This is a genomic window from Kitasatospora sp. NPDC094015, from assembly GCF_040304075.1.
Classification (GTDB): domain Bacteria; phylum Actinomycetota; class Actinomycetes; order Streptomycetales; family Streptomycetaceae; genus Kitasatospora.
The window spans coordinates 55461-109454 of sequence record NZ_JBEOUL010000016.1 but is presented as its reverse complement, the minus strand read 5'-3'; the positions used below and the strand labels follow the sequence as shown (position 1 = coordinate 109454).

The following is a 53994-nucleotide window of genomic DNA, read 5'->3' as shown; positions in this document are numbered from 1 at the left end:
GGGGTGTCCGGGAACTGGAGAACGCGTGGCAGTTCATCCGGAACAACCCGGACTACAACGTCGTCGTCGACGGCTCCTATTCGGTCGGCGGCGCGACCTACAAGGCCGACATGTTCGCCCTGCCGGCCGGTGGGGGCACCGCCGGGGCTGCGTCGATCCAGATGAAGACCGTGCAGTCGAAGCGCAGCAAGAACGTCGCCGACGCCGTCGAGCTCGGCGCCAAGCAACTCACCGGGGAGGGCGGAGTCAGTGGCGCCGACAACCTTCCCGACAATTCTCCGCCCGGCTTCAAGCGCATCCTCCAGCTCACTGTCGAGCCGGGACTGGCCGAGCTCTTCGGGAAGTTCAAGAGTGATCTCGAGTACGACCTCTTCAATCTCCGGAAATGGGCGGCGGTCCGGAACGCTCTGTGCGAGAACAGGGCGGGCGGGGATGACCTGCGGGTCCAGCGGCTGATCATCGTCAACGGGAGCGGGGTGGCCGTCTGGGACAACCTGCCCGACCTCTGCGCGGTCCCTCCCAAGGGGCCGAAGCCGCGACCCACCACCCCCTCGTCCTCCTCCTGACCGCCTCGGAGGCAGCCACGCGGCCCTGACGCCGGCGCAGGGTGCACCGCCACGACGGCGGTGCGCCCTGCCCGGCACGGGCGCGTCGAACGTCGGCGATCACGAACGGCCCGCGGGCCGGGCCGCTTCCGCACCGCCGCTACATGCGGCCGAAGCGGTTCACCAGGACGGTGATGCTGACCAGGCCCGCCAGGCTGGCGACCGAGCACAGCAGCACGGCGAGCCGGGCGGCCCACTGCCCGGAGCCGATCCGGCGGGCGCTGCGCAGGCCACCGAACGAGAACCCCAGGCCCAGCAGTGCGGCGGGCAGCGCCGCCGCCCAGAAGACCCAGCTCCACAGCACCCCGATGACCAGCGGCGCCGCGCCGAGCGCGAGCGCCGGAAGGGTCCACGGGTTCGGCTCGGGTCGCGAGCTGCTCAGGTCCATGGCCTGATCCAACACCGGGCCGGGCCACCCGGCCAGCCGGCTCGGGCCGGGCGCCGGGGTCGAGCGGCTGGGCCGGCCGGGGTCAGTCCCCGGTGGCCCGGAGGCTGTTGCCGGTGCCGCAGGCCAGGCAGACCAACCACCGCCGCAGCTCGCCGTCCGGTCGGCGCCAAGGTTCGCCGACGACGCTCGACTCCTCCTCGCCGCAGAACGGGCAGTTCTCGTCGGGACCTGACAGGCGCCGCATCGTCCGCAGCGGTTCGCCGTCCCGGTGCTGCGCGCCGACCCATGCGCAGGCCGGGCACTCCCACCAGCGCTCGGGCCGGGGCCGCGGAGCCGCGCCGCCCCAGCGGTTGCGCCGCAGGAGGACGTCCAGGACCGCCAGGGTCGAGGCGCACTGCGGGCACGCGGGGGTCATCGGCGTCCTCCTGTCGTCGCTGCGGGCTCGGGTCGCCGGGGCATCGTAGTCGTCCGGCCGTTGCGGCGCACCGGGTGCAGGGGCCGGTGCGCCCGGATTTTCCGGTGGCGCCCGGCCACCATTCGTGCACGAATTCCAGGGGATGGCGGGCGGACTCCGGGGATCGCCGGTGGCGGGTATCGTGCACCGTGAAGGAGGTGCCCATGATTGCCGGTCCGGGATTCTGGGATCAGGAGATAGCGAGAGCGGGATGGTCGCGCGTCCTGTCGCCGGGCATCGCGGACTTCCCGGAGATCGCCGGGCGCCGGACGGTCTGGGGCCGGAACTGCTACGTGCGCGGCAGGGAACGGCTGGTCATCGAGTGGTCGGACCAGGTGACCATCTCCGCGGCCCTGCTCAACGGCATGCCCCGCCCGCTGACCACCGCCGAGGACCTGTCCGCCGCGATCCGGGCAGCCGATCGCTAGGCGGCTCGGGCCGGGGGCTAGCTTGGTGCCATGCGAACTCTTGATCATGGCCGGACGGCCCTCGTCCTGATCGACCTGATGGACCGGATCGTGGACCTCCCGGTCGAACCCCGCCCCGGGCGCGCGGTGCTGGAGGCCTCCCTCGCGCTGGCGACCGACTTCCGGGCCGTGGGTGCGCCGGTCGTGGCGGTCCGGGTGGAACGGCCCGGCGTCGAGGTGCAGCCGCCCGGCAGCGACCTGGTGGCGTCGGTGGCCGAGATCGCCGACGAGGTGGTCGTCAAGCGGTCCATCGGCGGCTTCCACGGCACCGACCTGGACGACCTGCTGCGCGAGCGCGGCGTCGACACCCTGGTCCTCACCGGCATCGCCACCAACCTGGGCGTCGAATCGACGGCCCGCTCCGCCGTCGACCTCGGTTACTCCGTGGTCTTCGTCGAGGACGCGATGGCGGCGCTGACCGCCCAGGAGCACCGGGCGCCGGTCGAGCTGAGCTTCCCCCGTCTGGGTGAGGTGACCGCCCTCGCGGACCTGGTGTGGGGCCCGGCGAACTGAGTAGGGTGCCGTCAGGACTGTCCTGACAGAGGGTGCGGCATGTCGTCGGTACCGGCGGAGCACGAGGGTCTGCGGTGCTCGTTCTGCGGCCGGGCCGGCGCGGAGGTGGAGAAGCTGGTCACGGGGCCCGGCGTGTACATCTGCGGCGACTGCGTCGATCTGGCGGCCTCGATCGTGGCCGCGCACCGCGGCGCCCCGAACGGCCTCCAGCTGCCGGACCGCGCCGAGCTGACCGACGAACAGCTGCTGGCACGCCTGCCCCAGGTGGCCGCGGTCGCCGAGCGGGTCGAGACGGACCTGCGGACCTGGGTCGGGGACCTCCGGCGGCGCGGCGTCACCTGGGCCCGGATCGGGGAAGCGCTGGGCATCACCCGGCAGTCCGCCTGGGAGCGGTTCTCCGGCGAGGAGTGATCCCGCCCGGCGCCCGGCCGTGATCCGCCGGCGCACCGCCCGCGGGCTGCCAGCATGGGGAGCATGCGGCGGACGGGACGTACGGGATGGTGGGAGCGACGGGCCGTCGGCCTCCCGATCGGCGGGCTGCGGCCCAGCTGGTCCTGGCCCGAGCCGGTGCCCGTGCTCCGCAGCCTGCTGGGTCTGGTCCTGGTCGTGACGGCCGCGCTGGCGTGCGGTTCACCGGCCGCCGCGGCCGGCGCGGGCAGCGGCGCGGCCGTCGCAGGCGCCGTCGCGCTGCCGCCCGACCCCCGGGGCCGGCTCCGCCCGGTGCTGGGCGTGTCCGTCGCGATGGGCGCCGCGACCCTGGTCGGCGCGGTGACCGCCCCGTACGCGGCCGCCTTCGTGGCGGCGGCCACCCTCTGGAGCTTCGGCGCGGGGATGCTGTGGGCGCTCGGCGCCGGTGCCGGGGCCGTCGCCGCCGCGAGCGGCGTGCTGCTGGTCGGATCGGCCGCGCTGGCTCCGACACTGGGTCACACCCTGGGCGCGGCAGCGCTCGCGACCGGCGGCGGGCTCGTCCAGGCCGCCCTGGTCGCCCTCCTGCCGGCGCACCCGCGCGCCGCGCCGCAGTGGACGTCCGACCGCGCGACGGCACGGCGCTGGTCGACGCAGCGCGACGCACTGGCCGCCGCGTACCGGGCGCTCGCCGCGCACGCCCGGGCCCTGACCACCGACCCCCGCGCGAGCGTCGACCCGGCCCCACCGGCCGCCCTGCGCGAGGCTTTCACCCTCACCGACCGTCAGGCCGCCCGCCGCCCGCCCGCCTTCCGCGGACTGTACGGCCTGCCCGAGCGGCTCGGCCCCACCCTGACCGCGGTCGCCCGGCCCACCGCCGAGCCCGGCGCCCCCGACGACGTACGCGGCCTGCTCCACCGCGCCGCCGACCTCCTGGACGCGCTCGCCGACGGCCGCCGCGAGGCCGCCACGAGCGCACTGACCGCCCTGGACGCACAGCTGCGGCACACCGGCCCGCGCCGGCAGCAGGACCGGCGGCTGGCCGAACAGCTCGGCGAGGCCATCGACCTCGCCTTCGGCGGGCTGTCACCCGGCCCCGAGGAGGTGGAACGCGTACGCCGGCCGGACCTCCGCACCGGCCTGGCCACCGCAGTCCGGACGATCACCGCCCAACGGTCCACCACCTCACCGGTGCTGCGCCACGCGCTGCGCCTGGCCGCCGCGACCGGCGCCGCCTGCGCGATCGCCCGCGGCGCCGAACTCGCGCACGGGTACTGGATCGCGCTCACCGTCCTGATGGTGCTCCGACCCGAGACCTCCCGGACGTACGGGCGCTGCCTCGCCCGGCTCGCGGGCAACGCGGTCGGCGTGCTGCTCGCCACGGCCATACTGGTGTCGGCACGACCGGGGCCGGGCGCCGAAGCGGCCCTGGCGGTGGCCTCGATCGGCTGCGCCTACCTGCTCTCGCGGACCGGCTACCTGGCGCTGAGCGCGAGCGTCGCCGCCGCGATCGTCTTCCTGGTCGCCACCACCGGCGCCGACGGATCCACCACCGTCACCGACCGGCTGGCGGCCACCGCGATCGGCGGCGCCCTGGCCGTCCTCGCCCACCTGCTGCTGCCGGACCGGGGTGAGGAGCGGCTGCGCGAGCGCATCCGCGAGGCGGCGGCGGCGCACCGCCGCTACGCCCGCGCCGCCTCGGCCGCCCACGCCCGGCCGGGCCGGGCCACCACGACCGAACTGCGGGACGCGCGGCGGGCGGCCGCCCGCACCCGCGGCGAGCTGGACGCCGTCGCGAGCCAGGTGCCCGGAACGGTCCGGGCCCGGCTGCGCACGGACGAGATCCGTACCGTGCTGGACCGGCTCCGGGCGGCCGGCGCCCTCCTGGAGACCGCCGCGCCTGGTCCGGCGTCGGTCGAGCAGGCGGACGGCGGGGCGGCGGACGGCGGCGGTCCGGCCGAGGTCATCGGCGCGGCGGACCGGGAGTTGCAGGCCCTCGGGGTGGAGGAGGGCCAGGACGGGGCTGTCGGTGCCGGCTCGTAGGGTCGTGCCCACCGCGGCAGCCCGCCCCGCCGCCACCCGAAGGAGCACCCGGACCAGTGACCTCGCCGACCACCTCCGCCGACCACGGGGTCGGCCTCACCGAGCGGGCCCTTGCCGCCGTCGCGGCCGATCCGCACCGCCGCGTCCTCGACCACCTGGCGGCCGCCGGCCCGTGGGTCGTCGGAGCACCCGAGCCGCTGCCGCCAGGGCAGTTGGCCACCCTCAGCTTCCCCAGCGGCCGGCCGCTCCCGCCGAGCCTGCGCCGCTGGCTCGGGTACGACACCAGCCTGCTGCGCCGGTTCGGCTGGTTCGGCGCCACCACCTGGTACGCCGAGCAACCCTCCACCGAGCAGCCCGGTGCCGGGCTGACCCCGCGTCCGCTCGGCGCGCTGGCCAGGGCGGAGTTCGGCGACGGCTGGGGGGCCGCCTTCGACGCGCTGTCCGAGCGCTTCGACGAGTGCTTCCTGCTCCCCGGCGGCTCGGACTCCCGCCGGGTGCTGGCCACCGGCGAACCCGACCGGTACGGCGAGTACCCGGTGTTCGCCCTCGACGTCGACGACCTGCCGTGCATCGAGCTGATGTACCCGGGCTTCGACGTCTACCTCGCCGACACCGCCGGGTTGATCGGGCGTTCCGGGAGCGGCTACTCGGCGCTGGCCGCCGACCCCCGGTACGGCGAGCGGATGCGCGCCCACGCCCGGCACGCCTTCCCGGCAGGTGGCATGGCCGAGGAGTGCCTCGACCTGCCGTTCTGAGCCGGCGCCCGGCCGCCCGCCCGGCCGGGTCAGTCCCGGCCGAGCAGGCCCCCGTCGACGAAGCGCCGGAACCCGCGGGCGAAGGCCTGCGCCTCGTCGGCGGGCCAGCCGGCCAGCGTGCCCTCGATGTGCGCGGCCAGCCGGCGCCGGGTGGTCCCGATCGCCTGCTGCCCGGCCTCGGTCAGGGTGAGCAGGGTGGCCCGGCGGTCGGACGGGTCGGGCTCGCGCCGGAGCAGCCCGGCCGTCTCCAGCCGGGTGGCCCGGCGGGTGACGCCCGAGCGGTCGAGGCCGATCTCCTCGGCGAGGTCGGCGGCGCTGCACGGCCCGGTGCGGGCCAGCCCGCTGAGCACCGGGTAGGTGACCTCGTCCACGGCCTCGCCGAGACCCTCGGTCAGCCGGGCGTACAGCTGCGTGCGGGCGGTGCGCCGGAGCAGTACACCGAGTGCTTCGGCGATCTCTTGTCCCAGTTCGTTCGGCATGCCCCAAGAATAGCGTGCGTGCCGCACACAAAGCGGCACACCCGCCGCGACCCCCCGTGAACCTCAGGCATCCTCGCGGAGCAGGCCCGACAGTTCCGCCGCCTCCGGCCGGCCCAGCTCGGTGTAGATCGCCAGGGCGGCCGTGCGGTCGGCGCGCGCCTCGTCCGTCCTGGCCAGCCGGAGCAGGCAGCGGGCCGAGCCCGCCAGGGCGCGCGCCTGGTCGGAGCGGCTGCCGGTGGACCGGCCCAGCTCCAGCGCGGTCCGGTGGTGCGCCAACGCCTGCTCGGCCTCGCCGAGGGCCAGCAGGGTCTCGCCGAGGCCGTGGTGGGCGTTGGCCCGGCTGCCCTGCTCGCCCAGCCGCTCCGCCAGCGCCAACGCCTGCCGGAAGAAGGCCGAACCCTGGGCGTGCCGGCCCGACTCCAGGTGGAGCAGGCCGAGGATGTTCAGGGTCTCGGTCTCCGCCGCCGGGCTGCGGATCGCGCGGTGCACCTCCAGCGCCCGTTCCAGATGGTGGCCGGCAGCCTCCCAGTCGCGCCGGTTCACCCCGACCAGCCCGAGGTTGTTCAGCGCCGCGCCCGCTCCGCCGCGGTCCCCGATCTCCTCGTAGATCCGCAGGGCGGCCTCCAGGCTCGCGGCGGCCTCCGCCAGCCGTCCCGACTGGCGGTGCACGATGGCGATGTTGTTGAGCATGTCGCCCTCCGCCGACCGGAATCCGGTGGCGCGGTGGATGTCGAGGGCGCGCCGGTAGTGCTCCAGCGCCTCGGAGAACCGGCCGAGGCGCTCGTGGACCAGGCCGAGGTTGCCCAGCGAGGCGCCCTCGCCGGGCCGGTCGCCGAGCTCCCTGCGCAGGGCCAGCGCCCGCCGGTGGTGCTCGAAGGTCTCCGGCATCCGCCCCAGGCGTTCGTGCACCTGGGCGAGGCTGTGCAGCGCCGTGCCCTCCGCCCGCCGGTCACCGAGTCGGACGGCCAACTCGCGCCCTGCGGTGAGCCGTTCCAGCGCCTGCGGGTAGCGGGCCAGCCGGTACTCGGTGACCCCGAGCCGCAGCAGCGCGTCCGTGCGCTCCCGGTCGGTGCGCGCCGCGGCCAGCGCCAGACCGTGCAGCGCGTGCGCCTCCGGGTAGCGGCCGGTCACCTGGAGGTCGTGGTGGAGCAGGGCGGACAGCGTGGCGAGCCGGTCGGGCCAGCCGCCGTCCGCGGCCGTGCCGGCCAGCGCGAGCAGGTTGGCGCGCTGAGCGTCCAGCCACGCGCGGGCCCGCTCGGGCCGGTCCAGCGCGGGCCCGGGCACGGCCGGCGCGCCGACGGCCGGGCGGTGGCCGCGCTCGTACGGGTAGAGCAGGTCCATGGCCGCCGCGGCGGTGTGGGCGCACTGGTCCAGCAGGCGTTCCAGGGCCGCGCGCCGCTCCCCGGGGCTGTCCTGGCGCGCGGTCAGCTCCCGGGCGTAGTCGCGCAGCAGGTCGTGCGAGGTGTAGCGGCCGGGGCCGACGGGCTGGGTCAGGTGGGCCCGCTGCAGCTCGTCCAGGACGCGGTGGGCGTCGGCGGGGGAGGAGCCGGTCAGCGCCGCGACGGCGTGGTGGTCGACGTGCCGTCCGGGATGCAGGCCCAGCAGCCGGAACGCCCGGGCGGCCGGCGGCGGCAGGTGCCGGTTCGACCAGGAGAGCACCGATCGCAGGTCGGTGAACGGGTCCTGCCCGCTGCCGAGCAGGTCCAGGCGCCGGCGCTCGTCGGCGAGTTCGGCGGTCAGCTCGGTCAGCGTCGCGCCGCCGCGGGAGGCCGCGAGCTCGGCCGCGATGCGCAGGGCCAGCGGCAGCCGGGCGCAGCGCTCGGCGAGCGGGGCGAGCGCCCCGCGGTCGGTGTCCTCGCGTTCGCCGACCAGGCCGGCGAGCAGGCGGACGGCGTCGTCCAGCGGGAGCAGGTCCAGGGTGATCCGGCGGGCGCCGTCCCGGGCGACCAGGCCGCCGAGGCTCTCCCGGCTGGTGATCAGGACGCCGCAGGAGTCGCCCGGCAGCAGCGGCCTGACCTGCTCGGCGCAGTAGGCGTTGTCCAGCACCACGAGCAGCCGGCGGCCGCTGACGGTGGACCGGAACCGGCCGGCGAGTGCGGCGGTGTCCCCGGCGGCGTCCCGGGGCAGGTCCGTGCCGAGGGCGTGCAGGAACTCGGCGAGGACGTCGTCGGGCCGGCGCGGCCGGTCGGGCCCGTAGCCACGCAGGTCGACGTAGAGGCACCCGTCCGGGAACCGCGCCCGGGCGCGGTGGGCCCAGTGCAGCACCAGGGCCGACTTCCCGACGCCGGCGGGCCCGGTGATGGCCACCAGGACGGCGGGGCCGGGGTGCGGGTCGGGCTGCGACATGGTCGTGGAGAGGAGGTCGAGTTCGGCGCCGCGCCCCACGAACGGCTGCTGGCCGGGCGGGAGTTGCCAGGGCGCCGGCGGGCCGGTCGGGCCGGCGGGGGCGGCGCCGCGGGGCAGGTCCAGGGCCGGGTCGCCGCGCAGGACCTGCTGGTGCAGGTCCCGGCTGGAGCTGCCGGGGGCGACCCCGAGTTCCTCGTCCAGCAGGGTGTACAGGCGGCGGTAGGCGTCCAGCGCCTCGTGCTGGCGGCCGCTCCGGTACAGGGCCAGGATCAGCTGGCCCCAGAGCCGCTCGCGTAACGCGTGCTCCTCGACCAGGCCGCGCAGTTCGCCGACCAGCTCGTCGTGCCGGCCGAGCGCCAGCCGGGCCTCCACGTGGTCCTCCAGGGCGCCGATCCGGGCGTCCTCCAGGGCGCGGGCCTGTTCCTGGACCGCCGGGGGCAGCGGGAGTCCGGCCAGCACCGGGCCGCGCCACAGGGCGAGCGCCCGGGTGAGGACCTCGGCGGCGGCGCCGGCCCGCCCCTCGCCCAGGGCGAGGCGGCCCTCGGCCGCCAGCGCGGTGAAGGCGAGCGCGTCCAGGCCGTCCGGCCCGGCGGTCAGCAGATAGGCGCCGCCGGCCGAGCGCAGCGCCGGGCCGTGCGGTGCGCAGCCGGCGAGCAGCCGGCGCAGATCGGCCGCGTACTGCCGGAGGTTGGCGGCGGCCGAGCGGGGCGGGTTGTCCGGCCACAGCGCCTCGGCCAGCAGGTCCGCCGGCGTGGTGGTGTTGGCGCGCAGCGCGACCGTGCCCAGGAACACCCGGGCCAGCCGGCGGGGCGGCGGAAGGACGTGGTCACCGGAGCGGGTCTCCAGCGGACCAAGGACGCGTAGCTGCACGGTTCTCCTTCGACTCGGGCCCACAGGTGGGCAGTTGGCACCCGGTGGCCCGGGGCGCGGCGCCAGTATCGCGCGAAACGCATATGCCGCCGTATGCGCCGACGTGTACGGGCCCTGCCGAGGATGGGCGCACCGGGCCGCGGACGGCGGCCCGGTCACGACCGATGGGGAGGATGACATGGGAGGACGGACAGCCGGCGGGTCCGCGCTGCGGCGCCTGGTGCTGACGGTCCTGATGGCGCTGTGCCTGGCGGGGCTGGCGGGCGCGCCCGCGTCGGCGCAGGGGGCGCCGGAGGGCCGGGCGGGTACGGCGGCGGTGTCGGCGCAGGCGGCCGACGCCTGCAAGCCGGTGGTGCAGGGCACGTTCGCCACGGCGACCTGTACCCGGGACGCCGGGACCCGGTGGTACCTGTACGTGGCGTGCCGCACCTGGGACGTGACCGATCCCGGCTACATCGCGTACGGCAACATCGTCACCGGCAGCGGGACCTCCAGCGCCGGCTGCTCGGGCAGCTCGTTCGTCAACAACGCGCTGATCTACACCTTCCCGCCGCAGCCGACCGCCGTGACCGGGCCGATCGTCGGTGTCTTCTCGGGGAAGTGCGTCGACGTCGACAACGGCTCCAACCGGGACGGCACGCCGGTGCAGATGTTCCCGTGCAACGGGACCGGCGCCCAGACCTGGTCGATCATCTCCGACGGCCGGATCGCCGCCCTCGGCAAGTGCCTGGACGTGAAGCACAACGGCACCGCCAACGGCACCGTCGTGCAGCTCTACACCTGCAACGGCGGCGGCAACCAGCAGTGGGTCCGGACCGCCGACGGCGGCCTGCGCAACCCGCAGTCCGGCAAGTGCCTGGACAACCTGGGCTTCAACACCGCGGACCGGGCGCCGCTGGGCATCTGGGATTGCAACGGCCTCAGCAACCAGCAGTGGACGCTGCCGGTCGGCTGACCGGCAGCCGGGCAACGGCCGGCCCCGGCACCGCACCCCCGTACGCGGGGGCGGTGCCGGGGCCGGCCTGGCACGGGTGGGCGGCGCTCACCCGGCGGTGCCTCAGACGCGGTCGGCGGCGATCAGCAGGTACTGGAAGGAGCCGTCCCGGTAGGAGTTGATGAAGGCCTCCTCGATGCCCGTGACCAGCGAGGAGGTGGCCCGCAGCTCCCAGTACGGCAGGGTGGCCGGGGTCAGGTCGATGACGGCCTGCGGCACCAGGCGGTTGTCCGCCATCGCGCGCATGTACTCGCGGCGGGAGTGGATGTTGCACTCGAAGTGCGCGTTGATCTGCGAGACCCACTTCGAGGGCTGGCCGTACCGGGGGTTCCAGCAGCCGGTGATGGTCACGTAGCGGCCGCCGACCCGCAGGATCCGGGAGTGCTCGGCGAACAGGTCGTCCAGGTCGACGTACATGCTCGACTCGTTGTTCCACGAGCCCGCGGCGGTGCCGGTCCCGAACGGCGTGCTCAGCATGTTGCAGACCCGGGCCTGCACCGAGTCGTCGATGCCCAGCTCGCGGGCGCGCCGGTTGCCGAACTCGGCCTGCTTGGCCGACAGCGTGACGCCCTCCACCGTGCAGCCGAAGCGCTGGTGGGCCATCACCATCGAACCGCCGCGGCCGCAGCCGGCGTCCACCAGGGTGTCGCCGGGCCCGATCTCGCCGAGGTGGTCGAGCAGGACCTCGGCCTGCGCCGACTCCAGGCGGTGCAGCTCGGCGATCAGCTTCTTCTCGTAGGTGCTGTCCTCGGGGTCGCCGAGTGCCGCGTGGTCGACGTCACCGATGCCGTAGTGGTGGTGGTAGAGGCCGTCGACATCACCCAGGCGCAGGTTGACGGGCCGGGCCTCGTGGTCCCAGTAGCGGGCGATGTCACCCTGGTACGGCGTCGCCGGGCCGGGGATGAACGCCTGGGCGGTCGTGGTGGTGAGCTCGGTGTCAGTCACAGATCAATCCGTTCTTTACCAGAAATCGGGCAGGCTGTAGCGGTAGGTGTTGGTCCGGTGCCAGTGGTGGTTGCCGTCGACCCAGGCGGCCACACCGCGCAGGAAGCGCAGCAGGCTGGGGTCGGGGAGGGTGGCGGCCAGCTCGGCGGCCTCGGCCTCGAAGGCGTGCATGAGGTCGTTGTGGACCTCGACCGCCTTCAGGTAGCCGTCGCGGGCCGATCGGCCCTCGCGTTCGGCGATCACCACCGGAAGGTTGAGGTGCCGGCCGGGGCTGGCCAGCTCCTTGGTGTACGAGTACAGGTCGTTGACGATCGTGGTGGCGTTCCCGGCCAGCGCGATCACCCGCTGCAGGGCGGGCGTCGCGTGCAGGTCCGCGGGGAGCTCGTAGCCGCCGACGGTGTCGGTGATGGTGGGGCAGGGGCGGAAGTTGTTGAACTGGCGCATCGCCAGGTACTCCCACACCTCCGGGACGTGGTCCGCCTCGGCCCAGGCCGCCTCGGCGAGGTACCCCATGTGCAGCCGGGCCATGTCGTGCCGGTACCGGTCGCTCTGCGAGGGGCTGGCCTGCTGGACGAAGTACTGCATGGCCGAGCGGTAGGCGCGCCGCGGCGCGTCCGCCGACAGCGAGGCCGCCCAGTCCGGCGCGTACTCCGCCGTGGTGTGCAGCGGGTCGAGTGCGGTGTGGGCCAGCAGCAGCCGGCTGCCCAGCCCGACGGGGGAGCCCCCGTGGTCCTCGCAGTACAGGTCGTCGAGGGCGTTCTCGGCCGCCATCAGCCGGGTGGCGATCATCAGATGGTCGACGGTCGGGGCATCGGGATGGCAGCCGACCATGTAGCGGCCGAGTGAGAAGCCGTCGAACTGGTCCTCCCAGTCCGGCGGGAACATCTCGACCTCGTCCACCGCCCAGTCCTTGATCCGGCGGCTGACCTCCGCCACCCGGACCGGGTCCGGCTCGGGCACCGGGTGGTGGTACAGGCCCGGGACGGGCCGGCCGGCCGGCTCCTCGAGCACCTCCGGCGCCTGGAGGCGGGTCAGGTACAGCGCGGCGGTGCCCAGCCCGCTCGGGCCGCGCAGGATCTGCTCCAGCGCCGGGCGCGCCGCCGGGGCCGGGACCTCGACGGCCTCGACGGCCTCGGCGGCGGTGATCGCGGCGGGCGGCCCGCTCGGGCCGCGCGGGATCTGTTCGAGCGCCGGGCTCGGTACCTCGGGTGCGGCGACGGCTGCGGCCGGGGCGACCTCCGGCGGACCGTCCGGCGTGGCGACCGCGATCGCGGCGCGGGGGGCGAGCGAGGGCGGCCCCGGCAGGACCGGCCGCTCGGGGGGAGGCGCAGGAACGGGCATCCGTAGCTCCTTGGTGGGAAGGGGTCGACGTCCCCGGGGCCCGGGAACCGGGGCACGCCGGGCCGGGGGAAGGGGGAGGTTCTGGTGTGGGCCTGGGCCCTGCGCCGGGCGTCTCACGGCAGGTCGGATCGCCGGAACCGCGGGGCGGGTGCACACCCGGCAGGGTCCGGTCGGATCGCGCGCCCCGCCGTGCCGCCGCGCGCGGTCACCGGGGCACCACGGCGCGCGGCACGTCGCCGCGCGCCGTGGGGTGCGGCAGAGGGGCGGAGCGGGGACTAGTCGCGCCGGTGGCCGATCTGCACGTTCTCCAGGACGCCGAGCGCGTCGGGCACCAGGATCGCCGCCGAGTAGTACGTGGTCACCAGGTAGGAGATGATCGCCTTCTCGTCGATCCCCATGAACCGCACGGACAGGCCCGGCTCGTACTCCTCCACCAGGCCGGTCTGGCGCAGGCCGATGACGCCCTGCTTGTCCTCCCCGGTCCGCATCACCAGGATCGAGGTGGTGTTCTCCTTGGTGATCGGGATCTTGCTGCAGGGGAGGATCGGGACCCCGCGCCAGGCCGGTACCTGCTGGCCGCCGAGGTCGACGTGGTCCGGGTAGAGCCCGCGGGCGTTGAACTCGCGCCCGATGGCCGCGATCGCCCGGGGGTGCGCGAGGAAGAACCGGGACCCGCGCCGGCGGCAGAGCAGCTCGTCGAGGTCGTCGGGGGTCGGTGCCCCGGAGTAGGTCTGGATCCGCTGCTTGAAGGCGGCGTTGTGGAGCAGGCCGAACTCGCGGTTGTTGATCAGCTCGTGCTCCTGGCGCTCGCGCAGCGCCTCGATGGTGAGCCGGAGTTGCTCCTCGGTCTGGTTCATCGGCTCGTTGTAGAGGTCCGCGACCCTGCTGTGCACCCGTAGCACGGTCTGGGCGATGGACAGCTCGTACTCGCGCGGCTTGAGCTCGTAGTCGACGAAGGCGCCGGGCAGCTCGGCCTCGCCGGTGTGGCCGGCCGACATGGCGATCTCGGCCTCGCCGTGCTTGTTCTGCCGCTGGAGCGGGAGCGCGGTGAACCGGTCGAGGTGCTCGCCGAGCCCCGGCGCGGTGGCCAGCACGGCCTGGAAGTCGGCGCGCGAGAGGGTGAGCAGGGTGCCGGCGGTCTCCGCCGTGGCGGTGGACTCCCACCGGGCGTCGGCGTCCAGCAGGGCGCCCTCGCCGAAGTGGCCGCCGTCGGCGAGGACGGCCACGGAGACCACGTCCCCGTACTGGCCGACCGAGGTCTGGCCGATCCGGCCGTGGGCGATCAGGTGGATCCGGTCCGCGGGGGCGCCGCGCTCGACCAGCACCTCGCCCGGACGGAAGTCGCGCTGGACGCAGCGGTCGGCGAGCGCGGTCAGCACGGCCACGTCGTCGAAGCCGCGCAGGGCGGCGAGTTCGCCGAGCTCGCGGGGGATCACCCGGACCCGGGCGCCGTCCTGGACGAAGTCGATCCGCCCGTCCCCGACGGTGTAGCTCAGCCGCCGGTTCACCCGGTAGGTGCCGCCCTTGGTCTCCACCCAGGGGAGCATCCGCAGCAGCCAGCGGGAGGTGATCTCCTGCATCTGCGGGGCGGACTTGGTGGTGGTGGCAAGGTTGCGGGCGGCTGCTGTGCCGAGGCTGCTCTGTCCGGTCGCCTGCGACTGCGTCGGCTGGCTGGTGTCCACCGTCATCGGGCGGGCTCTCCTTCACAAGGGCGGTGACCGGCACACGTCCACGGCGTGCGACCGGCCGAGCGACGGACGTCCGCGCGGGCCGCAAGATCCGTTCGTCTCAGCAGCAAGCTAGCCGCCGGTGCGGTGCGTCAGGTCCGCAAGCCGCCGCCATTACCCCGATGCGGTGATCTTTCCCGGTCCGGGGTTTGCGGAGCGCTTCGGTGGTATCCAGCAAGGGAGTTGGCCGGATTCCGCCCTTCGGTCGCCGGGTACGCCGGAGCCCCCACCACGTCCGCGCGTGGTGGGGGCTCGGTGGGGCGCCGCCGGCCGCGCGGGCCGGGTCGGCTCACGGCAGCTGGCGCAGGCCGATCACGTTGCCGTCCGGGTCGGTGACGGAGGCGACCAGCAGGCCGCCGCCCACGTCGTGCGGCTCCTCGGTGGTCCGGGCGCCGGCGGCCACCAGCGCCCGGAGGGAGGCGGCGATGTCCGGCACGTCCCGGAAGCAGACCGGGCCGCTGCCGTTGTCGTTGCCGTCGGGGACCAGGCCGATCTGCTGGCCCTCGAACTCGAAGCCGACGTAGTACGGCGTGTCCGTCGTCGGCTCGGAGCCGAGGTAGGCGCCGTAGAGCGCCTTGGCCCCGGCGAGGTCCTTGACGTGGTAGATGATCACGGTGATGCCGCTGCTCATGGCGCTGGTTCTCCTGCTGCTCGGTGGTGGTGCTGCGGCGCCCCCGTGGCGTCCGCCGGTGATCCCACGGTAGGGGCGGGGCCCGGCGGCCGCTTCTCCGAAACTGACCGATCGGGAAGCGGCCCCGCAGCGGCCGGCGGCCCCGGACGGGCCGGGACGCCTCCGTTGCCGGCGGGCGCAGCGCCCCGCGGGGGCCGCAGCCGGTCAGGCCAGCCGGCGGACCGGGTTCCGGGCCAGGAACGCGGTGATGTCCTCCACCGCCTCGCCGAAGTAGGAACGGTAGTTGCGCTCGGTCACGTACCCCAGGTGCGGGGTGGCGAGCAGGTTCGGCAGCGAGCGGTACTCGTCGTCGGCGGCCAGCGGCTCGGTCTCGAACACGTCCAGCCCGGCACCCGCGATCCAGCCCTCGCGCAGCGCCCGGGCCAGCGCGTCCCGGTCCACGATGGCGGCCCGCGAGGTGTTCACCAGGTACGCCGAGCGGCGCATCCGCCGCAGCTCGTCCACGCCGAGCAGGCCCCTGGTCCGGTCGCCGAGGACGAGGTGGATCGAGACGAAGTCACTGGTCTCCAGCAGTTCCCCCAGCGACCCGGCGAGGGCGGCGCCCGCCGCCCCGGCCCGCTCGGTGGTCAGGTTCGGGCTCCAGCCGACCACGTCCATGCCGAAGGCCCGGCCGATCCGGGCGGCCTCGGCGCCGATCTTGCCGAGACCGATCAGGCCGAGCCGGCGCCCGTACAGGTCGGTGCCGATGGTGCTCTGCCAGGGCCCGTTCTCCCGTACCGCGCCGCTCTCCCGGCCCAACTGCCGGGCCAGGCCCAGGATCAGGGCCCAGGTCAGCTCCAGCGGCGGCTGCGGGTGGCTGGCCGTGCCGCACACCGTCACCCCGTGCGCGGCGGCCGCGGCGAGGTCGATCGAGGCGTTGCGCATCCCCGAGGTGACCAGCAGGCGCAGCTGCGGCAGCCGGGCGAAGACCTCGGCGGTGAACGGCGTGCGCTCGCGCATCACCACCACGATCCCGCAGTCGCCGACCGCCTCCACCAGCGCGTCGACCGTGTCGAGGTGCTGTCGCAGCGGGCGCAGCTCGACCTGCCCGGCCAGCGGCGACCAGTCGGCGAACGAGCCCGCCACGCCCTGGTAGTCGTCGAGCACCGCACAGCGCACCGTCATCGGGTCTCCCACCACGCGCGAAGGTCCTGTTCGATCATGGAGCCTACCGGCGGGCCGCTCCGGGACGGCGGCGCGCCCCGGGACGGCGGGCCGCCTTGTTAAGCTGCGCCGATGACCTCACCCACCGTCCGGAGCGTGCGCGCGCTGCACGAGAAGTACGCTCCCGACCACGACGCCCTCGACCTGGTGCTGACCCACTGCGAGATCGTGGCCCGGATCGCACTCGGGCTCGCGGCCCGCGGCGGGCAGCCGGTCGACACCGAGCTGGTGGAGATCGGCGCGCTGCTGCACGACATCGGCGTCTACCAGGTCGGCGACGGCGCCTACATCCGGCACGGCGTGCTCGGCCACGAGATCCTGCGGGCCGAGGGCCTGCCGGAGTCGTACTGCCGCTTCGCCTCCTGCCACACCGGCGTCGGGCTGACCCGGCACGACGTGGAGAGCCAGCGCCTGCCGATCCCGGTCGCCGACTACCTGGCGGGCAGTGCCGAGGAGCGGCTGGTGATGTACGCGGACAAGTTCCACTCCAAGAGCACCCCGCCCCGGTTCCTCGACGTGCCTGCCTTCGCCGCCCGGGTGGCGGCCTTCGGGCCGGAGAAGGTCACCGCGTTCGACGCCTTGGTGGCCGAGTTCGGTGAGCCCGAGCTCGCGCCGCTGGTCGCCGAGTACGGCCACGCCTGGCAGCGGGGCGCGGCGCTGATCCGCTGAGCCGATCCGCCCGGGCGCCCGTCCGCGGCCGGGCGCGCGGGCGGCGGACTATGGTGGGTGGATGGCCGAGCAGCAGCGTTCCGGGCCGGAGGCACCGCCCAGGGCGGCGCACCCGGTGGCGCGGGTGGTCCTGGCGGTGGCCGGCACCGTGCTGGTCCTGGTCGGCGTGGTGCTGCTGGTGCTGCCCGGGCCGGGACTGCTGCTGGTGCTGGCCGGGCTGATCCTGCTCTCCCGCGCGGTCCCGGCGCTGGCCCGGTACGTCGAGCCGGTGCGGGCGCGCGCCCTCCAAGGGGCCGAGGCCAGCGTGGCCTCGTGGTGGCGGATCCTCGGGTCGGTGCTGGCGGGCATCGGCCTGATCGCCGCCGGGGTGGTGTGGGGCGTGGTGGCGGTCCTGCCGTTCTCAGGCTGGAGCACCGGCTCCAGCCTGATCCTGTCCGGCTTCGTGCTGCTCGCCCTGCTCGCCTGGAGCCACCACCGGGTGCACTCCGCCGGCCGCTGACGCCGGGTCCGGAGCTGACGCCGGGTCACCGCCGCCGGTGCGACGTTCACCTGTTGCTCATCGGCACTGCCCGCGGGCGACGGCCGCCATTTCGCCCGTGCTGGGAGCCTGCGGGGCGCCGATCCCCCCGGCGTGAACCCGCCCGAAAGGCCCCGATGTGAAGCGCACCGCCTCCCTGGCCGCCGCTGTGGCCGCGTCGTTGACCGTCACCGTGATCCTCGGCACCGGCGCCGCCGCCGCGCACGACCGGCCCGGCGGCTCGTCCGCCGACCGGGACCTGTACGGGACCAAGGCCCCGTACGCCCCGCAGCAGGCGGTGAACCGGTACCAGCGCGCACCGCGCGGGTTCACCCCGGTCTTCACCGAGAACGTCGCCCGCCACGGCTCGCGCGCCATGTCGGACGGTGAGGACGGTGACGCGGTGCTGGCTGTCCTGCGGCGCGCGCAGGAGCAGCAGGCGCTGACCGGGCTCGGCGCGCGGCTCGCCCCGCAGGTGCAGACCCTGCTGGACGCCGCCGCCGGGATCGGCTACGGCAACCTCTCCGGTCGGGGCGTCCAGGAGCAGCAGCAGATCGCGCGGCGACTGGAGCAGCGGCTGCCCCAGCTGTTCGCGGCCGTCGCCGCCGGGCACGAGCCGATCGTGGTCGAGACCTCCGGGGTGGCCCGCGCGGTCGCCAGCGCCAACGCCTTCACCGGCGGCCTGGCGGCCGGCGACCCGGCGGTGGCCGGCCTGATCCAGGCACCGGTCACCGACAAGAACCTGCTGTACTTCCACAAGCAGCCGCAGAACGCCGACTACCAGGCCTACCTGGCGAGCGACCCGCAACTGGCCGCCGTCCTCGCGCAGATCGACGGCCGGCCGCGGACCGCCGAGGCGGCCGGGCACGTCGTCGCGCGGCTGTTCCGCGCCGACTTCGCCGCCGCGATGCCGGTGGCCGACCGGATCGCCTTCGCCCGGTCGCTGTACCAGCTCTACAGCGCGGCCCCCGACCTCGCCGTCGAGGCGCCGGCCGTGGACCTGCGCCCGTTCCTGACGGACGAGGACGCGCGGTGGTTCGCCTACCTGGACGACGCCGAGGAGTTCTACCGGTCGGGCCCCGCGTTCGCCGGGCGCACCATCACCTACAAGATGGCCGGCGTGCTGCTGGACGACCTGTTCGCCCGGGCCGAGGCCAAGGCCGCCGGGACCAGCGCCGACGGCGCGGTGCTGCGCTTCACCCACGCCGAGGAGGTGGAGCCGCTCGCCGCCCTGCTCGGCCTGCCCGGCAGCACCCGGCCGGCCCCGGCGGACCAGCCGTACGCGTACCGGACCAACCCGTGGCGCGGCGCCGAGGTCGCGCCGATGGCCGCCAACGTCCAGTGGGACCTCTACGCGAGCACCCCGAAGGACGGCAAGCCCGCCGAGCACCTGGTCCGGATGCTCTACAACGAGCGGGAGACCGCCTTCAAGGCGTCCTGCAGGCCGATCGCCAAGGGCAGTTACTTCTACGACCTCGACGAGCTGAAGCGCTGCTTCGGACGGGCCTGACGGCCGGCGCGGCCGCCGCCCCGGGGTGCCGGGGCGGCGGCGCGTGCGGGGTTCAGCGGTTCAGCGGTCCTTGAACTCCTCGATGGCCTCCCGGACCAGGCGCTGCATCGTCTCGCTCCCGGCGTGCCCGGAGTCCTCGACGATGTGCAGGCGGGCGCCCGGCCAGGCCTTGGCCAGCTCCCAGGCGGTCTGCACCGGGCAGCCCATGTCGTGCCGGCCGTGCACCAGCACGCCCGGGATCCCGGCCAGCTTGCCGGCGTCGCGCAGTAGTTGATCCTCCTCCAGCCAGGCGCCGTGGCCGAAGTAATGGGCGCAGATCCGGACGAACGCGATCCGGTCGTCCTGGTCGCGGTCGCTGTACATGCCGGGGATGTTGTTGGGTTCGCCGGAGATGACCGCGTCCTCCCAGGCGAGCCAGTCGGCCGCGGCCTTCTCCCGGACGGCCCGGTCGGGGTGCTCCATCAGCCGTGCGTAGGCGGCGAGCAGGTCGCCGTCCCGCTCGGCCTCGGGGACCGCGTCCCGGAACCGGTCCCAGGCCTCGGGCTGGAAGCGCCCGGCGCCCCGGTACAGCCACTCGGTCTCGGCGGGGCGGGTCGTGGTCACCGCCGGGATCACCATCTCGGTGACCCGCTCGGGGTGCTGCTGCGCGTACGCCAGGGCCAGCGTCGACCCCCAGGAGGCGCCGCTGAGCAACCACCGTTCGATGCCGAGGTGTTCGCGCAGCCGCTCCATGTCGTCGATCAGGTGCTGCGTGGTGTTGAGGCTCATGTCCGCGGCCGGATCGCCGGCGTGCGGGGTGCTGCGGCCGCAGTTGCGCTGGTCGAAGCGGATCAGCCGGTAGCGCTCCGGATCCCAGGCCCTGGTCGGGCGCCGCGAGCTGCCCGACCCCGGGCCGCCGTGGACGGAGAGCGCCGGCTTGCCGTCGGGGTTGCCGAGCTGCTCGTAGTAGACGAGGTTGCCGTCCCCGGTGTCGAGGAATCCGTGGTCGTAGGGGCTGGTCGGAGGATAGAGGTCAACCATGGGCGTGGATCCTACGCGAACGTCCGCGGTCGAACAGCCCTTCCGGGCAGGCCCGTTCACGATCGGGGCCGGTCGTCGGACGGATCGGGACGGGGTGTCAACCGAGGGTTGACACATGGATGAGTCCCTGCAGTTGACCAGCCCTGTCCGGCTCGACGACCTGATCGCCGGTATCAAGAAGGTCCACCCCGACGCGCTCGACCAGCTCTCCGGCGCCGTGATCGCCGCCGACCACCTCGGCGAGCTGGCCGACCACCTGATCGGCCACTTCGTCGACCAGGCACGCCGCTCCGGCGCCTCCTGGAGCGAGATCGGCCGCAGCATGGGGGTCACCCGGCAGGCCGCGCAGAAGCGCTTCGTGCCGAAGGACCCGGGCGAGCCCTCCGACCTCGACCCGAGCCAGGGCTTCGGCCGGTTCACCGTGCCGGCCCGCAACGTCGTGATCACCTCGCAGAACGAGGCCCGCACCGCCGGGAACGACGAGATCGGCACCGGCCACCTCGTGCTCGGCCTGCTGGCCGAACCCGAGGCCGTCGCCGCCCGGGTGATCGAGGCACAGGGCGTCACGCTCGCCGCCGTCCGCGAGGCCGTGACCGCCGGGCTGCCGCCCGCCGCCGCCGAGGTGCCCGGCCTGATCCCGTACGACGCGCCGGCCCGCAAGGTGCTGGAGCTGACCTTCCGGGAGGCGCTGCGGCTGGACCACCGCCACATCGGCACCGAGCACCTCCTGCTCGCCCTGCTGGAGCAGGAGGCCGGCGCCGGCGTGCTCTCCGGGCTGGGGCTCGACAAGGCGGCCGTGGAGTCGGCCGTGGTCACCGCCGTCGCGGCCGAGCTCGCCGCCGGGGCCGCGGACGCCTGACGGCGGGCGCCCGCGGCGCGGTGATGCCTGAGGTCGGCTGATCCCGAGGCCGGCTGATCCCGAGGCCGGCCGATGCGGTCACAGCCAGCCGGTGGCCAGCCAACTCGCCACCGCTGCCAGGGTGATGAGGGCGGCGTTGAGCGCCACCCGGCGGTCCTGACCGGTCAGGTGGACGGCGATCGCCCCGACCTGCAGGGCCACCAGCCCGAGGGCCGCGGCCAGAGCCAGCGCCGGGGCGACGCCGGTCGCCGGCGGCAGCAGCAGCCCGAGGGCGCCGAGCACCTCCACGGTGCCCAACGCCCGGACGGCGGGCAGGGGTACGCGGTCGACCCACGCCATCATCGGGCGCAGCCCGTCGGGGCTGCGGGTCAGCTTGAGCACTCCGGCGTAGAGGTAGAAGGCGGCGAGCGGTCCGGCGACGAACCAGTAGGCGGTGGTCATGAGGGTCCTTCGAGGTCACCGGAGGCGATGGATGCTCCGTCGGTCATGATCCGAGTCCACCGCCGGTGCCCGCCCGCTGTCCAAGACCCGTTCCGGGCAGCTGATACCCCACGGGTATCGTGGCAGCGTGGAGCTACGTACCCTGCGCTACTTCGTGGCGGTCGCCGAGGAACTCCACTTCGGCCGCGCCGCCGCCCGCCTGCACATCAGCCAGCCGCCGCTGAGCCGGGCGATCAAACAGCTGGAGACCGACCTCGGCGCCCTGCTGCTCGCCCGCTCGCCCGCCGGGGTCGCGCTCACCCCGGCGGGCACCGTGCTGCTCGACGAGGCGCGGGCGCTGCTCGACCGGGCCGACCGGATCCGCACCCGGGTGGCTGCGGCGGCCGGCGCCGCGACCCTCACCGTCGGCATCCTGGGCGACGGCACCGACCCCGGCGCCGGCCGGCTCGCGGCGGAGTTCCGGCGCCGCCACCCCGGGGTCGACATCCGCATCCGCGACACCGACCTGACCGATCCGACCTGCGGCCTGCGCGCCGGACTGGTCGACGTCGCGCTCACCCGGGCGCCCTTCGACGACACCGCCCTGACCGTCCGTGAGCTGCGCGCCGACCCGGTCGGCGTGGTGCTGCGCGCCGACGACCCGCTCGCCCGGCGCGACCGGGTGGCCATGGCCGACCTGGCCGACCGCCGGTGGTTCCGCTTCCCGCCGGGCACCGATCCGCTCTGGCAGGCGTACTGGCACGGCGGCGAGCCGCGCGAGGGCCCGGTGGTCCGGGTGGTCCACGAATGCCTGCAGGCCGTCCTGTGGAACGGCACGGTCGGCGTTGCCCCGCTCGGCCACGACCTGCCCGGGAACCTGGCGGTGGTCCCGCTCGCCGACCTGCCACCGAGCCGGGTGGTCGCGGCCTGGAACACCGGTGACCGCAACCCGCTGATCCAGGCGTTCGTGCGGCTCGCGGCGGCCGCCTACCGCCCCTGAGCCGGCCGCCGTCGAACCGCCGCGCTCAGCAGGCCCGGTGGGTGACCGGGCGGCCGGGGCAGCTTCGGCACTCGAAGAGGTACACGCCGCCCAGGTCGCCCAGGCTCAGATCGGCGCCCTCGGCGGGGGCGGCGCGGTCCTCGACCGGGGTCCACGCCCATCGGCAGTCGTGCTCCTCCGTGCTCTCCACCGTCAGCAGGTGGTGCATCGGCGCCCGGCAGCCGGCGCAGTGCGGCCACGGCTGCTCCTGCGCCCAGCCGGGCCAGCCGCCGACCTTGGTGCCGGGCGCGGTGGACAGGTGGTACTGGTAGTCCCAGCCGGTCTCCGCCTCGACCTGCTCGATGCGGTCCTCCAGCGCGTCCCAGAGGTCCTGCGGCAGGTCCCAGCTCGCGTACTCGGTGACCCGCTCGGGGTGCAGGACGCAGGGCCGCGGCACCTGGCCGTACCCGGGCTCCGGCGGGGCCGGTGGCGCCGGCCGGACCGCTCCGACGGCCGCGGCGGACCGCCGGTGCACGGAGGGGACGACCCACCGGTGGTCGTGGCGGCGCGGGCACCAGAGCACCTGGAGCAGGTCGCAGCCGGGCGGGAACGGCGCCGGGTCCGGCACGTCGGCGCGGTACAGCTGGACGACCGGGACCATCGGCGAGCCCGGGTGCTCGGGGCAGAGCGGCCACGGTTCCTCGGCCGGCCACCGCAGCGGCCCGCCGAGCGAGCTGTCGCCCGGCCCGGGCTCACCGCGCCGCGGATGCAGCCGTACGGTGTTCCGCCGGAAGGCGGCCACCTCGGGGAAGAGCGCCTCGACGTCGAGCGGGCGCGGGGGAGTGCGTCTGGTCACCGCCGGACCGTACCCGCGGCGCCCGGCCGACCGCACCCGGAATTCCGGCCGACGGCGGCCTTGCTACGGTCGCCCCCGTGGACAGGGAACCCGTGGACAGGGATACGTGGGAAGCGTGGCACCGGGCCGTCTACGGCTGCGGAGCCTGGGAACGGGCCTGCCGCCAGGCGGAGTTGCTGGTCGCCTGGCACGACCTGCAGGGGTTCGCCCTCGGCGGGTCGGCCGTACGGGCGGGAGCGCGGCCCGGCCCGAGGGTCAAGTGGCCCTGGCGGACCGGGCCGTTCACCGTCGGGCTGCTGTTCTGGCGCGCCGCCCACGACACCGGGGTGCTGGTCGACCGGGCCACGCTGGTGGACGCCTTGCGCCTCTGCGAGCCCGCGGCCACCGCGTTGGCGGCCGGTCCCGTCCCCGACGACGCCGACCTCCACTGGGCCGGGATCGGCAGCGTCGCGGCGGTGGCCGCCGTCGGACGGGTGGTGCGGGCTCATCTCGCGGACGGGGAGCAGCAGTTCGCGGTGACCCTCGGCCATCGCGCCCGGGAGCTGCGGGCCACACCCGACTGGGACCGGGGCGACTGGCAGACGCCCGTTCTCCTCGCCCGCCGGGCGATGGGGCGGACGGACGACCTGCGGGCGGCCGGCGCCTGGCGGCCCACCGCCGAGGAGCGCTCGGCCGCCGGGCGGACCGGTCCGGACCTCGAGCGGGTCACCGCCAGGACGCCCGTACCGGCCGACGGACCGCCGGCCTGGGTCGTACGGGCTGCGCGGGTGGCCCGGCTCGGGCCCGCGCTCACGGCCGTCGCCGACCGGCTGCCGGGCGGGGCCGACGGCCGGCCGGGGCCGCTGGCGGAGGTGCTCGGCGCCGCCGCCGGCGCCTGCGCGTGGCTGAGCACCGGGGCCGACGAGCTGGCGCGCGAGTGGGAGTGGGAGCGGGAGCGGGGGAGCAGCCCGGACCGCCCCGCCGACCCGCAGGCGTGGGAGCTCGCCCAGGTGCCGGCTGCGCTCCGGACGCAGATCGAGGAGACCGAGCAACTGCTGGGCGCGGTGGGGGTGTTCCTGTGGCAGGTGGTGGTGTCCGGCTGACCGTCGACGGTCAGTAGAAGTCGCCGCGGTGGTGGGCCGGGTTGACCGCGTCCCGCCGCTGCTGGTGCAGGGCGGCCGTCCGAGCCGCCGCCGACTCCCGCAGGTGCGCCTCGCTCTGCAGGACCATCATCGACCCGAGCGCGTGCCGCCGGGTCAGCGGATTGTCCACGCACGCCCGGTACAGCGCGCTCGCCCGCTCGACGTCCTGGAACAGCGTGCGGTACACCTCGGCCGCCCGGTACTGCCCGTACGGGTGGTTGCGGCCCGCCGCCGCGAGGAAGTGCTCCAGGGCGTGCGCTGCCGGGCTCCGCGACAACGGCAGCAGGCGCTCCAGGTACAGCTCGCCGAGCGCGAGCATCGCCTCGGGCTCGCCACGGTCGGCGGCGATCCGGTACCAGCGGGCGGCCTCGTCCAACGACCGGGCGATCCCCGCCTGCGGGCACCCCTGGTGGTGGAGCGTGGCCAGGTAATGGGCGGCCCGCGGGGAGTCCGTGCACTGCCGCAGCCGGGGCACCGCGCTCGCGTACCGCCCCTGCGTGAAGTCGATGTGCCCGAGGAGTTCGACGGCCGCGCCGTGTCCGGCGTCGGCGGCCGGCGCCAGGAAGAAGGCGGCGGCGTCGCGGTGCGTGGTGCCGTTCCAGCAGTGCAGGCCGATCCGGTAGTACTCCTCGGCCGTGGCCGGCTCCCGGCCGTCCACGGTGAAGTCGATCCCCTGCCACCGCACCACGCCGCCGCCTCCGTCACCTCGTCCCGGCCGATCGGGAGCCATTGTGCCCCAGCCCGCCGACCGGGTGCCGGGGGTGTCCGGGTCCGGCCCGGGCGACACCGTTGGGCGTCCTGGGAGTGCGACACGCCGGTGGGGATTGTTTGCTGGGCGGGACCGGTACGCGGTGACGGAGCGAAGGGGACGAGAACATGGCTGTGGTGATGTCGATGCACTGGGCCGGGGTCACACCCGAGCAGTACGACGCGGTGCGGGACGCCGTCGACTGGGAGGAGGTCCCGGCGGCCGGCGGCCAGGTCCACGTGGCCTGGTTCGACCCGGAGGGCCTGCACGTGGTCGACGTGTGGGAGTCCCAGCAGGCCTTCGAGGCGTTCCTCTCGCAGCGCCTGGCCCCCGCCGTCCAGCAGGCCGGCATCGCCGGCGTCCCCGAGACCTCCTTCCGCCCCCTCCACCGCCGCTTCGTCGCCCCGGGGATCGGCGGCGCAAGCTAGGGCTTGTCTGACAATTCCCGCCGGGCGCGCGACGCCGGGCATCCCGGCTGGACGCACCGGCGAAACGTCCAAGTACGTCCAGTACGAGGACGCTTCGCCGGCACGCCCAGCCGGGCGCCCACCGCCGCGCGCTCATCCGACGCGAATTGTCAGACAAGCCCTAGCGGCGCGGGGGCCGGACCGGCGGAGAGGGCAGGATTCGAACCTGCGCGGGCCCGTACGGACCCTGCTCGGCCGTTGCCGGCCTGGCACCCGATCAGCCGCTCCGGGCACCTCTCCCTGGGCCAGGGGCGGCGCGAACTCCCCTGGCGTGCCTCCAGGATGCCGAGGTGTCCTGACCCGCGACTGACCCTCGGCTGACGAGCCGCTGGTCGGCCCGGCCGACCGCAGTCCGGGCTGTGCAGGTGAAACTGTACAGTCGAGCCTGTCGGTCCTAGGCTGGGATGGGTGAACCCGAGCCCGCGCCCGTCGCCCTCCGCCGTCCAGGCCTCCCGTGAGGTCCGTGCGGTCATCAGCCGGCTGCGCCGCCGGATCCTCAGGGCCGCGGAGGCCGAGGACATCACCCTCGGCCAGGCGTCCGTGCTGGCCCGGCTCGCCGACCGGCCCGGCGTCACGGCCAGCGAACTCGCCTCCGTCGAGGGCGTGCGCCACCAGTCCATGACCTCGACGGTGGCCGCGCTGGCCACCCTCGGGCTGGTCGACCGACGGCCCGACCCCGCCGACGGACGCCGGCTGCTGATCGCGCTGACCCCCGAGGGGCAGCGCCGGGTGGAGGAGGGTCGGCAGGCCCGGCAGGAGTGGCTCGCCGGGCGGTTGCAGCAGCGGTGCACCGAGGACGAGCGGCGGACCGTGATCGCCGCCATGGCCGTACTGGAGCGCCTGACCCATGACTGAGCTGAGCACGGCCCGGCGCGAACGGACGGCGCCCGCGGGCTTCGACCGGCGGCTGCTGCCACCGATGCTGCTGGGCTCGGTGCTGAACCCGATCAACTCGACGATCATCGCCGTCACGCTGGTCCCGATCGGCGTCGCGCTGGGCGCGCCCCCCGCCCGTACCGCCTGGCTGGTGTCGGCGCTCTACCTGGCCACCGCGCTCGGGCAGCCGGTGGTCGGCCGGCTGATCGACCTCTTCGGCCCGCGCCGGCTCTACCTGCTCAGCACCGGTCTGGTCGGGCTCGCCGGGCTGATCGGCACGCTGGCCCCCGACCTCGGGGTGCTGATCGCCTCGCGGGTCCTGCTCGGCTTCGGCACCTGCGCCGGCTATCCGGCCGCGATGGCCCTGCTGCGCAGCGAGGCCAGGCGCACCGGGCGGGACAGCCCCGCCGGGGTGCTCACCGCACTCGCGGTCGCCAACCAGACCATCGCCGTGATCGGCCCGCTGCTCGGCGGCCTGCTGATCGGGCTGGGCGGCTGGCGCGCCACCGTGGCGCTGAACGTGCCGCTGGCCGCCACCGCCGTCGTGCTCGGCCTGCTGCGGCTGCCCAAGGAGAGCGGTGCCGCGCCGACCGGTGCGACCGAGCGCCCGGCGCTCGACCTGCCCGGCATGGGGCTGTTCGCCGCGACGCTGGTCTCGCTGCTGCTGTTCCTGATGAACCTGCACCTGCGCGACTGGTACCTGCCGCTGATCACCGCCGCCGCGGGCGCCGCCTTCGCGGTACGGGAGTTGCGGACCCCTGGCCCGTTCATCGACCTGCGGGTGCTCGCCGGCAACGGCCCGCTGCTGGCCACCTACGCCCGCGCGCTGGTCGCCTACGTGGTGGCGTACTCCTTCCTCTACGGCTTCACCCAGTGGACCGAGCAGGGCTACGGGCTGTCGCCGCTGCACGCCGGGCTGGTGCAGATCCCGATGTTCCTGGTCGCGATCGGGGTCTCGGTGCTGTCCGGGCGGCGCCGGGGCGTGCGCGGCAAGCTGCTGGTCGGCGCGCTCGGGCAGATCGTCGCCTGCGGGGTGATGCTGACGCTCACCGCCGGCAGTCCGGTGTGGGCGGTGGTGCTGGTCGCCCTGGTCTTCGGCGTGCCGCAGGGGTTGAACAGCCTGGCGCTGCAGAACTCCGTCTACGTCCAGGCCGATCCCGACCGCACCGCCTCCTCCGCCGGCCTGCTGCGGACCTTCGTCTACCTCGGCTCGATGGTCGCCTCCGCGACCGCCGCCGCCTCCTTCGGGCCGCGCGCGGACAGCGGCGGCATGCACCAGCTGGCCTGGATCATGCTCGGCGCGGGCGTCCTCTCCCTGCTGCTCACCGTCTTCGACCGCACCCTCGGCCGCGCGACGGCCCAGACCGGCCCGGCCGGCCCGTAGCCGGCACCCCCGGGCCCGGGGACCGGCCGCCCCCGTGGGTAGCCCGGCGCCGACGGTCTACAGTAATGTCGACATCAGGAGCGCCCCCGGGCTCCGGCACCGGCTCCCGCGCCCGCAGACCCGCGCCGGTCCGGCTGCCGTACGCCGGGGCCGCCGCAGCACGGAGTCGGCCGGTAGGGACGGAGTTCGGATGTACGACGGGCGGAAGGGCTCCTCCAGTCCGCTCCAGCAGACCGTCCACCTGCTGTCCCTGGCGGGTGACCGGGCCCGCCGGCGGCTGGCCGAGCGGCTCGACGCGCAGGGCCGCAGCCCCGCCCAGCTCGCGATCCTCTCCACCCTCGCCGAACTCGGCCCGCACGCCAGGCCCGACCTGGTCGCCCGTGCCGACACCGACCGCGCCGAGACCCTGCGCACCCTCGACGACCTGCGGGCCGCCGGCCTGGTGGACCACCTCCAGGTGCAGTTCGGCGACCGCCAGCAGGTGGTCCTGATCACCCCGGCCGGACGGGTCGCCCTCGACGCGCTCTACGCCGAGGTCGCCGCCGTGCAGGACGACCTGCTGACCCGGCTCACCCGCGGCGAGCGGGCCCAACTCAACGCGCTGCTGCGCCGGGTGTGCGCCACCGCCGACCCGCGCGGCACGCCGGCCGCCGACCCGCCGCGGCACGGCGCCGGCTGATCCGGGCCACCCCCGTACCCTGAGCTGCACTACACTCCGACGTCGGTCACGTCGGTGCCGACATCGCGGACGGAAGGCGAGGTGCCCGGTGACAGAGGCGGTACGCCGCCAGGCCGGCGAACTCGAGGGCGCCGTGCTGGCCGCCTTGTGGGCCGCCGGACGCCCGCTGACCGGGCCCGAGGTGCAACAGGCCCTCCCCGGCGAGCCCGCCCGCACCACCGTCGCCACCATCCTGTCCCGGCTGCACGACAAGGGCACCGTACGGCGGACCCGCCACGGCCGCGGCTTCGCCTACAGCCCCGCCGTCGAGGACCCCGCCGCCCTCACCGCGCACCGGATGCACACCGAGCTGGACCGCGGCGGCGACCGCCCCGGCACGCTCGCCCGCTTCATCTCCCGGCTGAGCTCCGACGACGAGCAACTGGTGCGCGCGCTGCTGGAATCGCCCCCCGCCCCGCAGGAGCGGCGGTGACCTGGGCGGTCTGGGCGCCACTGCTGCTGCCCTGGATCACCGTCCCCGCCGCGCGACGCCTCGCCGCGCTCCTGCCACCCCGACCCGCCGCCCTGCTGCTCGCCGGCTGCGCCGCCCTCGCGGGCGTGCCGGCGGCCGCGGCGACGGCGCTGCTCGCCGCCGCCGCGCTGCTGCACCTGCCCGCGGTGGCGGCGCTCGGTCACCTCTCGCCCGCCCTGCTGCCGGACGGGCCCGCCGCGCTCGCGCTCGGCACCGCGGCCGTCCCCGGCTGCCTGGCCATCGGCTGGGCCGCGCTGCGCACGCTGCACCGCCACCGCCTGCGCCACCTCCACACCGAGATCCGCCGCACGGCCGTCTCCCGCGCCGGCGACGTGGTCGTGCTCGCCGACGACGGCGCCGACGCCTACGCGCTCCCCGGCCGGCCGGGCCGCCGCGGCCGACCGGGACGCTCCGGCCTCGTGGTGGTGACCACCGGCATGCTGCGCGCCCTGGACGACGACGAACGCGCGGTGCTGCTCGCCCACGAACGCGCCCACCTGGCCGGCCACCACCACCTGCTGGCGGTCACTGCCGACCTCGCGGCCTGCCTGCACCCGGCCCTGCGCGGGCTCCGCCGACCGCTCGCCTACCAGGCGGAGCGCTGGGCGGACGAGGTCGCGGCGCGCACGGTGGGGGACCGCCGCCTGGTGGCCCGCGCGGTGGGCCGGGCCGCGCTCGCCGCGGGCGCCGCACCGGCGGCCCGCCGCCCGGCCGGGGCGTTCGCGGCCACCGCCGGGCCGGTGCCCCGCCGGATGGCGGCCCTGCTCGCACCGGTGGCCCCGGCCCGCCCGGTCGCGGGTCGGGCCACTGCGGTGCTGCTGCTGTGCCTGCTGGGGTCCGCGGCGGCGACGGTGGAGGCGACCGGGGACCTGCACGAGAACATCGAGACCGCGCAGTGCGCGGTCGGACGGCCGGCGCCGTAGCGCTCCACCGGCGGTCGGCGGCGCCCTACCGCCCGACGATCTCCTGCACCCGCTCGACGTACTCGTGCAGCCCGTACGCGGAACCGGAGCTCAGCACGGACGAGAGGGCGACCACCGCGAGCAGCGCGCCCGCCGCCGCCCGCAGGCCCCGCCCGCGCGGCAGCCCGGGCGCCGGGCCGAGCAGCGCGCCCACCCGGCGGGGGACGGGGCCGGTGCCGATCGCCGGCAGCAGGCTCGGGCGCCGCTGCGCGGAGGAGGCCGCCAGTGCCGCCCGGGCGACGGCCGTGGCCGCCAGCTTCCGGTCGCCGACCGCCGCGGCGGCGTCCTCGTCCGCCCACCGCTCCAGCTGGAAGGAGAGCTCCGGCGCCAGCGCGCGGACGGCGGGATGCGCGGCCGAGGCCAGCTGCACGGTGCGGGCGAGCAGGTGGTGACGCCCGGCGAGATGGGCCCGCTCGTGGGCGAGCAGCACGTCACGGGCGGGGGCGTCGAGGCCGCGCAGCATCCCCGCGGTCACCACGATCCGGCCCGGCCGGCCGCGGTGGCCGGGGAGCGCGAAGGCGTCCGGGGCACCGCCCGGGACCACCACCAGGTCCGCCGCGTCGGGCTGACCCTCCACGGTCCGCCAGGTCCGTTCGAGCAGCGCGCGCTGCCGGCGCCACAGCCGCACCATCAGCCCCAGCACGACCAGCAGGACGGCGAGCCCGGCCCCGGCGACCGCCAGGGTGACCGGCGAACCGTCGGCCGCCCAGGACTTCGCCACACCGCCGTCCTCGGCGAGCAACTGCAGGTGCAGCAGCCCGCCCGCGACCAGACCGCCCAGCGCCCACACCGTGCTCCCGGCCAGCAGGACGGCCGAGCCGGCGAGGGTCAGGGCGGCGGCCTTCGGCGGCAGCAGGCCCGCCAGCCGGCGGGCCGCGGGGACGGCGGCCCACGGCCACACCAGGGCCACCACCACCAGCAGCACCACGAGCAGGTTCACCCGGCGTCCTCCTCGGACGTCGCCCCGGCCGACCGCAGCAGGCGGCGCAGCACCTGCTCGTCGTCCGGGGAGAGGGCGGAGACGAAGCGCTCCAGCACCAGGCCCGGGTGCGGGTCGCGGTGCAGCTCCCGGTGCATCCGCTCGGCGGTCAGGCCGGCCGCGTCGTGCACGGGGGAGTAGACGAAGCCGCGGCCCGCGCGTTCGCGGCGCAGCGTCCCCTTCTCGTGCATGCGGGTGAGGATGGTCGTCACCGTCGTGCGGGCCAGCCGGCCGCCGAGCGCGTCCTTGACCTGGGCGGCGGTCAGCGGCTCCGGCGCCGCCCAGAGCACGGCGAGCACATCGGCCACCAGCTCGCCGTGCGGCCGCCTGGTGTCGCCCGCGTCGCTCCCGTCCGGCATGTCCGCCGCTCCCGTCCTCGTCGGCCCAGTTGCCCGTGCCTGCTCGCGGCACACCCCGGCCAACTCTACGGGCCGCCCCGGCCGGTCCGCCCCGCCGACGGGGGTCCGCCCGGATCCCGGGGACCGGGCCCGCGCGGGGCGGCCCGGGTGTTGGATGGCGGGATGAACGATCTTCCCGTCGCCCGGCTGCGCGAGGCCGTCCGCCGCACCGCCGAGGCCACCCGCGACCGCCGGGCCTCCGGCCTGCGCCCCGAGCAGGCCGACGTTCACCGGGGCACCTTCGCCACCGACGGCGCCCTCGGCTTCGACCCGTTCCCGCTGCTGGGCGCGCTGGCCGCGGCCGGCTCCCGGGCCGTGGTGGTCGGCCAGGTCGCGGGCATCCTGCACGGCTCCGTCGAGCTGACCGGCGACCTGGACCTCCTCTGGGACGGCAGCCCGGCCGAGGCCGACGCGCTGCGCACCGCGCTCGCCGCCGCCGGCTGCACCGAGCTGCCCGAACTCGACCGGCCGCAGGGCGCGTACCGGGCCACCGGCGCGAGCGGCGACCTCTGCACCACGGCGCTGCCCTGGGGCGGGCTCGACACCGCCGCGATCCTCGGCCGGGCCCTCACCGCCGCCGACCCGTCCGGCCTCACCGTCCGGTACGTGACGCTCGACGACCTGGTCGCCATGCGCCGCGTCATCGGCCGCCCCAAGGACCACCGCCGGGCGGACGAGCTCGAACGCCTCCGCCCCTGACGGCCCGGCCCGCGCGCGGCCTCCCGCCCCCGCGGATCACGCGACGTCAGCCCCCGCGCGCGGCCCCGGAACAGGACGAGCACGACCGTCCCTTGCCGTCCTTGGCCCGGTCGTCACCGGGGCCGGAGGCGTGCGCCGGGCGTCTGCGGCGCCTGCCATGATCAACCCCATGACGATCCACTACGGCTACTACGCCGCCACCGACGACGCCCACGCGGCCGACGCGGTCGAGCACGACACCCTGGAGGAGATGGGCGCCGGGTACGACCAGCTGGTGCTGACCGGGTTGGACCCGGAGCTCCACACGCCGGTGCTCGACAGCCTGATATCCGGCCGGCCCGCCCAGGCCGTCGAGGCCGACCCGCCGTACGGCGCGTTCGTGAACTCCAGCGACGACGGCCGGACGGTGTGCCACGCGTTCACCGGCGCGTTCCGCGATGCGCTCGCCGGGCTCGCCCCCGAGGCCGTGCCGGCCGTCGCCGCCGCCTGGGCGGCCTCCGACGCCGTCCAGGGTGACGCCGACGCCGCCGAGCTGCTCGCCCAGGTGCTGACCGAGCTGACCGGGATCGCCCGCGACGCGGCCGACCGCGGGGACGGCCTCTACTACTGGATCAGCGTGCCGGCCTGACGGTGCGACCGGCAGCCGCCGGCCGGCCGGCGTCCCTCAGCGGAACGCGGCGACGTTGCGGGCCGCCCAGTCGGCGAAGGACCGCGGCGCCCGGCCGAGCACCTGCTCGACGGCCGGGCCGATCCGCAGCTCGGCCTCGGTCGGGGCGCCGAGGATCGCCAGCGTGTCCTCGGCGAGCTCCGCCGGCATGCTCCGGGCCATCCCGGCCTTCGCCTCGTCGTGGCTGAGCTCGTGGAACTCCAGCGGCACGCCCAGCGCGGCGGCGAGGGCCTGGGTCTGCCCGCGCGGGGTGATCACCTCCGGGCCGGTCAGGTCGTAGGTGGCGCCGGCGTGCCGCTCGTCCAGCAGGCAGGCCGCCGCGACCTCGGCGATGTCCGCCGGGTCGATGACCGGCACCCCGGTGTCGCCGAACGGCGCGGCCACCAGCCGCCGGGTCCGGACGGATTCGGCCCACCACAGGGCGTTGGAGGCGAAGCCGCCCGGCCGCAGGACGGACCACTCCGTCCCGGACCCGCGGACCACGTCCTCCAGGGCGCGCACGGCGATCCGGGTCGGGCCGAACGGCCTGGTGGACACGCCCTGGGTGGAGAGCAGCACGATCCGGCGCACCCCGGCGGCCGCGGCCCGGCCGACCAGGTCCGCCGGGCCCGTCCCGGGGCCGTGCAGGTTGCCGGAGAGCAGCACGAACAGCGCCTTGGCGCCGGCCAGCACCGGCTCCAGAGCGGCCGGTTCGGCCAGGTCGGCCACCACGTGCCGCACGCCGTCCGGCACCGGCGCCGCGTTCCGCGACACCGCCGTCACCTGCTCGCCCGCCTCGGCCAGCGCGCGCGTCAGCGGCAGGCCCACGTTGCCGGTCGCCCCGGTCACCACGATCATGGTCAGCTCCTCGTTCGATGTCCTTGCGGAGCACCGACGTTAGGAGTTCGGGCTAACCCTCGGTAAGGACATACCTCGGGGTAAGCTCCCGACATGACCGTAGGTGTGCAGCTCGGAACCGGTGACGCGGGCAAGCGGTATGAGGTGTTTCACACCGACTGCCCCGCGCGGGACGTGGTCGACCACGTGACCAGCAGGTGGGGCGTCTGGGTGCTGATCTCGCTGCGGGGCAACGACCTCCGCTTCTTCGAGCTGCGCGACTCGATCCGCGGCATCAGCGAGAAGATGCTCGCCCAGACGCTGCGCGGGCTGGTCCAGGACGGTCTGGTGTGGCGGGTGGTGGAGCCGACCACACCCCCTCAGGTGACCTACGGGCTCACCGGGTTCGGCCGGGAGGTCGGCGAGCCGCTGACGGACCTGCTCGACCGCATCACCCGGGCCCTGCCGGCCCGCGTCGACGACTAGGGCCCTCCAAGGCCCCTGCTACGCCCGGGAGTTGGCCCCCGCGCCGCCCAGCACCGCGATCAGCCCGTGCGGTGCCTGCTCGCCGAACATCAGCTCGTGGAGCCGGACGGCCTCGACGGCCTCGGCCGCGCTGCGCGGGAACAGCTCCCGCTCGTACGCCGCGAGCGCGGCCTCGACGTCGTCGGGGTGCGCGGCGAGGGCCCGGCCGAGTTCGGCACCGTCGTACATGGCCAGGTTGGCGCCCTCGCCGGACGGGATCATCAGATGGGCGGCGTCGCCGAGCAGGGTGACCCCCGGCACGCGGTCCCACCGGTGCTCCAGCGGCAGGGTGTGCAGGGGGCGCAGGACCGGCGGGGTCTCGCCGTCGGTGATCAGCGCGGTGATTTCCGGCGCCCAGCCCTCGAACTCGCGGGCGATCCGGGCGGCCGCCGCCCCGGGGTCGGTGAAGTCGACGGCGGCGAACCAGTCCTGCGACCTGGCGAGCGCCACGTAGGTGTGCAGCGTCCCCCCGCTCTCCCGGTGCGCCTGGATGCCCTTCCCCGGCACCAGCGCGAACATCGAGCCGCCGCCGACCGCCTTCGCGGCGGCGGGGTGGCGGGCCTCGCAGTCGTACAGGTAGGTCTCCACGTACGAGGTGCCGACGTACGCGGGCACCGCGGGGGAGAGCAGCGGCCGGACCCGGGACCAGGCGCCGTCCGCGCCGACCAGCAGGCTCGTGACGACGCCGGCGCCGTGCGCGAAGCTCACCTCGTGCCGGCCGCCGCCGAGCGACCGTACGCCGCTGACCTTGTGGCCCCAGCGGACGGTGCCGGCCGGCAGCGAGTCGAGCAGGATCCGGCGCAGCTCGCCGCGCTGCACCTCGGGGCGACCGCCCTCGCCGTCGTCCGGTTCGTCGAGCAGGACCGACCCGTCCGGGGCGAGGGCCCGCATCGCCTGGCGGCCCTCCAGCACGAGGCCGCGGAACTCCTCGGTCAGGCCCGCCGCCGCCAGCGCCGGCTGCCCGTTGTGCTCGTGGATGTCGAGCATCCCGCCCTGGGCGCGCGCCGTGGGGGAGCTCTCCGCCTCGTAGACGGTGACCGGGATGCCGTGGACGTGCAGGACGCGGGCGAGGGTGAGGCCGCCGAGGCCGGCGCCGATGATCGTGACGTGGGTGCTCATGGTGGCTCCTTCGGGTCGGGGGCATCGAGGCCCCTCGGTGCGTCCCGGAATGGAACGCCGCTCCATTCTGGAACGCCCTTCCATGGTGGAACGGCGCTCCAGATGTGTCAAGATGGAGCCATGGCAACGCGGACACACCGGTCACAGCGCCGTACCCAGGCACTCTCCCGGGAGCGCATCGTCGAGGCCGCCGTCGAACTGCTCGGGGCGGCCGGCGAGAGCGGGCTGACCTTCCGGACCCTGTCCGAGCACCTCGCCACCGGGCCGGGGGCGATCTACTGGCACGTGGCCAACAAGGACGAGCTGCTCGGCGCGGCCACCGACGCCGTGGTCGCGGCCGCACTGGCCGTCGAGCCCGCCCTGCCCGCGGACGCCACGCCGCGGGACCGGATCCACGCCGTCGCGCTCGGCCTGTTCGACGCGATCGACCGGCACCCGTGGATCGCGGGGCAGCTCACCGCCACGACCTTCCAGTCGACCACCCCGCGGATCTTCGAGAGCATCGGCCGGCAGATCCGCGACCTCGGCGTGCCCCGGAGCGGCTGGTTCACGGCCACCTCGGCGCTGGTGGAGTACATCCTCGGCGCCGCCGGCCAGAACGCCGCCAACGGCCGCGTGCTCGGGCCCGGCGCGGACCGCACCGCCTACCTCGACTCCGTCTCGCGGGCCTGGGAGGACCTCGACCCCGACGACTTCCCGTTCACCCGGGCCGTCGCCGACCAGCTGCGCGAGCACGACGACCGCGAGCAGTTCCTCGCCGGGATCGACCTCCTGCTCGCCGGCGTCACCGCCCGCCACCTGCCCGGCGACCCGGCGGCTACCCCGCCCGCGCCCTGACCCCTGCCCCGGCCCGCCCGGTCAGCCGGCCGCCGGGCCGGGGCGCAGTGCCATGTAGCCGGGCAGCGGTCCGAACCCCAGCGACCGGTAGAGCGGGGCGCCGGCCTCGGTGGCGCGCAGCTCGATCGAGCTGCACCCGGCCGCCCTGAGCGCGCCGACCAGCGCGGTCGTGGTGGCGCGGGCGTGGCCGCGGCCGCGGTGGGCCGGATCGGTGACCACCGTGTGCACGCGGCCCCACAGACCGCCGGGGTGGGTGGGGCCGCGGTAGCCGCGGTAGACGATGCCGATGGCGCACGCGGCGAGGGTGTCCGCGTCGACCGGGACCACGAAGGCGAGCAGGCTCGGATCAGCGCCCAGCCGCTCGCGCATGTCGTCCCGGAAGGTGGCCCGCCAGTCGTCGGTCACCGGCGACCCGTCCAGCACCGCCACCCGCAGCCGCAGCAACTCATCGGCATCACCGGGGCCGGCGGGTCGAACAGCGGGACCGGTCAAGGGAGTTCCTCCGAAAGGGCGGACGATCGGTCGGAACGAGACTATCCGCGCCGCAGCCCGATGTCCTCGCGTTCCGCACCCGTGACCGCCTCCGGGCGCTGGGACCTGCGCGCGAGCGCGCGACCGCGGCGGTGCTGGCCACCGGCGGCGGGCTGCTCGCCCGGGCCCAGTACGCCACCTCGATACGCCCGATGATCGGGTTCGACGTACGGGTGATCCGCATCGGCCCGGACGCGGACGCAGGCGCGTTGGCCTGGGGCTGCCAGATCCGCAACGGCGCGCAGGACGCGGCGACCGTGCAGGACATCCGATACGCCGTGCGGCTGGTCGGGGGTGATCCGGCAACGGCCGACACCTGGCTCGATCCCGCCGCGCTGACGGCCGAGTTGGAGCGGGTCGGGCTGCGCACCGATGTCGACCACGCGGTCAAGCTCTGGGGATGCGGGGCACCGCTGGCCGGACAGGAGCGCGCCGTGCTCGGCTGGTTCAGCCCGCACGCGATGACCGTGATCGACTCGCTCTGCGTCCGCGTCCAGGTGCTGGACCGTGTCGGCGACCTGCACGAACGCACGAACCGCCTGCTCACCGAGCGACAGAAGCGCCCGCCGCACCAGGCCACCCCGGACCGGTGACCGGTGGCCCGCTGTCGTCCGTCAGACGGCCGGGTTCACCGGTTCGGCCGGTGTGTACGACGCCTGCCGTCGCCCTTCCCGGCGGCCGGGCGACCTATGATGCGGCATCGGGCCTCCGGAGCGCGGAAAGAAGACGCATGAGTGACATGAGCACCGGCACCGGCAAGGTGGTCGTGAACAGGGCGATGTCGCTGGACGGCTTCATCGCCGGTCCCGACCACGCGATGGACTGGGTCTTCGAGTCCCTGGCGCCGGACGCGTTCCCCGAGGTCATGGCGGCCACCGGTGCCATGCTCGTCGGCCGCGGCACCTACGAGGTCGCCAGGCGGATGGCGGCCCAGGACGCCACCTACGACGGGGGACCGCAGTTCGTCCTCACCCACCGGCCGCCCGAGGAACCGGACCCGGCCGTCACGTTCCTCAGCTGCGGGATCGAGGAGGCCGTCGCCACGGCACGCCGCGCCGCGGGCGGCAAGGCCCTGGAGATCCTCGGCGCCGACGTGGCCGCCCAGTGCCTGCGGCGCGGGCTCGTCGACGAGATCCTGGTGTACGTCCTGCCGGTGCTGCTCGGGGACGGGGTCCGCTTCGCGCCGCCGGGTCTCGGCCGGATCGACCTGGAGCCCTTCGACAGCACCCGGGCGGGCGCGGTCACGATGCTCCGCTTCCGGGTCCGGAAGTAGCGGGGCGGGGGCCCGCGAAGGCCCCCGCCCGCGGTCAGGCCCGGTCGTCGTAGACCACGGTGACCGGCGCGTGGTCGGACCAGCGCGCCGGGTGGGTGGCGGCGCGCTCGACGTACGCCTCGACGGCCCGGGCGGCGAGGCCCGGGGTGGCGATCTGGTAGTCGATGCGCCAGCCCGAGTCGTTGTCGAAGGCGCGGCCGCGGTAGGACCACCAGGTGTACGGGCCGGGCTGGTCCGGGTGCTGGGCGCGGACCACGTCCACGTAGCCGGCCTCGTCGAGGACGCGGGTGAGCCAGGCGCGCTCCTCGGGGAGGAAGCCGGCGTTCTTCTGGTTGGACTTCCAGTTCTTGAGGTCGTCCTCGCGGTGGGCGATGTTCCAGTCGCCGCAGACGACCACCTCGCGGCCCTCGGCCGCCGCGCTCGCCCGGAGCCGGACCAGGTGGTCCAGGAACTCCGCCATGAAGCGTTCCTTCTCGTCCTGGCGGTCGGTGCCGACCTCGCCCGAGGGCAGGTAGAGGCTGGCGACGGTCAGGCCGGGCACGTCGATCTCCACGTACCGGCCGGAGGCGTCGAACTCCGTCGAGCCGAAGCCGATCACCGTGCGCTCCGGCGCGCGCCGGGACAGCAGCGCCACCCCGGCCCGTCCCTTGGCGGCCGCCGGGGCCCACACCGCGTGCCAGCCCTCCAGCGCCAGCAGCTCGGCCGGGATCTGGCCCTGCTCGGCCCGGACCTCCTGCAGGCAGACCACATCGGCCTTGGTGGCGGCCAGCCACTCGACCAGGCCCTTCTTGGCGGCGGCCCGGATGCCGTTCACGTTCACTGTCGAAACCACGATCACCCCGCGAGGGTACCGGACCGCGGCGGGCCCTCCGCGGGCCGCCGTCATTGGTCTTGACCATCTCGCCGAGCAAGCCCTAGGGTCACTTACTGCAAAGACCTTTAATAAAGAAGGACGGATAAAGCCCGCCCTCCCCACCTGCCGAAACACCGGGGAGGCCGACGGGCGGCGCTCCTTCAGGGTGGAGGACACGGTGGCTCAAGCGGTGGCTCAAGGACAGCTCGCGGCGGTGCCGGAGCCCAAGTACTGGCACCTGCGCACGGTGCTGCTGCGCACCATCGACGCCGAGTTCTCCACCGGCCAGATCCTGCCGAACGAGCGCGAGCTCGCCGCCCGTTTCGGGGTCGCCCGGGCCACCCTGCGCCAGGCGCTCGACCAGCTGGAGCTGGAGGGCCGGCTGGTCCGCCGCCGGGGCATCGGCACGCTGATCGCCGCGCCGCGGGTCGGCGTCCCGGTCAACAGCCGCGAGGAGGGCTGGCCGGGCACCGCCCGTACCCAGGCCTGGCGGGTGATCGACTGCGTCAGCGCCCCCGCCCGCGCCCAGCTGGCCACCGCGCTCGGCATCGCCGAGGGCGCCACCGTGCACACCGTGCGCCGGGTCCGGATGGTCCAGGGCGTGGCGGTCGCCACCGAGTCGCTGCACGTCCCGGACGCCGCGGTGCCCCGCCTGCCCGCCATGCCGCACCTGGTCGGCGGCTCCGCCTCCGGCGAGGCCGACCGCGCCCGTACGGTGCTGCGCCAGCTGGAACGGCTCGGCGTCGACGGCGAGTCCCGCTCGGTCGAGCTGGGCGTCGCGGAGGCCGAGCAGGCGTCCCTGCTGGAGCGTCCGCCGGGCACCCCGGTCCTGGTGGTCACCACCCAGTACGCCGCCGGCGGCCGGCTGGTCGCGCTCGCCGTCTCCACCTACCGCGCCGACACCTGCAAGCTGACCTTCGGCGAGACCGGCCTGGTCGAGGTCACCCCGGTCCAGTCCGGCTCCCCGGTCCGCTCGGCCTCCTGAGCCGAGGCGGCCCGGAACGGAACGGAAAAGAGGGTCCCCCACGCAGCCGCGTGGGGGACCCTCTGCTTTCCGGCGCCGCCTCAGCGCCCCGGGCCCGCCGGCGGGTCGACCGCGAACAGCTGCTCCTCGACGTGGTCCAGCGCCACCCGCAGCGCCCCCATCGCCACCACCTCCGACCCGAGCGCGGCCGGCGCCACCTCGGGCGCCCGCAGCGTGAACAGCGACAGCTGCTCGCGCAGCGGCTCCAGCACCCCGTCCAGCCCGGCCGCCCACCCGCCGACCACCACCAGTTGCGGGTCCAGCGCCAGCACCAGCGCCGCCACGTCGTGCACCAGCCGCCGCAGGAACCGGTCGGTGGCCACCTGCGCCACCTCGTCGCCCTCCCGGGCCAGCCGCAGCACCCGGGCGACCGCGGCCTCGTCCAGCGGGTCCAGCGGCTTGCCGGTGGTGGACAGCAGCCGCTCCGGGGTGGCCTCCTGCCCGAGCAGGTGCAGGGCGCCGATCTCGCCCGCCGCGCCGCCGAAGCCGCGGTGCAGCCGGCCGTTGATCAGCGAGCCGGCGCCGGGGCTGAGACCGGCCATCACGAAGACCACGTCGCCCTTGCCGACCGCCGCACCCTTCCAGTGCTCGGCGATGGCGGCCAGGTTCGCGTCGTTCTCGATCACCACGGGGCAGCGGAACGAGCGGCGCAGCCGCGCCCCGATGTCCAGCCCCGTCCAGCCGGGCATCGCCGTGCCGAGCTGGACGGTGCCCTCGCGGTCCACGATCCCGGGCGTGCCGACGGCCACCGCCCACAGGCTGTCCCGGGAGATCCCGGCCTTGCGCAGCACGTCCGCGACCATCGACCGGACCAGCCCGAGCCGTTCCTCGGCCTCCAGGGTCTCGTCGACCGGCCGGGCGTGCGTGCCGACCACCTCGCCGGCCAGGTCGGCGAGCACGATCCGGATGTCGTGCACCCCGATCTCGACGCCCAGCACGTGCCCGGCCTCGGCCCGGAACCGGAACCAGCGCGCCGGGCGCCCGCGTTGACGGCCGCTCTCCTGGGTGTGTTCGACCTCGGCGACCAGACCGGATTCGAGCAGCCCCTCGATCACGCCCTCCACCGTCGGCCGGGACAGGCCCGTGTCGCCGACCAGCTGGGTGAGCGTGACGGACCGCCCGTCGCGCAACGCCCGCAGGGTGACCGCCGCGTTGATCCGACGCAGCAGCGAGGAGTCCCCTCCGGTGAGCCGATCCGCCAAGTCGCTGCCCTTCCGCTTCGCGCGACAGCTCTGGCGCGCGGTGCCGAGTGCGCGGCCGACCGGTGGCGAGGGTGTCGCTGCCGGAGGTGCCGCGGGAGTCCCGCCCGCCGGGTCGCCCGGCACGACGGCACGGCGCGCCCGGAGGCTCACCGGAGCCTACTCGCCGGGCGCCCGCCCCGGCGAGCATTTCCGCAGCTCATAACGGCTTCGGTATCGAACCGGTAGGTATCCCGTGATCGCCCTGTGAGGTCCGCGGGGCCCCGCCCGTCGGCGGGTGCCGCGCCCTCAGGCCAGCTGCCAGACCACCGAGGTTTTCACCGCGCTGTCCTCCAGGTCGGCGATCACCGGCACCTGGTACGAGGCGACCTCGGTGAACCGCTCCCGGGGCAGGTAGGCCCGCCCGGGGTCGCCGACCAGCACCAGCGCGCCCCGCTCCCGGGCCCGCTGAAGGAACGGCAGGACCCGCTGCGCCATGCCCCGTTCGTAGAACACGTCCCCGGCGAGCACCACCTCGGCGCCTTCGCCGTCGCCGTCCAGCAGGTCGGCGAGCCGGGCCTCGACGGTGACGCCGTTGGCCGCCGCGTTGAGCGCGATCGCGGCGACGGCGTAGTCGTCGATCTCGGCGGCGGTGACCGAGGCGGCCCCGGAGCGCGCGGCGGCGATCGCGACCAGCCCCGAGCCGGCGGCCAGGTCCAGCACCCGGTGGCCCGCGACGGTGGCCGGATGGTCGAGCAGGTACCGCGCGACGGCCTGGCCCCCCGCCCACGCGAAGGCCCAGAACGGCGGCGGCAGCCCGATCTCGCCCTTCGCCGTCTCGGTCCGCTCCCACAGCGCGATCGCCTCGTCGGCCAGCCGCAGCCGCACCTCCGGGACGAACGGGACGGTGCCGAGCCGGGTCTGGGACTCGATGAACTCCGTGACCGAGGCGGTGGTGGTGGGCACGGCGCTCCTTCTCAGGACTGTTCGTACCTGCCCCGGCGTGGTGCGCGGTCGCGCGGCACGGCAACGGGCCGGTCGCCCGACTCTATGCGACCTGACGGCCCTTCGACGCCCGCACCGCACTGCGCGCGAGCGCACCGCCCGGCCGCCCGAGCGCCGCTAGGGCTTGTCTGACAATTCCCGCCGGGCGCGCGACGCTCCCCCAGCCTTCGGCCGGGAGGTACCCCCAGGCATCCTCCTCCGCCTGGACGCACCGGCGAAACGTCCAAGTACGTCCAGTACGAGGACGCTTCGCCGGCACGCCCAGCCGGGCGCCCACCGCCGCGCGCTCATCCGACGCGAATTGTCAGACAAGCCCTACCGCGACCGCGACCGCCCGTGCTGTCCCACCCGCCGGAATTCCCGGGGCGCCGGTCGCCGCCGGTGGTAGACAGTGCGCCATGTCCGACATCGAGGTCCGTACCGCCGCCCCCGAGCTGATCCCCGCGCTGCTGGCCTTCTGGGCCCGGGCGGCCGAGGGGGTCAGCATCACCGACGACGCGGCCGGGGTGGCCGCACTGATCGCCCGGGACCCGCAGGCGCTGCTGGTCGCCGAGCGCGGCGGCGCCCTGGTGGGCACGGTGATCGCCGGGTTCGACGGCTGGCGCTGCCACCTGTACCGGCTCGCGGTCGACCCCGAGCAGCGCCGCCAAGGGGTGGCGGCGGCCCTGCTGGCGGCGGCCGAGGCCCGGTTCGAGGCGCTCGGGGGGCGGCGGGCCGACGCCATGGTGCTCGACCGCAACGAGCTCGGGCGGAGGTTCTGGCGGGGCGCCGGCTACCGCCCCGAGGAGCAGTGGAGCCGCTGGGTCAGGCCGCTCGGCTGAGCGCGGGCCCGCCGGCCGTCACTGGACCACCAGCGTGCCGTGCATGGTGGGGTGGATGGTGCAGGTGTACGGGTAACTGCCGGGCTGGCTGGGCGCGGTGATGGTGTTGGACTGGCCGGGCGTGAGGTCGCCGGTGTCGAAGCCGCCGCCGCCGGTGGCGGTCATGGTGTGGGTGGTGGTGTCCTGGTTGGTCACCGTGATCCGCGCGCCGGGGCCGACGGTGAGCGGGGTCGGGCTGAAGGCGAAGTCCTTGATGGTGACGGTTGCCGACCCGACCGGCCCGGAGGGGCTCGTACTGGCGGACGCGGAGGCGGACGCCGATCCGGTGGCGGAGGCGGACGCCGAGGCCGATTCCGACGCGGAGGCCGATGCCGACCCGGACCCGGAGCCGGAACCGCCGGCGGACGGGCTCGGGCTGGCCGAGCCGCTCGGCGAGCTGCTCGTGCTGCTGGAGCACGCGGCCAGCAGCACCGCGGCGGCCGCGCCGCCGGCCCCCAGCAGCAGCCGGCGCCGGGTGTGGGTACGGTCCTCGTTCATCGGGCCCTCGTCTCCTATACCGTCCGGCCGCCCGAACGGTACGGGCGGCAGAGACCGCCAGCGTCGGCCAGGACGGGGACGCGGGCGTGGCGTACACACCAACCGCCGCGGCCGATCACCGGAACGGCTCAGCGCGGGCCGAAGCGGTGGTCGGGCAGTTCGATGTCGGCGGCCTTGGCGAACTGGGCGGCCATCAGGGGCCGCAGCGGCCACCGGGTCATCCAGCGCATCGACGCCGCCCGCATCCGGATCGCGAGCGCACTGTCCGGCGCGAAACCGGCCGCGCCCCCCGGCGGGAGCTTCTGCGCGCCGGTGACGTACGGGCGCATGCGCTCCTCGTAGCGGCGCAGGGCGGTGCGGTGGTCACCACCGGCGGCGGCCAGCTCGCCGGCGAGGAGGTAACCGCCGACCAGGGCGAGGCTGGTGCCGAGGCCGGTGAGCGGGGTGGGGCAGTAGCCGGCGTCGCCGAGCAGGGTGACCCGGCCGCGCGACCAGCTGTCCAGGTGCACCTGTCCCATGGACTCGAAGAAGAAGTCGTCCGCCTCGTGCATGGCCGCGAGCAGCCGGGGCGTCTGCCAGCCGGCGCCGGCGAACCGCTCGGCGAGCAGTGCGCGCTGCGCGGCCGGGTCGCGGCGGTCGTAGGCGATCGGCGCCGAGCGGAAGCTGAGGCCGGCCTTGAGTTCGCCGGGGAGGCGGCCGGGCCGGGCGGAGGCGACCAGCCCGCCGGGTGCGTTGTACATCAGGAACCAGCCGTCGAGGTCGAGGTCGCCGGTGGCGGTGAACCAGGCGGTGTAGCAGCCGAGCGGGCGCAGGTACCGCTCGGCCGGGCCGAACGCCAGCCGGCGGACCGTGGAGTGCAGCCCGTCCGCGCCGACGACCAGCGCGAAGCGGCGCGGGGCGGCCCGCTCGAAGGTGACGGTGACGCCGTCCTCGTCCTGGTCGAGCGCGGTGACGGTGTCGTCGAAGAGGTACTCGGTGTACGGGGTGCTCGCCCGGTGCAGCAGGTCGGCGAGGTCGCCGCGGAGGATCTCGATCTCGGAGACGATGCCCTCGCCGCCGAAGGCGTGGTCCGGCACCCGGGTCGAGATCCGGCCGCGGCCGTCCACCAGGGCGAAGCCGCGCTGGTCCAGTGCGACGGCCTTGGCCTGCTCCATCAGGCCCATCCGGGAGATGACGGTGCGTCCGGCGCCGCGCAGGTCGACGGCCTGGCCGCCGGGGCGCGGGGCCGGGGCGCGCTCGACCACCACGGGGGTGTACCCCGCTTCGTGCAGCCAGTACGCCAGGGTGGGGCCGGCGATCCCGGCCCCGGAGATGAGGATGTCGGTGTTCGTCATGACACCGAATGTACGGCGTACGCGTAGACTGCCGCAAGGCCGGAAATCGCAGCTCACCGGGCCTGTGCACTAGTGCGGCAAGGCTCTCGGGGCCGGATCCCGAGGGGCTGTCGCAGCTGGGGCACTAGGGTGGGTGCACTAGTACACGGAGGTGAGCGGTGGAACGCTACGCGCAGATCGCCGACGAACTGCGACAGCGGATCGACAGCGGTGAGCTCGCGCCGGGGGACCGGGTGCCGTCCACCCGCGAGATCACCCGGCGCTGGGGGGTGGCGATGGCGACCGCCACCCGGGTGCTGACCGAACTCCGGCAGGCGGGCCTGGTCCGGGCGGTGCCGGGCGTCGGCACGGTGGTCACCGATCGGGCGGGCGGGGCCCGGTCCGCGGTGGCGCCGCCCGCGACGCGGAGCGCGCCGGCCCCGCGCCGGCAAGCCGCCGGCTCCGGGCCGACCGCCGAACGGATCGTCAGCACGGCGATCGCGGTGGCCGACGCCGAGGGCCTGGCCGCGCTCTCGATGCGCCGGGTCGCCGCCGAACTCGGCATGGCCACCATGTCCCTCTACCGGCACGTGGCCGACAAGGAGGACCTGCTCACCCGGATGCTGGAGGCCTGCTTCACCGATCACCCGCTGCCCGCCGACCCGCCGGACGGCTGGCGCCCGCGTCTCGAACTGGTCGCCCGGGCGCTGTGGACGATGTTCCGCCGGCACCCCTGGCTGGCGTCGGCGCTCTCGGTGACCCGCCCGCAGCCGGTGGCGAGCGCGCTGCCGTTCACCGAGTGGGTGCTGGAGGCGCTGGACGGGCGCGGCCTCGACCTGCAGGCCGTGTTCACCGCCCACCTCACGCTGTTCAACTACATCCGCGGCACCGCGCTCAACCTGGAGATGGAGGCCGAGGCGGAGGCGCTGTCCGGGCTCACCAACGACGAGTGGATGGACACGCAGGAGCCGCCGCTGCTCGCCCTGCTGACCACCGGCCGCTACCCGACCTTCGCCCGACTCGCCACCACCGGCTACGACTTCGACCTCGACGGGCTGTTCGAGTTCGGCCTCCAGCGGATCCTGGACGGCATCGCCGTCCGCCTCGGTGAGGACCCGCGCGGCTGAACCACGGCCGTCCGCCGTCACGCCGTCCCGCCGGCGCCAGGGCACCGGCGGGACCGGCACCGGCGGGACGGATCGCTACGGCAGCGGTGGGACGAACCGGGCGGTGAACTCCACCACGTCCCAGTCGCCGCCCAGCGCCGGCGCCAGCGCGGCGCGGGCCAGCCGGTGGAACGCCTCGCCGCCCTCGGCCGCCGCACCCTGCGGCACCGCGCCCAGCAGCGGGGCCTGCGCCACCGCCGGCAGGTCGCCGAGGTTGCAGCGCGCCGCCAGGTCCGGCTCGGTGGGCCAGGCGCCGACCACCACGCCGCGGACGGCGAGGCCGCGGGCGCGCAGCGCCTCGGCGGTGAGGGCAGTGGTGTTCAGGGTGCCGAGCCCGGCGGCGGCGACCACCAGGACCTCCACCTCCAGGCCGAGCGCGGCGGTGGCGAGCGCCATGTCCGCGAGGGTGTGCCCGTCCTCGTCGTAGCGCACCAGCAGCCCGCCCGCACCCTCGACCAGCACCGGGCGGTGCTCGTCGGCCAGCGCGGCGACCGCCCCGGCCACCTGCCCGGGGGCCAGCGGGGCCAGGCCGGACCGTCGGGCGGCGATGTCCGGCGCCAACGGCTCGGGGTAGCGGGCCAGTTCACGGGTGGTCACGGCGGGGCCGGCCAGCCGGAGCACCTCGGCCGCGTCGCCCGGCTCGCCGGGGGCGACCCCGGTCTGGCCGGGCTTCAGGACGGCGACCCCGGGGCCGGCCAGCGCGGCGACCGCGGCGGTGACCACGGTCTTGCCGACCTCGGTGCCGGTGCCGGTGATGAACAGGACGCTCATCCGGCCACCGCCGCGGCCGCCACACCGGCGGTGATCCGGGCCAGGTCGGCGTCGTCGGTGACGTACGGCGGCATGGTGTAGATCAGGTCGCGGAACGGGCGCAGCCACACGCCCGCGCGGGCGGCCGCGGCGGTGGCGGCGGCCATGTCGACCGGGTGGTCCAGCTGGACCACGCCGATCGCGCCCAGCACCCGGACGTCGCGCACGCCCGGCAGTTCGGCGGCGCCGGCCAGGCCGTCCCGCAGACCGGTCTCGATCCGCTTCACCTCACGCCGCCAGTCCTGGTCGAGCAGCAGCCCGATCGAGGCGTTGGCGACGGCGGCGGCCAGCGGGTTGCCCATGAACGTCGGGCCGTGCGCCAGGACCGGCACCTCGCCCTGGCTGATCCCGTCCGCCACCCGGCCGGTGCACAGCGCGGCGGCCATCGTCAGGTAGCCGCCGGTGAGCGCCTTGCCCAGGCACATCACGTCGGGGGAGACCTGCGCGTGGTCGGCGGCGAACAGTTCGCCGGTCCGGCCGAAGCCGGTGGCGATCTCGTCGAAGACCAGCAAGACGTCGTGCCGGTCGCACAGTTCGCGCAGCAGCCGGAGGTGGTCGGGGGAGTGGAAGCGCATCCCGCCCGCACCCTGCACCACCGGTTCGACGATCACCGCCGCGAGTTCCCCGGCGTGCTGCTCGACCAGGTCGGCCAGCGCCGCCGCGTACGCCGGGTCGACCGGCGCGTCGAAGCCGGCCGGCGGCTCGGGCGCGAACAGCTGGTCCGGCAGCACCCCGCCCCACAGGTGGTGCATCCCGCCCTCGGGGTCGCACACCGACATCGGGTGGAAGGTGTCGCCGTGGTAGCCGCCGCGCCAGGTCAGCAGCCGCCGCTTGGCCGGCCGGCCGAGCGAACGCCAGTACTGCAGGCACATCTTCATGGCCACCTCGACCGCCACCGACCCGGAGTCGGCGAGGAAGACGTGCTGCAGCGGCTCCGGGGTGATCTCCACCAGCGTGGCGGCGAGCCGCACGGCGGGCTCGTGGGTGAGCCCGCCGAACATCACGTGGCTCATCCGGCCGAGCTGGTCGCGCACCGCCTCGTCCAGCACCGGGTGCCGGTAGCCGTGCACGGCCGCCCACCAGGAGGACATCCCGTCGATCAACTCGCGGTGGCCGTGCACCTCCTCGGCCAGCCGCAGCCGGACACCGGCGGCGGACTCGACCAGGTACGGGGTGCTGGTGCCCGGCATCGGCCCGTACGGGTGCCAGACGTGCGCCCGGTCCAGGCCGAGCAGGTGCTGGGTGTGCGTCACGGTCCCGGCCTCAGGCGTTCGGTGCCAGCTCGGTGCCCGCGCCGCGCCGGCGGACCTTCACCAGGTCGCTGCGCAGGTCGTCCGACTCGGCGGGCCCGGCGGCCGGGACGGCGACGGGGGCCGCCTCCGGTGCCTCGTGCCCGTGGCCGCCGCACGGGCCGCAGCCACCGCCGGTGCCGCAGGAGCCGGCCTCCGCGGCGGGGGCGGCCGAGGAGCCGCAGCCGCCCGCGGCCGGGCCGCAGCCGCCGCCGGTGGCGTGCGCGCGGTGCCGGGGGAGGGTGGTCTCGTCGGCGCCCTCGACCGTGAAGCCGGCGTCCTTGATCATCTCCAGGTCGTCCTGGCCGGCCTGGCCCTCGCTGGTCAGGTAGTCGCCCAGGAAGATGGAGTTGGCGATGTGCAGGCCGAGCGGCTGCATCGTGCGCAGGTGGACCTCGCGGCCGCCGGCGATCCGCACCTCGATGTCGGGGCAGACGAACCGGACCATCGCCAGAATCCGCAGGCAGCGCTGCGGGGTGAGGTGCCACTCCTTGGCGAGCGGGGTGCCCTCGAACGGGATCAGGAAGTTGACCGGCACCGAGTCCGGGTCCAGCTCGCGCAGCGCGTACACCACGTCGACCAGGTCCTCGTCGCTCTCGCCCATGCCGGCGATCAGGCCGGAGCAGGCGGACAGGCCGGCGCCGTGCGCCTTGGTGACGGTGTCCACCCGGTCCGCGTAGGTGTGGGTGGTGGTGATGTCGCCGTAGGTGCCCTCGGAGGTGTTCAGGTTGTGGTTGTAGGCGTCGGCGCCGGCCGCGCGCAGCCGCTCGGCCTGGTTGTCGGAGAGCAGGCCCAGGCAGGCGCAGATCTCGACGTCCTCGTGGGCGTCCTTGATGGCCGAGATGGTGTCGGCGACCCGGTCGATGTCACGGTCCGTCGGACCCCGGCCGCTGGCCACCAGGCAGACCCGCTTGGCGCCGCCGGCCAGCCCGGCCGCGGCCGCCTTGGCGGCCTGGTCCGGCTTCAGCCAGGTGTACTTGAGGATCTCCGCCTTGGATCCGAGCCGCTGCGAGCAGTAGGAGCAGTCCTCGGGACACAGGCCGCTCTTGAGGTTCACCAGGTAGTTGAGCTTGACCCGGCGGCCGAACCACTGCCGGCGGACCTTGCCCGCGGCCGCGACCACGTCCAGCAACTCGTCGTCGGTGGTGGCGAGGACGGCCAGGGCCTCCTCGCGGGTGGGGAGTTCCCGGCGCAGGCCCTTGGCGGTGAGGGTGTCGAGCAGATCCATGGGCCTGATCCTGCCTGGGGGACCTCGCGTTTCGCCAGAGGGAACCCGCCAGAAGATCCGTCCGGGGGTGTGCGAGTTGTCACAGTGCGGACGCCGCGCGTAGCGGCTGGTGCCCCCGGCGTACGGCGCGCGAGGTGCGCGCGGGGCGGGCGGGGGAGGGGTGTGCGCCAGCTCCGGACCCATGATCCGAACAGTCGTACCGGTCTGCTTAGAATCTCGGCCATGACCACCCAGGGGGAGCAATTCCCGCCACCGCCCGGCCTCCAGCCGCAGGCCGCGTCCGCCCACCGCCGCGGCCCGCGGGTGACCAGGCAGCGGATGCTGCTCTGGGTCGCGCTGGCGGCGCTCGCCGCGGCCGGCAGCTGGGCGGTCACCCGGCCCAACCCCGGCGACCTGCTCCCCGGCCTCGGCCCGACCAGCACCAAGCCGGCGACCGGCACCACCGCCCCGGGCGCGGCGCCCGCACAGCCGCTGACGGAGGCCCAGGCCTTCGCCGCGGACTGGTACTTCCCCGCCCAGCGCGGCATCGAGCAGGACGGTTACAAGGGCCGCCGGGCCAACGCCGGCCAGGGCGCGGACTGCGCGGACGCCGTGCTGGACAAGGCGCACGACCCGCTGCGCGACAGTGGCTGCCAGGGCTACCTGGCCGTCGCCTTCGTCCGGCTCGACCAGCAGGTCGACACCAGCGTCACGGTGCTGCGGTTCGCCGACGAGGCCGCGGCCGGCAAGACGGGCGCGGTGCTGCGCGAGCCCGCCGCCGCCCTGCTCCAGCTCCAGCCCGAGGGCGCACCGGCGGCGCCGGGCCCGCAGGCCGGCAAGCAGCCGCTGACCAGCCGTCGGGTCGCGGTGGTCGGGCACTACGTCACCGTGACGGTCTCCCGCTTCGCCGACCAGCGCACCACCGCCGCCGAGACGGACCACTCGCTGGACGAGGCCACCCGGGCCGTCGGGTACGCGGCCGGACTGCCCTTCGCCTGGATGTGACCGCTCCGCGCCCGGGGCCCGCCCGCTCCGAGGTGCGGGGCCCGGACGCGCCGGGCCCCACCCGCGGGCCGGTCAGCCGTCCAGCCGGTTCACCCCGGTCACCCGCAGCACGGCCCGACCCTCCTCGTCCGACCCGTACAGGTCGACCTCCGCGCTGATGCCCCAGTCCATGTGGCCCTCGGGGTCGTGGAAGATCTGCCGGACCCGCCAGGAGCCCTCCTCCGGGTCCTCCTCGATCAGCAGCATCTTCGGCCCGCGCGCGTCCGGACCGGTGCCCAGGTCGTCGTACTCCTCCCAGTACCCGTCCATCGCGTCCGCCCAGCGGTCGGCGTCCCAGCCGTACTCGCCGTCCAGCTCGCCGAGTTCGCGGTAGTTCTCCAGCGCGGCCAGCTCCACCCGCCGGAACATCTCGTTGCGCACCAGGACCCGGAAGGCCCGGGCGTTGGCGGTGACCGGGGCCGGCTTGTCGTCCAGGCGGACCTCGGGGGCCTGCGGGTCGGTCGGGTTGGCCAGCTGCTCCCACTCGTCCAGCAGGCTGGAGTCGACCTGGCGGACCAGCTCGCCGAGCCAGGCGATGACGTCCTTGAGGTCGTCGGTCTTGATGTCCTCGGGGACGGTCTGCTCCAGGGCCTTGAACGCGCCGGCCAGGTAGCGCAGCACGATGCCCTCGGTCCGGGCCAGGTCGTAGTGGCCGACGTAGTCCGTGAAGGTCATCGCCCGCTCGTACAGGTCGCGGACCACCGACTTCGGCTGCAGCGGGTGGTCGCCGATCCACGGGTGCGCGCGCCGGTAGACGTCGTACGCGTGGGTGAGCAGCTCCTCCTGCGGCTTCGGGTAGGTGATCTCCTGGAGCCGCTCCATCCGCTCCTCGTACTCGACGCCGTCCCGCTTCATCTCGCCGATCGCCTCGCCGCGGGCCTTGTTCTGCTGCGAGGCGAGGATCTGCCGCGGGTCGTCGAGGGTCGCCTCGACCACCGAGACCACGTCCATCGCGTACGAGGGCGAGGTCGGGTCGAGCAGCTCGAAGGCGGCCAGCGCGAAGGTGGAGAGCGCCTGGTTGAGCGCGAAGTTCTCCTGGAGGTCCATGGTGAGGCGGACGATCCGGCCCTCGGCGTCCGGCTCCGGCAGCCGCTCCACCACGCCGCCGTCCAGCAGCGAGCGGTAGATGGCGATGGCGTTGCGGATGTGGCGGCGCTGGGCGGAGCGGTCCTCGTGGTTGTCGGTCAGCAGCTTGCGCATCGCCTCGAAGGCGTTGCCCGGGCGGCCGATCACCGAGAGCAGCATCGCGTGGCTGACCTTGAACCGGGAGACCAGCGGCTCCGGGTCGGCGGCGATCAGCTTCTCGAAGCCCTCCTCGGTCCAGCCGACGAAACCTTCCGGCGCCTTCTTCCGGACCACCTTGCGCTTCTTCTTCGGGTCGTCACCGGCCTTGGCGACGGCCTTCTCGTTCTCGATCACGTGCTCGGGGGCCTGCGCGACCACCTGGCCGACGGTGTCGAAGCCGGCCCGGCCGGCCCGCCCGGCGATCTGGTGGAACTCCCGCGCCCGCAGGGTCCGCACCCGGATGCCGTCGTACTTGGACAGTGCGGTGAACAGCACCGTGCGGATCGGCACGTTGACGCCGACGCCCAGGGTGTCCGTCCCGCAGATCACCTTCAGCAGGCCGGCCTGGGCGAGCCGCTCGACCAGCCGGCGGTACTTGGGCAGCATGCCGGCGTGGTGGACGCCGATGCCGTGCCGGACGTAACGGGACAGGTTGCGGCCGAACTTGGTGGTGAAGCGGAACCCGCCGATCAGGTCGGCGATGGCGTCCTTCTCGGCCTTCGAGCACATGTTGATGCTCATCAGCGACTGGGCCCGCTCGACGGCCTCCTTCTGGGTGAAGTGCACGACGTAGACCGGCGCCTGGCCGGTCTTCAGCAGCTCCTCCAGGGTGTCGTGCAGGGTGGTGCGGCGGTACTCGTAGAACAGCGGCACCGGGCGGGTGGCCGAGCGCACCACCGTGGTCGGGCGGCCGGTGCGGCGGGTCAGGTCCTCCTCGAAGCGGCGGACGTCGCCGAGCGTCGCCGACATCAGCAGGAACTGCACGTGCGGCAGTTCCAGGATCGGGATCTGCCAGGCCCAGCCGCGGTCCGGCTCGGCGTAGAAGTGGAACTCGTCCATCACGACCTGGCCGACGTCGGCCCGCTCGCCGTCGCGCAGCGCGATGTTGGCCAGCACCTCGGCGGTGCAGCAGATGATCGGCGCGGTCGGGTTGACGCTGGCGTCACCCGTCATCATGCCGACCTGCTCGGTGCCGAAGATCTTGCACAGGTCGAAGAACTTCTCCGAGACCAGCGCCTTGATCGGCGCGGTGTAGAAGGTCCGCTTGCCCTCGGCCAGCGCGGCGAAGTGCGCTCCCGCCGCCACCAGGCTCTTGCCCGAGCCGGTCGGCGTCGCCAGGATGACGTTGTTCCCGGAGACCAGCTCGATCAGCGCCTCCTCCTGGGCCGGGTACAGCGTGATGCCGCGCTCGGCCGTCCATTCGGCGAAGGTCTCGTAGAGGGCGTCGGGCGTGGCGGGCTTCGGCATCAGGTCCAGGAGGGTCACCGGCCTATCTTGCCTGCTCGGGATCACCCCGGGCAAAGGCGTACGGATCCGGGGCCGGCCCGCCGGCGGCGCGCGGGGGCCGCCGGAGCGGGTTCAGCGCCAGCCGGCCGGGTCGACGCCGCCCGGCACGGCGTCCGCCGGCCCGTACGGGGCCCGGGTGAGCACGAAGCTGCCGAGGTCCAGGTGGTGCACCGAGCCGTCGGCGGCGCGGACCACCCGCAGCGGCTCGCCGGCGTGGTAGCCGTCCTCGCCGGTGAAGCCGCCGTCCGGCCCGGGCCGGAACCGGGTGCCGGGGCCGGCCGGGGCGGCGGCCGGGAGCAGCTCCAGCACCCGGCCCGCCCGCAGGTGCAGGGTGAACGCCTCGGCGCCCCAGTACCAGGGGCCGGTCAGCGCCAGCAGGTCCTGGTCCGGCTCGACGAGCGGGCGCCAGGGCGCGGGCGGTCGGGGTTCGTGCTCGGCCGTGATCCGCAGCAGATCGGCGGCGACCTCGGCCGGGTCCTGCGGGCCCGAGGTGGCGTTGGCGAGCACCACGGCGCCGAGCCGCTCGTCCGCGTCCACCCAGAGCCCGGCGCGGAAGCCCGGCATGGTGCCGGCGTGCCCGTACCGCAGGCCGCCGGCGTCGCGCCACAGCGCCAGCCCGAGCCCGTACCCGGCGGACCAGGTGCCCTCCTCGGGCGGGCCGGCCGGGCGGCGCATCTCGGCGAGCGTGGCGGAGGTGAGCACCCGGTCGTCCCCGTCCGCCAGGAACGCCGCCCAGCGGGCCAGGTCGGCGGCGGTCGACCAGAGCTGGCCGGCGGGGGCCATCAGGCCGGTGTCGGTGAGCGGCTCGGGCAGCAGCACGTCCGCCCACGGGTGGACGGCGAAGCCGCCCGCGTGCGGGGCCTGCGGGAGCAGGGTGGTGCGGGTCAGCCCGAGTGGCTCGATCAGTTCGGCGCGGAGCACCTCGCCCCACGGCTCGCCGCGCAGCCGCTCGACCAGGGCGCCCAGCAGGGCGAAGCCGGGATTCGAGTAGTGGTAGGCGCGCCCGGCCGGGTGGCGGCGCGGCTCGGCGCCGAGCAGGTCGGCCAGGCCGGGGCGGAGCGCGCCGTCGGTCCGCTCCCACCAGGGGCCGGGCGTCTCGGCGGCCAGGCCGGAGGTGTGCGAGAGCAGCTGGGCGACGGTCGCCGGTCCGGCGGCGGTGCCGGGCAGGTGGCGCTCCAGCGGATCGGCCAGGTCCAGCCGGCCCTCGTCGCGCAGCCGCAGCACCAGCACCGCCGTGAAGGTCTTGGTGATCGAGCCGATCCGGTACTGCACGTCCGGGGTGGGCGCATGGTCGTCGATCATGCTCCGGGCGCCGGTCCACACCGTGCGGCCGTCCCGGACCACGGCGGCCACCGCGGACGGGGTGCGGCCCTCGGCCTGGGCGGTGGCCAGCCGGTGCAGCAGGGCGCGGCGGGTGGCGGGCAGCAGGTCGTCCGGCCGGTCGGGCACGCGGTACCTCGGTCTCTCGGGCGCTCGGTCGCGGGTCGTCGCCTCCCGCGGGTGCCGGCGGCGACGGCCTGGAGACTACCCGGCGACGCCGGTCCGGGCCTCCGAATTCCCGGTGGGGCGCGGCGCGTTGCGAACCGTG

General features: G+C 75.3%; 57 protein-coding genes and 1 tRNA gene (1 of these 58 cut by a window edge). 29 read left to right on the top strand and 29 right to left on the bottom strand.

The features are described 5' to 3' along the window. Positions 1-566 carry the end of a hypothetical protein gene (locus tag ABT014_RS20460; protein WP_350640407.1) on the top strand. 1414 nt of this gene lie to the left of the window's left edge, so only the last 566 of its 1980 coding nucleotides appear in the window; its start codon lies off the left edge, out of view; it ends in the stop codon at positions 564-566. A gap of 139 nt (positions 567-705) precedes the next feature. Here the strand turns inward: ABT014_RS20460 and ABT014_RS20455 are convergent, their stop codons facing one another. Both ABT014_RS20455 and ABT014_RS20450 read right to left on the bottom strand, forming a co-directional pair. Next, positions 706-993: a hypothetical protein gene (locus tag ABT014_RS20455; RefSeq protein WP_350640406.1), complete on the bottom strand. Its 288-nt coding sequence runs from the start codon at positions 991-993 to the stop codon at positions 706-708. 82 nt (positions 994-1075) lie between these two features. Then, the gene (locus tag ABT014_RS20450; RefSeq protein ID WP_350640405.1) at positions 1076-1408 is read right to left on the bottom strand and encodes a hypothetical protein; all 333 of its coding nucleotides are present in this window, start codon (positions 1406-1408) and stop codon (positions 1076-1078) included. A gap of 203 nt (positions 1409-1611) precedes the next feature. Between ABT014_RS20450 and ABT014_RS20445 the strand changes: the two genes are divergently transcribed. From ABT014_RS20445 to ABT014_RS20425, 5 genes are all read left to right on the top strand, one after another. Beyond that, positions 1612-1875, top strand: coding sequence for a hypothetical protein (locus tag ABT014_RS20445; RefSeq protein ID WP_350640404.1), 264 nt, complete (start codon positions 1612-1614; stop codon positions 1873-1875). A 30-nt stretch (positions 1876-1905) separates the two neighbouring features. Then, positions 1906-2427, top strand: a complete 522-nt coding sequence (locus ABT014_RS20440) for an isochorismatase family protein (protein ID WP_350640403.1) — start codon at positions 1906-1908, stop codon at positions 2425-2427. Between the two features lie 39 nt (positions 2428-2466). After that, a complete protein-coding gene (locus tag ABT014_RS20435; RefSeq protein ID WP_350640402.1) occupies positions 2467-2838 on the top strand; it encodes a ClpX C4-type zinc finger protein in 372 nt (123 codons plus the stop codon). Between the two features lie 63 nt (positions 2839-2901). After that, entirely contained in the window at positions 2902-4875 is a 1974-nt protein-coding gene (locus ABT014_RS20430; protein WP_350640401.1) for an FUSC family protein, read from the top strand. A gap of 56 nt (positions 4876-4931) precedes the next feature. After that, positions 4932-5630 (top strand): hypothetical protein, encoded by a 699-nt coding sequence (locus tag ABT014_RS20425; RefSeq protein ID WP_350640400.1) that lies wholly within the window; start codon positions 4932-4934, stop codon positions 5628-5630. Between the two features lie 29 nt (positions 5631-5659). Here the strand turns inward: ABT014_RS20425 and ABT014_RS20420 are convergent, their stop codons facing one another. Beyond that, positions 5660-6109 carry a MarR family winged helix-turn-helix transcriptional regulator gene (locus ABT014_RS20420; RefSeq protein ID WP_350640399.1) on the bottom strand — a complete coding sequence of 150 codons (450 nt, stop codon included), beginning with the start codon at positions 6107-6109 and terminating at the stop codon, positions 5660-5662. A 63-nt stretch (positions 6110-6172) separates the two neighbouring features. Then, positions 6173-9325 (bottom strand): AfsR/SARP family transcriptional regulator, encoded by a 3153-nt coding sequence (locus tag ABT014_RS20415; protein WP_350640398.1) that lies wholly within the window; start codon positions 9323-9325, stop codon positions 6173-6175. Between the two features lie 178 nt (positions 9326-9503). Here ABT014_RS20415 and ABT014_RS20410 point away from each other — a divergent pair, with 178 nt between their 5' ends. Beyond that, the gene (locus tag ABT014_RS20410) at positions 9504-10280 is read left to right on the top strand and encodes a ricin-type beta-trefoil lectin domain protein (protein WP_350640397.1); all 777 of its coding nucleotides are present in this window, start codon (positions 9504-9506) and stop codon (positions 10278-10280) included. Positions 10281-10382: 102 nt separating this feature from the next. Here ABT014_RS20410 and ABT014_RS20405 read toward each other — a convergent pair whose 3' ends face one another. The 5 genes from ABT014_RS20405 to ABT014_RS20385 all read right to left on the bottom strand — a co-directional run bounded on the left by ABT014_RS20405 (position 10383) and on the right by ABT014_RS20385 (position 16127). Further along, a complete protein-coding gene (locus ABT014_RS20405) occupies positions 10383-11264 on the bottom strand; it encodes a geranyl diphosphate 2-C-methyltransferase (protein ID WP_350640396.1) in 882 nt (293 codons plus the stop codon). A 15-nt stretch (positions 11265-11279) separates the two neighbouring features. Beyond that, the gene (locus ABT014_RS20400) at positions 11280-12605 is read right to left on the bottom strand and encodes a family 2 encapsulin nanocompartment cargo protein terpene cyclase (protein ID WP_350640395.1); all 1326 of its coding nucleotides are present in this window, start codon (positions 12603-12605) and stop codon (positions 11280-11282) included. A 275-nt stretch (positions 12606-12880) separates the two neighbouring features. Further along, positions 12881-14293, bottom strand: coding sequence for a family 2B encapsulin nanocompartment shell protein (locus tag ABT014_RS20395; RefSeq protein WP_350640394.1), 1413 nt, complete (start codon positions 14291-14293; stop codon positions 12881-12883). A 328-nt stretch (positions 14294-14621) separates the two neighbouring features. Then, positions 14622-14963, bottom strand: a complete 342-nt coding sequence (locus tag ABT014_RS20390; protein ID WP_350640393.1) for a VOC family protein — start codon at positions 14961-14963, stop codon at positions 14622-14624. Between the two features lie 204 nt (positions 14964-15167). Next, positions 15168-16127: a D-2-hydroxyacid dehydrogenase family protein gene (locus tag ABT014_RS20385; RefSeq protein WP_350640392.1), complete on the bottom strand. Its 960-nt coding sequence runs from the start codon at positions 16125-16127 to the stop codon at positions 15168-15170. 111 nt (positions 16128-16238) lie between these two features. Between ABT014_RS20385 and ABT014_RS20380 the strand changes: the two genes are divergently transcribed. The 3 genes from ABT014_RS20380 (at position 16239) to ABT014_RS20370 (ending at position 18862) form a co-directional block, all read left to right on the top strand. Next, entirely contained in the window at positions 16239-16835 is a 597-nt protein-coding gene (locus ABT014_RS20380) for an HD domain-containing protein (RefSeq protein WP_350640391.1), read from the top strand. A gap of 61 nt (positions 16836-16896) precedes the next feature. Next, a complete protein-coding gene (locus ABT014_RS20375) occupies positions 16897-17334 on the top strand; it encodes a PGPGW domain-containing protein (protein WP_350640390.1) in 438 nt (145 codons plus the stop codon). A gap of 157 nt (positions 17335-17491) precedes the next feature. Next, positions 17492-18862 carry a histidine-type phosphatase gene (locus tag ABT014_RS20370; RefSeq protein WP_350640389.1) on the top strand — a complete coding sequence of 457 codons (1371 nt, stop codon included), beginning with the start codon at positions 17492-17494 and terminating at the stop codon, positions 18860-18862. 60 nt (positions 18863-18922) lie between these two features. Here the strand turns inward: ABT014_RS20370 and pip are convergent, their stop codons facing one another. Next, positions 18923-19882 carry a prolyl aminopeptidase gene (pip, locus tag ABT014_RS20365; protein ID WP_350640388.1) on the bottom strand — a complete coding sequence of 320 codons (960 nt, stop codon included), beginning with the start codon at positions 19880-19882 and terminating at the stop codon, positions 18923-18925. 115 nt (positions 19883-19997) lie between these two features. Between pip and ABT014_RS20360 the strand changes: the two genes are divergently transcribed. Further along, positions 19998-20741, top strand: coding sequence for a Clp protease N-terminal domain-containing protein (locus tag ABT014_RS20360; RefSeq protein ID WP_350640387.1), 744 nt, complete (start codon positions 19998-20000; stop codon positions 20739-20741). Positions 20742-20819: 78 nt separating this feature from the next. On the opposite strand, the gene ABT014_RS20355 is transcribed toward ABT014_RS20360, so the two are convergent. Next, a complete protein-coding gene (locus tag ABT014_RS20355; protein ID WP_350640386.1) occupies positions 20820-21182 on the bottom strand; it encodes a DoxX family protein in 363 nt (120 codons plus the stop codon). A 127-nt stretch (positions 21183-21309) separates the two neighbouring features. Between ABT014_RS20355 and ABT014_RS20350 the strand changes: the two genes are divergently transcribed. Beyond that, positions 21310-22161: a LysR family transcriptional regulator gene (locus ABT014_RS20350; protein ID WP_350640385.1), complete on the top strand. Its 852-nt coding sequence runs from the start codon at positions 21310-21312 to the stop codon at positions 22159-22161. Between the two features lie 25 nt (positions 22162-22186). Here the strand turns inward: ABT014_RS20350 and ABT014_RS20345 are convergent, their stop codons facing one another. Next, positions 22187-22996, bottom strand: a complete 810-nt coding sequence (locus ABT014_RS20345; protein ID WP_350640384.1) for a DUF1963 domain-containing protein — start codon at positions 22994-22996, stop codon at positions 22187-22189. A 77-nt stretch (positions 22997-23073) separates the two neighbouring features. On the opposite strand from ABT014_RS20345, the gene ABT014_RS20340 reads away from it, so the two are divergent. Then, positions 23074-24078, top strand: coding sequence for a hypothetical protein (locus tag ABT014_RS20340; protein WP_350640383.1), 1005 nt, complete (start codon positions 23074-23076; stop codon positions 24076-24078). A gap of 10 nt (positions 24079-24088) precedes the next feature. On the opposite strand, the gene ABT014_RS20335 is transcribed toward ABT014_RS20340, so the two are convergent. Next, the gene (locus tag ABT014_RS20335) at positions 24089-24805 is read right to left on the bottom strand and encodes a tetratricopeptide repeat protein (RefSeq protein WP_350640382.1); all 717 of its coding nucleotides are present in this window, start codon (positions 24803-24805) and stop codon (positions 24089-24091) included. Positions 24806-24993: 188 nt separating this feature from the next. Here ABT014_RS20335 and ABT014_RS20330 point away from each other — a divergent pair, with 188 nt between their 5' ends. Then, entirely contained in the window at positions 24994-25293 is a 300-nt protein-coding gene (locus tag ABT014_RS20330) for a hypothetical protein (protein WP_350640381.1), read from the top strand. 184 nt (positions 25294-25477) lie between these two features. On the opposite strand, the gene ABT014_RS20325 is transcribed toward ABT014_RS20330, so the two are convergent. Next, positions 25478-25572: transfer RNA gene (locus ABT014_RS20325), tRNA-Cys, on the bottom strand. A gap of 168 nt (positions 25573-25740) precedes the next feature. Here ABT014_RS20325 and ABT014_RS20320 point away from each other — a divergent pair. The 5 genes from ABT014_RS20320 to ABT014_RS20300 all read left to right on the top strand — a co-directional run bounded on the left by ABT014_RS20320 (position 25741) and on the right by ABT014_RS20300 (position 29705). Further along, the gene (locus ABT014_RS20320) at positions 25741-26187 is read left to right on the top strand and encodes a MarR family winged helix-turn-helix transcriptional regulator (protein ID WP_350640380.1); all 447 of its coding nucleotides are present in this window, start codon (positions 25741-25743) and stop codon (positions 26185-26187) included. Further along, a complete protein-coding gene (locus ABT014_RS20315; protein ID WP_350640379.1) occupies positions 26180-27592 on the top strand; it encodes an MFS transporter in 1413 nt (470 codons plus the stop codon). Before ABT014_RS20320 ends, ABT014_RS20315 begins: the two co-directional genes overlap by 8 nt. A 190-nt stretch (positions 27593-27782) precedes the next feature. Beyond that, entirely contained in the window at positions 27783-28271 is a 489-nt protein-coding gene (locus ABT014_RS20310; protein ID WP_350640378.1) for a MarR family winged helix-turn-helix transcriptional regulator, read from the top strand. A gap of 88 nt (positions 28272-28359) precedes the next feature. Further along, positions 28360-28743: a BlaI/MecI/CopY family transcriptional regulator gene (locus tag ABT014_RS20305; RefSeq protein ID WP_350640377.1), complete on the top strand. Its 384-nt coding sequence runs from the start codon at positions 28360-28362 to the stop codon at positions 28741-28743. Continuing rightward, entirely contained in the window at positions 28740-29705 is a 966-nt protein-coding gene (locus tag ABT014_RS20300; RefSeq protein WP_350640376.1) for a M48 family metalloprotease, read from the top strand. Before ABT014_RS20305 ends, ABT014_RS20300 begins: the two co-directional genes overlap by 4 nt. Positions 29706-29730: 25 nt before the next feature. On the opposite strand, the gene ABT014_RS20295 is transcribed toward ABT014_RS20300, so the two are convergent. After that, entirely contained in the window at positions 29731-30684 is a 954-nt protein-coding gene (locus ABT014_RS20295; protein WP_350640375.1) for a M56 family metallopeptidase, read from the bottom strand. Beyond that, positions 30681-31082: a BlaI/MecI/CopY family transcriptional regulator gene (locus tag ABT014_RS20290; RefSeq protein WP_350640374.1), complete on the bottom strand. Its 402-nt coding sequence runs from the start codon at positions 31080-31082 to the stop codon at positions 30681-30683. Before ABT014_RS20290 ends, ABT014_RS20295 begins: the two co-directional genes overlap by 4 nt. A gap of 162 nt (positions 31083-31244) precedes the next feature. On the opposite strand from ABT014_RS20290, the gene ABT014_RS20285 reads away from it, so the two are divergent. Next, complete coding sequence (locus ABT014_RS20285) at positions 31245-31820, top strand: hypothetical protein (protein WP_350640373.1); 576 nt, start codon at positions 31245-31247, stop codon at positions 31818-31820. A gap of 169 nt (positions 31821-31989) precedes the next feature. After that, positions 31990-32448 carry a hypothetical protein gene (locus ABT014_RS20280; protein WP_350640372.1) on the top strand — a complete coding sequence of 153 codons (459 nt, stop codon included), beginning with the start codon at positions 31990-31992 and terminating at the stop codon, positions 32446-32448. A 36-nt stretch (positions 32449-32484) separates the two neighbouring features. Here ABT014_RS20280 and ABT014_RS20275 read toward each other — a convergent pair whose 3' ends face one another. Continuing rightward, positions 32485-33324, bottom strand: coding sequence for an SDR family oxidoreductase (locus tag ABT014_RS20275; RefSeq protein WP_350640371.1), 840 nt, complete (start codon positions 33322-33324; stop codon positions 32485-32487). 93 nt (positions 33325-33417) lie between these two features. On the opposite strand from ABT014_RS20275, the gene ABT014_RS20270 reads away from it, so the two are divergent. After that, complete coding sequence (locus ABT014_RS20270; RefSeq protein ID WP_350640370.1) at positions 33418-33789, top strand: winged helix-turn-helix transcriptional regulator; 372 nt, start codon at positions 33418-33420, stop codon at positions 33787-33789. 18 nt (positions 33790-33807) lie between these two features. Here ABT014_RS20270 and ABT014_RS20265 read toward each other — a convergent pair whose 3' ends face one another. Next, complete coding sequence (locus tag ABT014_RS20265; RefSeq protein ID WP_350640369.1) at positions 33808-34947, bottom strand: FAD-dependent oxidoreductase; 1140 nt, start codon at positions 34945-34947, stop codon at positions 33808-33810. 120 nt (positions 34948-35067) lie between these two features. On the opposite strand from ABT014_RS20265, the gene ABT014_RS20260 reads away from it, so the two are divergent. Beyond that, entirely contained in the window at positions 35068-35784 is a 717-nt protein-coding gene (locus tag ABT014_RS20260; RefSeq protein WP_350640368.1) for a TetR/AcrR family transcriptional regulator, read from the top strand. 21 nt (positions 35785-35805) lie between these two features. Here the strand turns inward: ABT014_RS20260 and ABT014_RS20255 are convergent, their stop codons facing one another. After that, positions 35806-36276, bottom strand: a complete 471-nt coding sequence (locus ABT014_RS20255) for a GNAT family N-acetyltransferase (RefSeq protein WP_350640367.1) — start codon at positions 36274-36276, stop codon at positions 35806-35808. Between the two features lie 131 nt (positions 36277-36407). On the opposite strand from ABT014_RS20255, the gene ABT014_RS20250 reads away from it, so the two are divergent. Then, positions 36408-36908, top strand: coding sequence for a hypothetical protein (locus ABT014_RS20250; RefSeq protein WP_350640366.1), 501 nt, complete (start codon positions 36408-36410; stop codon positions 36906-36908). A gap of 137 nt (positions 36909-37045) precedes the next feature. Beyond that, positions 37046-37588, top strand: coding sequence for a dihydrofolate reductase family protein (locus tag ABT014_RS20245; RefSeq protein WP_350640365.1), 543 nt, complete (start codon positions 37046-37048; stop codon positions 37586-37588). A gap of 34 nt (positions 37589-37622) precedes the next feature. Here ABT014_RS20245 and ABT014_RS20240 read toward each other — a convergent pair whose 3' ends face one another. After that, positions 37623-38426 carry an exodeoxyribonuclease III gene (locus ABT014_RS20240; protein ID WP_350640364.1) on the bottom strand — a complete coding sequence of 268 codons (804 nt, stop codon included), beginning with the start codon at positions 38424-38426 and terminating at the stop codon, positions 37623-37625. A gap of 205 nt (positions 38427-38631) precedes the next feature. Here ABT014_RS20240 and ABT014_RS20235 point away from each other — a divergent pair, with 205 nt between their 5' ends. Further along, positions 38632-39426 (top strand): GntR family transcriptional regulator, encoded by a 795-nt coding sequence (locus ABT014_RS20235; RefSeq protein WP_350640363.1) that lies wholly within the window; start codon positions 38632-38634, stop codon positions 39424-39426. A gap of 80 nt (positions 39427-39506) precedes the next feature. On the opposite strand, the gene ABT014_RS20230 is transcribed toward ABT014_RS20235, so the two are convergent. Next, the gene (locus ABT014_RS20230; RefSeq protein ID WP_350640362.1) at positions 39507-40667 is read right to left on the bottom strand and encodes an ROK family protein; all 1161 of its coding nucleotides are present in this window, start codon (positions 40665-40667) and stop codon (positions 39507-39509) included. 285 nt (positions 40668-40952) lie between these two features. Then, positions 40953-41609, bottom strand: coding sequence for a class I SAM-dependent methyltransferase (locus ABT014_RS20225; protein ID WP_350640361.1), 657 nt, complete (start codon positions 41607-41609; stop codon positions 40953-40955). Between the two features lie 437 nt (positions 41610-42046). Between ABT014_RS20225 and ABT014_RS20220 the strand changes: the two genes are divergently transcribed. Beyond that, positions 42047-42469 carry a GNAT family N-acetyltransferase gene (locus tag ABT014_RS20220; protein ID WP_350640360.1) on the top strand — a complete coding sequence of 141 codons (423 nt, stop codon included), beginning with the start codon at positions 42047-42049 and terminating at the stop codon, positions 42467-42469. Between the two features lie 18 nt (positions 42470-42487). Here the strand turns inward: ABT014_RS20220 and ABT014_RS20215 are convergent, their stop codons facing one another. After that, positions 42488-43006, bottom strand: a complete 519-nt coding sequence (locus ABT014_RS20215) for a cupredoxin domain-containing protein (RefSeq protein WP_350640359.1) — start codon at positions 43004-43006, stop codon at positions 42488-42490. 128 nt (positions 43007-43134) lie between these two features. Continuing rightward, positions 43135-44340: an FAD-dependent monooxygenase gene (locus ABT014_RS20210; RefSeq protein ID WP_350640358.1), complete on the bottom strand. Its 1206-nt coding sequence runs from the start codon at positions 44338-44340 to the stop codon at positions 43135-43137. Between the two features lie 158 nt (positions 44341-44498). On the opposite strand from ABT014_RS20210, the gene ABT014_RS20205 reads away from it, so the two are divergent. After that, positions 44499-45446 (top strand): TetR/AcrR family transcriptional regulator C-terminal domain-containing protein, encoded by a 948-nt coding sequence (locus ABT014_RS20205; RefSeq protein WP_350640357.1) that lies wholly within the window; start codon positions 44499-44501, stop codon positions 45444-45446. A 75-nt stretch (positions 45447-45521) separates the two neighbouring features. Here the strand turns inward: ABT014_RS20205 and bioD are convergent, their stop codons facing one another. From bioD to bioB, 3 genes are read right to left on the bottom strand one after another with little or no spacing between them, the layout of a single operon-like run. Beyond that, positions 45522-46256, bottom strand: coding sequence for a dethiobiotin synthase (bioD, locus tag ABT014_RS20200; protein ID WP_350640356.1), 735 nt, complete (start codon positions 46254-46256; stop codon positions 45522-45524). Continuing rightward, entirely contained in the window at positions 46253-47548 is a 1296-nt protein-coding gene (locus tag ABT014_RS20195) for an adenosylmethionine--8-amino-7-oxononanoate transaminase (protein ID WP_350640355.1), read from the bottom strand. Before ABT014_RS20195 ends, bioD begins: the two co-directional genes overlap by 4 nt. Before the next feature lie 10 nt (positions 47549-47558). Continuing rightward, positions 47559-48812, bottom strand: coding sequence for a biotin synthase BioB (bioB, locus tag ABT014_RS20190; protein ID WP_350640354.1), 1254 nt, complete (start codon positions 48810-48812; stop codon positions 47559-47561). Positions 48813-49034: 222 nt separating this feature from the next. Between bioB and ABT014_RS20185 the strand changes: the two genes are divergently transcribed. Beyond that, entirely contained in the window at positions 49035-49796 is a 762-nt protein-coding gene (locus ABT014_RS20185; RefSeq protein ID WP_350640353.1) for a hypothetical protein, read from the top strand. Positions 49797-49868: 72 nt separating this feature from the next. Here ABT014_RS20185 and ABT014_RS20180 read toward each other — a convergent pair whose 3' ends face one another. Both ABT014_RS20180 and ABT014_RS20175 read right to left on the bottom strand, forming a co-directional pair. Beyond that, on the bottom strand, positions 49869-52367 hold the full coding sequence (locus ABT014_RS20180) for a DEAD/DEAH box helicase (RefSeq protein WP_502895043.1): 2499 nt from the start codon (positions 52365-52367) through the stop codon (positions 49869-49871). Between the two features lie 111 nt (positions 52368-52478). Then, on the bottom strand, positions 52479-53855 hold the full coding sequence (locus ABT014_RS20175; RefSeq protein ID WP_350640351.1) for a serine hydrolase domain-containing protein: 1377 nt from the start codon (positions 53853-53855) through the stop codon (positions 52479-52481). Between the last annotated feature and the right edge of the window lie 139 nt (positions 53856-53994).

Bases quoted from the DNA above. Each gene is read 5' to 3' on its own strand.
- ABT014_RS20455 (WP_350640406.1), bottom strand. From the start codon at position 993: ATGGACCTGAGCAGCTCGCGACCCGAGCCGAACCCGTGGACCCTTCCG.
- ABT014_RS20450 (WP_350640405.1), bottom strand. From the start codon at position 1,408: ATGACCCCCGCGTGCCCGCAGTGCGCCTCGACCCTGGCGGTCCTGGAC.
- ABT014_RS20445 (WP_350640404.1), top strand. From the start codon at position 1,612: ATGATTGCCGGTCCGGGATTCTGGGATCAGGAGATAGCGAGAGCGGGA.
- ABT014_RS20440 (WP_350640403.1), top strand. From the start codon at position 1,906: ATGCGAACTCTTGATCATGGCCGGACGGCCCTCGTCCTGATCGACCTG.
- ABT014_RS20435 (WP_350640402.1), top strand. From the start codon at position 2,467: ATGTCGTCGGTACCGGCGGAGCACGAGGGTCTGCGGTGCTCGTTCTGC.
- ABT014_RS20430 (WP_350640401.1), top strand. From the start codon at position 2,902: ATGCGGCGGACGGGACGTACGGGATGGTGGGAGCGACGGGCCGTCGGC.
- ABT014_RS20420 (WP_350640399.1), bottom strand. From the start codon at position 6,109: ATGCCGAACGAACTGGGACAAGAGATCGCCGAAGCACTCGGTGTACTG.
- ABT014_RS20410 (WP_350640397.1), top strand. From the start codon at position 9,504: ATGGGAGGACGGACAGCCGGCGGGTCCGCGCTGCGGCGCCTGGTGCTG.
- ABT014_RS20400 (WP_350640395.1), bottom strand. From the start codon at position 12,605: ATGCCCGTTCCTGCGCCTCCCCCCGAGCGGCCGGTCCTGCCGGGGCCG.
- ABT014_RS20395 (WP_350640394.1), bottom strand. From the start codon at position 14,293: ATGACGGTGGACACCAGCCAGCCGACGCAGTCGCAGGCGACCGGACAG.
- ABT014_RS20390 (WP_350640393.1), bottom strand. From the start codon at position 14,963: ATGAGCAGCGGCATCACCGTGATCATCTACCACGTCAAGGACCTCGCC.
- ABT014_RS20385 (WP_350640392.1), bottom strand. From the start codon at position 16,127: ATGACGGTGCGCTGTGCGGTGCTCGACGACTACCAGGGCGTGGCGGGC.
- ABT014_RS20380 (WP_350640391.1), top strand. From the start codon at position 16,239: ATGACCTCACCCACCGTCCGGAGCGTGCGCGCGCTGCACGAGAAGTAC.
- ABT014_RS20375 (WP_350640390.1), top strand. From the start codon at position 16,897: ATGGCCGAGCAGCAGCGTTCCGGGCCGGAGGCACCGCCCAGGGCGGCG.
- pip (WP_350640388.1), bottom strand. From the start codon at position 19,882: ATGGTTGACCTCTATCCTCCGACCAGCCCCTACGACCACGGATTCCTC.
- ABT014_RS20360 (WP_350640387.1), top strand. From the start codon at position 19,998: ATGGATGAGTCCCTGCAGTTGACCAGCCCTGTCCGGCTCGACGACCTG.
- ABT014_RS20355 (WP_350640386.1), bottom strand. From the start codon at position 21,182: ATGACCACCGCCTACTGGTTCGTCGCCGGACCGCTCGCCGCCTTCTAC.
- ABT014_RS20330 (WP_350640381.1), top strand. From the start codon at position 24,994: ATGGCTGTGGTGATGTCGATGCACTGGGCCGGGGTCACACCCGAGCAG.
- ABT014_RS20315 (WP_350640379.1), top strand. From the start codon at position 26,180: ATGACTGAGCTGAGCACGGCCCGGCGCGAACGGACGGCGCCCGCGGGC.
- ABT014_RS20310 (WP_350640378.1), top strand. From the start codon at position 27,783: ATGTACGACGGGCGGAAGGGCTCCTCCAGTCCGCTCCAGCAGACCGTC.
- ABT014_RS20290 (WP_350640374.1), bottom strand. From the start codon at position 31,082: ATGCCGGACGGGAGCGACGCGGGCGACACCAGGCGGCCGCACGGCGAG.
- ABT014_RS20285 (WP_350640373.1), top strand. From the start codon at position 31,245: ATGAACGATCTTCCCGTCGCCCGGCTGCGCGAGGCCGTCCGCCGCACC.
- ABT014_RS20280 (WP_350640372.1), top strand. From the start codon at position 31,990: ATGACGATCCACTACGGCTACTACGCCGCCACCGACGACGCCCACGCG.
- ABT014_RS20275 (WP_350640371.1), bottom strand. From the start codon at position 33,324: ATGATCGTGGTGACCGGGGCGACCGGCAACGTGGGCCTGCCGCTGACG.
- ABT014_RS20270 (WP_350640370.1), top strand. From the start codon at position 33,418: ATGACCGTAGGTGTGCAGCTCGGAACCGGTGACGCGGGCAAGCGGTAT.
- ABT014_RS20265 (WP_350640369.1), bottom strand. From the start codon at position 34,947: ATGAGCACCCACGTCACGATCATCGGCGCCGGCCTCGGCGGCCTCACC.
- ABT014_RS20260 (WP_350640368.1), top strand. From the start codon at position 35,068: ATGGCAACGCGGACACACCGGTCACAGCGCCGTACCCAGGCACTCTCC.
- ABT014_RS20245 (WP_350640365.1), top strand. From the start codon at position 37,046: ATGAGTGACATGAGCACCGGCACCGGCAAGGTGGTCGTGAACAGGGCG.
- ABT014_RS20220 (WP_350640360.1), top strand. From the start codon at position 42,047: ATGTCCGACATCGAGGTCCGTACCGCCGCCCCCGAGCTGATCCCCGCG.
- ABT014_RS20215 (WP_350640359.1), bottom strand. From the start codon at position 43,006: ATGAACGAGGACCGTACCCACACCCGGCGCCGGCTGCTGCTGGGGGCC.
- ABT014_RS20210 (WP_350640358.1), bottom strand. From the start codon at position 44,340: ATGACGAACACCGACATCCTCATCTCCGGGGCCGGGATCGCCGGCCCC.
- bioD (WP_350640356.1), bottom strand. From the start codon at position 46,256: ATGAGCGTCCTGTTCATCACCGGCACCGGCACCGAGGTCGGCAAGACC.
- bioB (WP_350640354.1), bottom strand. From the start codon at position 48,812: ATGGATCTGCTCGACACCCTCACCGCCAAGGGCCTGCGCCGGGAACTC.
- ABT014_RS20185 (WP_350640353.1), top strand. From the start codon at position 49,035: ATGACCACCCAGGGGGAGCAATTCCCGCCACCGCCCGGCCTCCAGCCG.
- ABT014_RS20180 (WP_502895043.1), bottom strand. From the start codon at position 52,367: ATGCCGAAGCCCGCCACGCCCGACGCCCTCTACGAGACCTTCGCCGAA.